Origin of the sequence: Kitasatospora sp. NBC_01300, from assembly GCF_041435235.1 — a bacterium.
Taxonomy (GTDB): Bacteria; Actinomycetota; Actinomycetes; order Streptomycetales; family Streptomycetaceae; genus Kitasatospora.
Genome location: NZ_CP108408.1, coordinates 2,510,001 through 2,567,671, shown reverse-complemented (window position 1 = coordinate 2,567,671; position 57,671 = coordinate 2,510,001). Strand labels below are relative to the sequence as shown.

Below are 57,671 nucleotides of genomic sequence, written 5' to 3'. Positions count from 1 at the left end.
GCCACCCCTCCCGGGGCGGCCTGGTCGTCCTCGCGGCACGCGTGCGGACCCGCCGTCGGGGGCGACCCCTCAGGCGACTCCGCCCATGGCTGCGGCTCGCTGTCCATCTGCGATGACACTACGTCAACAGCCCTTCCGCGCCGAGCGCCTTCAGCGATTCCCCACATCATCTTCACCCCGCCCCGGGCGGCCCTCCGGGAGCCCCGACGACCTGGTCAGACCGGGCCGCGGGCCCGTCCGACCGGCCGGTGACAACCGAACGGCCCGCGAGGACCAGAGGTCCCCACGGGCCGTTCAGCGCTGTCCGGACAACCCTCCGGAGGGGGTTCACGACCTGACGGGCGACACCGCTCAGACGGCGGCGAAAGCGCCCTCCAGGATGTCCAGGCCCTCGGCCAGGAGGTGCTCCTCGATGACCAGCGGCGGCAGGAAGCGCAGCACGTTGCCGTAGGTGCCGGCGGTCAGCACCACCAGGCCCTCGGCGTGGCACGCCTTCGCGATGGCCGCGGTGGCCTCCGCGTTCGGCTCCTTGCCGCCCGGCTTCACCAGCTCGACGGCGATCATCGCGCCGCGGCCGCGGACCTCGCCGATGATGTCGAACTTCTCCTGCATCGCCCGCAGGCGGCCCAGCATGATCTCGCCGATCCGCTGCGCCTTGCCGTTGAGGTCCTGCTCCTTCATCGTCTCGATGGCGCCCAGCGCGGCCGCACAGGCCACCGGGTTGCCGCCGTAGGTGCCGCCCAGGCCGCCCGCGTGCGCGGCGTCCATGATCTCGGCGCGACCGGTCACCGCGGCCAGCGGCAGGCCGCCGGCGATGCCCTTCGCGGTGGTGATCAGGTCCGGGACGATGCCCTCGTCGTCACAGGCGAACCACTGGCCGGTACGGCAGAAACCGGTCTGGATCTCGTCCGCGACGAACACGATGCCGTTCGCCTTCGCGTACTCCACGATCGCCGGCAGGAAGCCCTTGGCCGGCTCGATGAAGCCGCCCTCGCCCTGGATCGGCTCGATGATGATCGCGGCGACGTTCTCGGCGCCGATCTGCTTGTTGATGATCTCGATCGCCTGCGCGGCGGCCTCGGCGGCGCAGTTCTCCGCACCCGTCAGCCAGCGGTACGGGTACGCCACCGGCACCCGGTAGATCTCCGGGGCGAACGGGCCGAAGCCCTGCTTGTACGGCATGTTCTTCGCCGTCAGGCCCATGGTCAGGTTCGTACGGCCGTGGTAGCCGTGGTCGAACACCACGACGGCGGTGCGCTTGGTGTAGGCGCGGGCCACCTTCACCGCGTTCTCGACCGCCTCGGCACCCGAGTTGAACAGCGCGGTGCGCTTGTCGTGGTCACCCGGGGTCAGCTCGTTCAGCTGCTCGGCGACCGCCACGTAACCCTCGTACGGGGTCACCATGAAACAGGTGTGGGTGAAGGCGGCGAGCTGCTCGCTCGCCTTCGCCACCACGGCCTCGGCGCTGTTGCCGACGTTCGTCACGGCGATGCCGGAGCCGAAGTCGATCAGCGAGTTGCCGTCCACGTCCTCCAGCACGCCGCCGCTGGCACGGGACACGTACACCGGCAGGGTGGTGCCGACACCGGCCGCCACCGCACCCAGCTTGCGGGCCTGCAGCTCCTGCGACTTCGGACCGGGGATCGCGGTGACCAGGCGGCGCTCCTGCGGGAGCGGCGTTGCGGCGCTCATGGGGTTCTCCAGACTTCTCGGCTCGGTGCTTCGCAGGCTACGGCCGCCCTCCCCGGCCGGGCATGCGCCACTCGGTAGCACTGAGCCGTCCGACTTGTCCGGCACGGCCAGCGCGGGTGGTGCGACTACCAGCATGCCCCGCTCCACTACATTGAGCGCGGGCGTGTCGCCGGTACGGCGGCATGGGTATGGCGGCACCGACGGCGATCGGGCCGGGCGGGCGAGGGAGCGGGGCCGTACATGGCGCACGACGGGGCACACCACCACACCGATCGGACCACCACCAGACCCCCGGCCCCCATGCCGCACCAACGGCCCGGCACCCGCACCGACGGGGCCCCCGCCTTCGACCTCCCCACCTGGGCCGCGGCCCCGCGCCCGGAAGCCGAACCCGGCGTCTACCGGCTGGGCTACCGCCCGATCGACCCGGAACGGGCGGAGGCGGCCCAGGTCGCGGCCTGGCCGCTGCTCCTGCGGGCGGGACTCAACGCGGTGGTGGGGTGGTTCGCCTATCTCTACGGCACGCAGCTCCTGATGTACGTGCTCGTGTGGTTCGGCGGACAGGCCGGCATCGGCCCGCTCGCGTCGCCGTCCGAGTCCGAGGCCATGTTCACGCTGCTGGTGGCCAATGCGCTCGTGATCGGTGTCGTCGTCAAGCTCTTCGGCCGGATGGGCCGTTGGCCCGAGGTGTGGCGGCGGTACGTGTCGCCGTTGCTGTCGCGGGCGGTGACGCAGGAGCAGCCCGCGCAGGCGGAGGAGGGCGTGGCGGTGGCCCAGGTGGTGGGGCGGCTGGACCCGTGGGCCGGGCTGCGGCAGGGCGGGGCGGCCGAGGCGGCGGGGCGGCTGGAGCGGGAGGCGGTCGGGGACGTCGACTACGTGCGGATCCAGCGGGCGTGGGAGTCGGCGCAGGCGGATCCGGCGTTCGTGCCGGCCTTCGTCGAGCAGGTGGTGGCGCGCGGTGGGGCGGCCTTCGCGCACCCTTCGGAGTCGCGGGAGCTGGCGGACCGGGGTGAGCGGCACGATCTGCTGCTGGGCCAGGTCTGCCTCGGGACCGCCCAGGACGTGCCGAAGAACCCGCTGAGTCATCGGGCGGCCGGGTTCGCGCTGGATCCGGCGCTGCTGGGCACGTCGCTGCTGGCGGTGGGTCCGGCGGGGACGGGGAAGACGGCGCGGCTGGCGCGGCCGGTGGCGGAGGCGCTGTGTCTGCAGGCGCTGGCCGGTACCGCGTGCGTGGTGGTGGTGGGGGCGGCGGACGCGGATCTGGGCCCGGACGCCTGGTACGACGTGGTGATCGCGCCCGGTGATCCGGCGTCGGTGTACGGACTGGACCTCTACGGTGCGGCGCAGGATCCGGACGAGGCGGCGGCCCGGCTGGCCGAGGCGCTGCTGCCGGACGAGTTGACGGCGCGCGCGGAGAACGCCCGGACGGCGCTGCAGCAGGTGGTGGGCCCGTTCCACGCCGCGTACGCGCGCTATCCGGGGGTGCGGGAGCTGCGGGCGCTGCTGGCCGGTGAGCCGGACGTGCTGGCGGCCCTGGTGAAGGCGCTCGGGGTGGCGGGCCGGCTGGCCGTGTTCGAGCGGGACCTGGAGCACCGGGAGCGTCAGCGCGGCCGGGCGGACGATCCCGGGGCGCTGCTGGCGGACCGGCTGGCGCTGCTGGACCGGCCGGCCTTCGAGGGCGCCTTCGCGACGGACGGCACCGGGCGGCCCCCGTTCGCGATGCGGGTGCTGGACCATCCGTTGCGGGTGCGGGTGAAGCTGCCGGAGCGCAGCCATCCGGAGGCCGCGCGGATGCTGTCCCGGTTGGTGGTGGGTCAGTTCGTGCAGGCGGTGGGGGCCCGTACGGACCGTTCGTTGTTCGCGGGCCTGGTGGTGGACGACGCCTCGGCGGCGCTGGACGCGACCGCCGTGCGCGGGGTGCAGCGGATGAGGGGGGCGAACGCGGGCGTGGTGCTGCTGCTGCGCACGCTGGTGGACCTGCCGGAGGCGCTGCGGGCGCCGTTGTTCGGCGCGGTCGGCTGCCGGATGGCGTTCCCGGGGATCGCGCCGTGGGACGGCCGGCTGTTCTCGGAGGCCTGGGGGACGCACCTGGTGCAGGAGACCGCGGTGACCCACACGCCCGACACCTCGGGCGGTGTGGTGCGGCGGGCCGGGCGGTTGGGGCGGCGGGCGCTGTCGGGGACGGCGGCGCAGACGGAGTCGGTGACGACGCGGGACGTGGAGCGCTTGCGCTGGTCGCCGTCGGATCTGGCGCACGCGCTGCCGGCGGGGCACGCGGTGGTGTCGTTGACCGCGGTGTCGGGGGAGCAGGTGCCGCCGTTGCTGGTGGATCTTCGGGGCTGACGGGGCGCGGGGCGGAAGCTCGCCTTCACGGTGGATTCGGCAGTGCCGGTTGTCCGGAGCGTCCATAATGAGGGGGAGAGACCCTCACTTGTCCCATTGCCCTCTCCTCGCCCGGCCGCAACGGCGCGGTCAGGTCGATCCCCCGAAGGTGCCATGCCCCCCACACTCGCCTCCGTTGTCCGCAACAGTTCGCTCCATCTGACGGTCCTCGCCGGCGCGGACCACTTGGAGCGGCCGGTCCGCTGGGTGCACACCAGCGAGCTGGACGACCCGACGCCGTTCCTGGAGGGTGGCGAGCTGCTGCTCACCACCGGGATCAAGCTGGGCCGTACGGCGGCCCAGTTGCAGGCGTACGTGCACCGGCTGGCCGATGCCGGGGTGGTGGGGCTGGGCCTGGGGGTGGGGCTGTCGCACACGGAGGTGCCGCAGCCGCTGGTGGACGCGGCCGCGCAGCGGGGGCTGCCGCTGCTGCGGGTGCCGGAGCCGACGCCGTTCATCGCGATCAGCAAGGTGGTGTCCGCGGCGCTGGCCGCGGAGCAGTACGAGGCGGTGACGACCTCCTTCGAGGCGCAGGAGGAGCTGACCCGGGCCGCGCTGGGCAAGGACGGCACGACGGCTGTGGTGCGCCGGCTGGCGGCCCGGCTGGGCGGCTGGGCGGCGCTGTACGACGGGTCGGGGGCGCTGTCGGTGGTGGCGCCGGACTGGGCGGCGCGCCGGGCGGGGCGGCTGGCGGCGGAGGTGGACCGGCTGCGCCGGCGTCCGGCGCCGTCGAGCGCCGCGTTGCAGGGGCGGGCGCCGGGGATCGACACGGCGGACGAGGACTACGTGGTGGTCCAGTCGCTGGGGGCGGACCGGCGGGCCCGGGGCTTCCTGGCGGTGGGCACCGAGGACCGGATCACCCCGACCGAGCGGTACGTGCTGAACGCGGCGGTGGCGCTGCTGACCCTGACGCTGGAGCGCTCGCGCGAGCTGCGCCAGGCCGAGGAGCGGATGGGCGCGGCGCTGCTGCGGATGGTGCTGGCGGGCGAGGTGGCGACGGCCCGCCAGGTGGCGGTGGGGCTGTTCGGCGGTATGCCGGAGGGGACGATACGGGTTCTGGTGGCCGGGGCCGGGCCGAACGCGGAGGCCGCGGAGGCGCTCGGGGAGCTGGGGGACCGGGCCGAGCAGGCGGGTGCCCGGGTGGGCGAGAAGCTGCTGGTGGCGCGGGAGGACGGCGCGCACGGGGCGCGGCTGATGGTGCTGGCGCTGGACAACGGGGCGGTGCACCGGGCCTGTCTGGGCGCGGTGGAGGAGCACGAGGGCCTGTCGCTGGGCGTGTCGGCGCCGGCCGCGCTGGAGGACGCGGGGACGGCGCACGCGCAGGCCGAGCGGGCGCTGGCGGTGGCGCTGCGCGGTGGCCGGCGGTCGGTGGACCACGAGGAGGTCGGCGCGGGGTCGCTGCTGCCGCTGCTCGGCGAGGACGCGGTGACGGCGTTCGCCGAGGGGCTGCTGCGGCCGCTGCGCGAGCACGACCGGACGGCCCGCGGCGATCTGGTGGCCTCGCTGCGGGCGTGGCTGTCCCGGCACGGGCAGTGGGACGCGGCGGCGGCCGATCTCGGGGTGCACCGGCACACGCTGCGCTACCGGATGCGGCGGGTCGAGGAGCTGCTGGGGCGTTCGCTGGACGACACCGACGTGCGGATGGAGCTGTGGCTGGCGCTGCGCTCCGGCGAGGAGTAGGCCGCACCGAGCCGTACCGGGCCGCCCGGGCTGTGCCCCGGCGCGGCCCGGCCCGGGAGGCTCTGGACGGGATGGAGCAGCGTCGGGGGCGAACGCTCCGAGTCGGCCAATCCGGTCGGTGCGCCGCCCCACCTACCCTCGGATTCGGGTCCCACACCCGTGGGCCCGCTGACGACGAGGAGAGGGCCGGTATCACGGTGACCACCACGTACGATTTCTGGCTGGCCGGCCGACGGGCGAGCGGCGACGCCGACTTCGAGGTGCACAACAGCTGGGACGGCCGTCTGGTCGGCAAGGTGAGCATCCCGACCGAGGCCCAGGTCGAGGAGGCGCTGGACGCCGCCGTCGCCGCGCTGCCGGTGTTCGCCGCCACCCCGGCGCACGTCCGCTCGGCCGCGCTGGACCACGTGGCCAAGCGCCTGACCGAGCGCACCGAGGAGCTCGCCCAGCTCATCACCGCGGAGAACGGCAAGCCGATCAAGTGGGCCCGTGGTGAGGTCGGCCGCGCGGTGTCGGTCTTCCGCTGGGCGGCCGAGGAGGCCCGCCGGACCAACGGCGAGACGATGCGGCTGGACACCGACCCGGGCGGCGTGGGCCGTTTCGCGGTGGTGCGCCGCTTCCCGCGCGGTGTGGTGCTGGGGATCGCCCCGTTCAACTTCCCGCTGAACCTGGTCGCCCACAAGGTCGCCCCGGCGATCGCGGTCGGTGCCCCGATCATCCTGAAGCCGGCCCCGGCGACGCCGCTGTCGGCGATGGTGCTGGGCGAGATCCTGGCCGAGACCGACCTGCCGGCCGGTTCGTGGAGCATCCTGACGGTGCCGAACGACCGGATGCCGGCGCTGGTGCAGGACGAGCGCCTGCCGGTGATCTCGTTCACCGGTTCGGACAAGGTCGGCTACCAGATCATGGACTCGGTGCCGCGCAAGCACTGCACCCTGGAGCTGGGCGGCAACGCCGCGGCCGTGGTGCTCGCCGACTGGTCCTCGGAGGCCGACCTGGACTGGGCGGCCACCCGGATCGCGATGTTCGCCAACTACCAGGGCGGCCAGTCCTGCATCTCGGTGCAGCGGGTGATCGCCGACGCGTCGGTGTACGACGCGCTGGTGGAGAAGGTCGTGGCCAAGGTCAAGGCCCAGGTCACCGGTGACCCGAACGACGACGCGACGGACGTCGGCCCGCTGGTGGACGAGAACGCCGCGAAGCGGGTGGAGTCCTGGGTGGACGACGCGGTCGCCAAGGGCGCCAAGGTGCTCGTCGGCGGGGGCCGCGAGGGTGCGACCTACGCGCCGACCGTGCTGGCCGAGCTGCCCGCGGACGCGATCCTGGCCAAGGCCGAGGTGTTCGGCCCGGTCCTGTCGCTGCACCGGGTGGACGGCGTGGACGAGGCCTTCGCGGCCGTCAACGACTCGGCGTTCGGCCTTCAGGCGGGCGTGTTCACGCACGACCTGCAGACCGCCTTCCGCGCCCACCGGGAGTTGGAGGTCGGCGGTGTGATCATCGGCGACGCGCCGTCCTACCGCGCCGACCAGATGCCGTACGGCGGCGTCAAGGACTCCGGCGTCGGCCGTGAGGGCGTCCGGTACGCGATGGACGACTACACGGTCGAGAAGGTCCTGGTCCTCAGCGGCCTCGACCTCTGAGCGAACCCGTGAGCGAAGGGCCCGGTCCGGTGACCGGGCCCTTCGCCCGTTCCGGGGCCCGGTCGGCTCGGCCGTCGGGTCGGCCCGCGTCGGCCGTCGTGTCCGCCCGCGACGGAGACGGCCTCCTCGGCCGTCGCGTCCGCCCGCGACCTGTCGGGAGGCGTCCTGCGCAGGGCCCCGGGCAGGACACAATGGGCGCATGACTTCGCTCGCCCACCCGCAGCTGCGGTTCACGCCCACCGTGCAGGACCCTTCCGGCCCCCGGGAGCTGGTGATCCTCGGTTCGACCGGGTCGATCGGCACCCAGGCCATCGACGTGGTGCTCCGCAACCCGGACCGGTTCCGGGTGGTCGCCCTGTCGGCGGCCGGCGGCCGGGTGGAGCTGCTCGCCGAGCAGGCGCTGCGGCTGGGCGTGCACACGGTGGCGGTGGCGGACCCGGCGGCCGAGCCGGCGCTGCGCGCGGCGCTGGCGGCGAAGGCGGCGGGCGCGGCGCTGCCGGCGGTGCTGGCGGGGCCGGACGCGGCGACCGAGCTGGCCGCGATGGAGTGCCACTCGGTGCTGAACGGCATCACCGGGTCGATCGGGCTGCGGCCGACGCTGGCCGCGCTGAGGGCGGGCCGGGTGCTGGTGCTGGCCAACAAGGAGTCGCTGATCGTCGGCGGCCCGCTGGTGAAGGCGGTGGCGCGGCCGGGGCAGATCGTGCCGGTGGACTCCGAGCACGCGGCGCTGTTCCAGGCGCTGGCGGGCGGCACCCGGGCCGAGGTCCGCAAGCTGGTGGTGACGGCCAGCGGCGGTCCGTTCCGCAACCGGACGCGTGAGCAGCTGGCCGGGGTGACGCCGCAGGACGCGCTGGCGCACCCGACCTGGGCGATGGGCCCGGTGGTCACGATCAACTCGGCGACCCTGGTGAACAAGGGCCTGGAGGTGATCGAGGCGCACCTGCTGTACGACGTGCCCTTCGGCCGGATCGAGGTCGTGGTCCATCCGCAGTCGGTGGTGCACTCGATGGTGGAGTTCACCGACGGTTCGACGCTGGCGCAGGCCAGCCCGCCGGACATGCGGATGCCGATCGCGCTGGGTCTGGGCTGGCCGGAGCGGGTGCCGGACGCCGCCCCCGGCTGCGACTGGACCAAGGCCGCGACCTGGGAGTTCTTCCCGCTGGACGACGAGGCCTTCCCGGCGGTGGAGCTGGCCCGCGAGGTGGGCACCCTGGGCGGTACCGCGCCGGCGGTCTTCAACGCGGCCAACGAGGAGTGCGTGGAGGCGTTCCTGAAGGGGCGCCTCGCTTTCACGGGAATCGTGGACACTGTTGCCAAGGTCGTCGCCGAGCACGGCACGCCCGTGCCGGGAACTTCCCTGACGGTCGAGGACGTCCTGCACGCGGAGGACTGGGCCCGCGCCCGGGCCCGCGAGCTGGCGGCGGGCTGACGCGGCGGGTTGACGGCGTGGGCCGTTTCCGGCCGGGTGTACCCGTACCGGGTGTCCGGCCGGGCGTGACTGCGGTAAGACAAGACGACGAGCGGAGCGGCATGACGGAGGGCCAGCGGTGGCAATGGTTTTGACGGTGGTCGGCATCCTGGTCTTCGCGGTCGGGTTGCTCGTCTCGATCGCCTGGCACGAGCTCGGCCACCTCTCGACGGCCAAGCTGTTCGGCATCCGGGTGCCGCAGTACATGGTCGGCTTCGGCCCGACCGTCTGGTCGCGGAAGAAGGGCGAGACCGAGTACGGCTTCAAGGCGATCCCGCTGGGCGGCTACATCCGGATGATCGGGATGTTCCCGCCGGGTGCGGACGGCCGGATCACCAAGCGCAGCAGTTCCCCCTGGCGCACCATGATCGAGGACGCCCGGGAGGCCTCCTACGAGGAGCTCCAGGAGGGCGACGAGCACCGGCTGTTCTACACCCGCAAGCCGTGGAAGCGCGTCATCGTCATGTTCGCCGGGCCGTTCATGAACCTGGTCCTGGCCTTCGGGCTGTTCCTGACGGTCATGATGGGCTTCGGCGTCTCGACGGCGGTGCCGACCATCGGCTCGGTCGCCCAGTGCGTGGTCAAGGCCGGTTCGCCGACCGACGTGTGCCCCGCGGACGCGCCCAAGACCCCCGCCAACGAGGTCGGGCTGCGGCAGGGGGACAAGGTCCTCTCCTTCGGCGGGGACCGGATCCGCGACTACGACCAGCTCCAGGCGGACATCCGGAAGTCGGCCGGCCAGCAGGTCGAGATCCTGGTCGACCGGGGCGGGCAGCAGCTCGTCCTCAAGCCCGTCATCGCCGTCAACGACGTGCAGAAGTACGACGGCAACGGCGTGCCGCTCAAGGGCCAGACCGTGCAGGCCGGCTTCCTCGGCTTCACCCCCAAGCAGGGGGTCGTCCAGCAGAGCTTCGGGCAGTCCCTGGACCGGATGGTCGGCATGGCCGAGAACGGGGTGAAGTCGCTGGCCGCGCTGCCCGGCAAGATCCCCGGTCTGTGGAACGCCGTCGTCGGGGACTCCCCGCGTGACCCGGACTCGCCGATCGGCATGGTCGGCGCCGCCCGGGTCAGCGGTGAACTGGTGAGCATGGACCTGCCCGCCAGCCAGCGGGTGGCGATGTTCGTCAACCTGCTGGCCGGGATCAACCTCTCGCTCTTCCTGTTCAACATGCTGCCGCTGCTCCCGCTGGACGGCGGCCACATCGCGGGCGCGGTGTGGGAATCGGTCCGCCGCCGATTCGCTCAGCTGTTCAAGCGGCCCGATCCCGGGCCCTTCGACGTCGCCAAGCTGATGCCGGTGGCGTACGTCGTGGCCAGCGTCTTCATCGGTTTCACCCTGCTGGTGATGGTCGCCGACCTGGTGAACCCGGTGAAGATCAGCTAGAGCGTTCGGGTACGGCGGGTGTGCTGGGGTCCGGCGCCGTGCCGTACCGTTGAGGCCGGGTGCGCGATCGAGGCGCGCCCGGCCTCGGCCGTCCCACTGGCCGGGCGGTCGACCACACCTCAACCCCGGGGAACCCTGCGCACATGACCGCGATCTCGCTCGGTATTCCGTCCCTGCCGCTCAAGCCGCTCGCCAAGCGCCGTGTATCCCGGCAGATCATGGTCGGCAACGTACCGGTCGGCGGTGACGCTCCCGTCTCGGTGCAGTCGATGACCACCACCGTGACCGCGGACATCAACGCCACGCTGCAGCAGATCGCTGAGCTCACCGCGTCCGGGTGCCAGATCGTCCGGGTCGCCGTCCCCACCCAGGACGACGCCGACGCGCTGCCGATCATCGCCAAGAAGTCCCACATCCCGGTGATCGCCGACATCCACTTCCAGCCGAAGTACGTCTTCGCCGCGATCGACGCCGGCTGCGCCGCGGTCCGCGTCAACCCGGGCAACATCAAGGCCTTCGACGACAAGGTCGGCGAGATCGCCAAGGCCGCCCGGGGCGCCGGCGTGCCGATCCGGATCGGCGTCAACGCCGGCTCGCTCGACAAGCGCCTGCTGGAGAAGTACGGCCGTGCCACCCCCGAGGCGCTGGTCGAGTCCGCGCTCTGGGAGTGCTCGCTGTTCGAGGAGCACGACTTCCGCGACATCAAGATCTCGGTCAAGCACAACGACCCGGTCGTGATGATCAACGCCTACCGCCAGCTGGCCGCCGCCTGCGACTACCCGCTGCACCTCGGCGTCACCGAGGCCGGCCCGGCCTTCCAGGGCACCATCAAGTCCGCGGTGGCCTTCGGCGCGCTGCTCGCCGAGGGCATCGGCGACACCATCCGGGTCTCCCTCTCGGCCCCGCCGGCCGAGGAGATCAAGGTCGGCAACCAGATCCTGGAGTCGCTCGGCCTGCGCCAGCGCGGCCTGGAGATCGTCTCCTGCCCGTCCTGCGGCCGCGCCCAGGTCGACGTCTACAAGCTGGCCGAGGAGGTCACCGCCGGCCTGGAGGGCATGGAGGTGCCGCTGCGCGTCGCCGTCATGGGCTGCGTCGTGAACGGCCCGGGCGAGGCCCGCGAGGCCGACCTCGGCGTCGCCTCCGGCAACGGCAAGGGCCAGATCTTCGTCAAGGGCGAGGTCATCAAGACCGTCCCCGAGTCGAAGATCGTCGAGACCCTGATCGAGGAGGCGCTCAAGCTCGCCGAGCAGATGCAGGAGGCGGGCGTCGAGGCCGGTACGCCGACCGTCGTCGCGGCCGACTGACCACGCAGGGTCCGCGCGGTGCGCCGCGCGCAGTCTTCCGGAAGCGGGGCCGTCCGTTCGCGGACGGCCCCGCGGCCGTAGCCGGGTGGGGCCACGGAGTAGGGTGCGGCCAGATTCGTCTCAGTGAGGTGCTGTCTCGATGCTCGATCGAGGTGTGATGCTCCCCGGCTCGTTCCAGGCCGCCCGCGCCCTGGCCACCACCCGCGTGTTGGAGCCCCCCGACCTCGCGGACGCCTTGGAGATCCTCCACCGCGACCCGGTCGCCAACTCCTTCGTCGCCACCCGGGTCGAGGCCGTCGGCCTGGACCCCTGGCGGCTCGGCGGCGAGATGTGGGGCTGGTACGACGGGGACGGCGCCCTCGCCGCGCTCTGCTACGCCGGGGCCAACCTCGTCCTGGTCGACGCCGGGCCGGAGGCCGTCGCCGCCTTCGCCGAGCGGGCCCGCCGGCAGGGCCGCCGCTGCTCCTCGATCGTCGGCCCGGCCGGGGCCACCGCCGCCTTCTGGGCGCTGCTGGAACGCAGTTGGGGCCCGGCCCGCGAAGTCCGCGCCCACCAGCCGCTGTTGGCCACCGCCGTGCCCTCCGCCGAGATCGCGCCGGACCCGCTGGTGCGGCGGGTGCGGCGGGAGGAGATCGACGCGCTGATGCCCGCCTGCGTGGCGATGTTCACCGAGGAGGTCGGGGTCTCCCCGCTGGCCGGCGACGGCGGCCTGCTCTACCAGGCCCGGGTCGCCGAACTCGTCTCCGCAGGGCGGTCGTTCGCGCGTTTCACCGAGGACGGCGAGGTCGTCTTCAAGGCCGAGATCGGCGCCGTCACCGAGGGCGCCTGCCAGGTCCAGGGCGTCTGGGTCGCCCCCGGGTACCGGGGCCGGGGCCTCTCCGAGACCGGGATGGCCGCCGTCCTCGACCTCGCGCTGCGCGAGATCGCCCCGGTGGTCTCGCTCTACGTCAACGACTTCAACCTGCGGGCCCGGGCCGCCTACCGGCGGGTCGGCTTCCGTGAGGTCGGCGCGTTCATGAGCGTGCTGTTCTGAGTCCGCTCCCCGGGAGTTCTGTTCCGATCTTCGCCCGCGCCGGCGGCCCACGGGTAGTAACGTCCGAGGCATGGATCAGCTGACCGGGGTGACGATCGAGGCCATCGACCTTGCGGCCTGGGCGCCGCAGGCGCTGGAGGTCCAGGCGGTGGCGTTCGGCCTGACGGCCGAGGAGGTCGCCGTCCGGCTGCACATCGTCGGCCGGCACGCGCACCAGCCCGGGGTGATCGCGCTCGGCGCGATGAGCGGCGGCCGGCTGGTCGGCTTCGGCTACGGGATGCCCAACCAGCGCGACCACTGGTGGAGCACGGTGATCGAGCCCTACCTGGACGCGCGCGGCCACGACGCCTGGCTGGACGACGTGTTCGCCGTCACCGAGCTGCACGTGCTGCCCGAGTACCAGGGCCAGGGCGTCGGCTCCCGGCTGATCCGCACCCTCTGCGAGCGTTCCGGGCTGGAGCGCAGCATCCTCTCCGCGATCGACGCGGAGACCCCTGCCCGGCGGCTCTACCGGGCGCTCGGCTACCAGGACCTCGCCCGTGCGGTGCGCTTCCCCGCTACGGACCGGCTGTACGCGGTGATGGGGGCCCGGCTTCCGCTGCGCGGGCCGGGCGAGGCGTAGGTCTCGTAGGGCTCGTGGGGCTCGCCCTACAGCGCTCCGGCGAACTCCAGGTAGAGCTCGGCGTCCTCCCGGCGGCCGGCCGCCAGGGCCCGCAGGGCGAGGTCGACGGCCCGGAACAGCGTCCAGCCGCGCAGCCGTTCCCGGTCCACCTCCAGCGCGTCCGCGAGCTGGTGCAGCCGGCGGCGGACGGCCGCGGCCACGCCGGGGGAGCCGACCAGGGTGTCGGCCCGGTCCAGCGCCAGCCGGGCCAGGTCGAAGGCGCGCTCGCCGGCCAGCGGGCGCGGGTCGATCGCCAGCCAGGGCGCCCGGTCGGCGGCGAGCACGTTGCCGTGGTGGAAGTCCCCGTGGAGCAGGAAGGTCTCGGCGGCGGAGCCGGCCAGGCCGTCGGCGGTGTCCAGCGCCTCGGCGATCAGCGGCTCGGCCTCGGCGGCGCCGGGCAGGGCGCGGTGCCCGCGCAGCCGTTCCGCCGTGTCGGCGGTCCGGGCCGCGAGGGTCGGGAACGGGTGGTCCTCGGGCAGGGTGCTCCAGAGCCGGTGCAGCAGGCTGGTCGCCTCCAGCATCGCCTTCGCCTCGGCGAGCGAGCGCAGCGGGATGTCCCCGTGCAGCCGCTCCAGCAGCTGGACGCCCTCGGCGGGGTCGGCGTCCAGCAGCAGGACGGCCCCGCGCCCGGCCCAGTGGGCGAGCGCCGCGTGCTCCAGCGCGGTCTCGGGGGTCCGCAGGCCGGTCTTGAGGACGGCGGGGGAGAGGTCGTCGCGGTGGACGTAGGCGACCAGGCTCAGGCTGCCGCCGGGGTCGAGCACCCGCTCCAGGGTGAGGTCCCAGCGCGCCAGGTGGGCGGCCACCCGCGCGGGCAGCCCGGCCAGCCACTGCCGGCCCGGTTCGCCCTCGCTCGCCGCGACGCCGCGCGCCAGCCAGGCGGGGACGGTGATCTGCGGTGCTGCTCCCGACATGCCGACCTTCCGGTTGACGCTCCCCCGTTGGTGTTACCCGTCCATTGTCGGCCATGAACGGGAAACCGCAGGTCAGCGCCGCGGGCCCTAGGGAGTGGTGGCCGTGGGGGTGGGGAGGGGCTCGGGGATGCCGGGGAAGGCGGGGTCGGCCGCGCCCCAGCGGTGGGCGCGCAGGGCGCTGTCGCGCAGGGCGTCGGCGGCGGTGCCCCGTTGGGGGCCGGGGACGGCGGCGACCAGGTCGGCGTAGACGGCGGTGAGCCGGGTTTCGAGGTGGGCGGCGAGCTTGGTGGCGCCGGCCGTGTCGGTGACGGCGAACGGGAGCTGGTAGCCGGCGGCCGCGGCGGCCGGGGCGGCGCCGAGGGAGCCGATCAGCCGCTGCCAGGCGTCCCGCCGGGCCTCGTGGGCGGCGTAGGCGGTGCGGGCGTCGGTGCGCTGCTGGTCCTCGGGGAGCCGGGCGCCGACCACGCCGTAGCCGTAGACGGCGGCGTGTTCGGCGCCGAGGGCGCCCTGGAGGGCGGTCACCGCTGCTGCGGCGGCGGGGTCGGCCGACGGGGCTGCTGAGGGGGACGCGGTGGGCTGGTCGCTCGGGGGCGCGGTCGGCGCCTCGGTGGGGGTGGCGGCGGCCGGGGGCGGGGCGACCAGCGGGGTGGTGTCGCCGAGGGCGACGGCGTGCAGCACGTCGGAGGCGGCGACCGAGGCGAGCAGCCGGGCCAGCGGCGGCCGGGCCGCGGCCAGGTCGGCGAGGCGGGCCTGGGCGGTCTGCCGTTCGAGTGCGGCGAGCGCGGCGGGGGTGCCGACCGGCGTTCCGCTCGGCGCCCCGGTCGCTGTGCCGCTCGGCGGCGCGCTCGGTGTCCCGCCCGGGCCGGCCGGGGGCGTGGTGGAGGGCGTGGCCGGGGATGCCGGGGGGACGGAGGCGGCCGGCAGCCCGTAGGCGAGGGCGGCGCGGTGCTGGGCCACCTCGGCCCGGAGCGGCTGCAGCACGGCGGCCTGGGCGCCGCCCGGGCCGGCGAGCAGCGCGTCGTAGCCGGCCAGCAGGGTGTCGGTGGCGGCGATCGAGCGCAGGATGACCGGTTCGTCCGGGTTCGGCAGCGGGCCGCGGTTGCCGGGCGCACCGTCGCCGCCGTGGGAGCCGGTGCAGGCGGTGAGTGCGGTGAGGGCGAGCAGCCCGAGAGCCAGGTACGTCCGTCGGCTGGGCGGCTGCATGGGTGTCACTCCGGGGCGTGTGCGGGAGGGCGGCCTCCCCGCCTGCCCTTCGTAGGCGTGAATGATTACAGAATCCCCACGATTCCGGGCGGGGATTCGGATCCAGGGACGCCCCGGGAGCGGGTGTGAGCTTGCTCGCAGTGGGTGGCGTGCGCCCGGTCGGGGGTGGTCCGGAATCGGTGGTTCGCGGCTTCACCGGCTAGGCTTTGGGCCGAGCTGCCGTGACCCGGTGTGCGCCGGACCGGCGCCGGAGGGTGCGGAGCGACCTTCTGACAACAGCAGACGCGGCCGAGGAGTCCACCCGGATGAGCACCACCCACACCGACCGGCTGCGCGCGTTGCTGGAGCCGCTGGCCGTGCAGGCCGGTCTGGACCTGGAGGACGTCAAGGTCACCAAGGCCGGCAGCCGCCGCCAGGTGCAGATCGACGTCGACACCGACGGCGGCGTGGACATGGACGCCATCGCCGAGTTCAGCCGGGTGGTCGGTGAGGCTCTGGACGAGTCGGACCTGATGGGCGACGAGCCCTACCTGCTGGAGGTCGGTTCGCCGGGCGCCGAGCGTTCGCTGGACCTGCCCCGGCACTGGCGTCGCGCGGAGGGCCGACTGGCCAAGATCCACCTGGTCGACGGCGGGGAGATCGTCGCCCGGGTGCTGGAGGCGGACGAGGACGGCGCGCTGGTCGAGGTGCAGCCGGTGAAGGGCCGTGGCCGTCCGAAGGAGCGCCGGCTGGCGTACGCCGAGGTGGATCGGGCGCGCGTGCAGGTCGAGTTCAACCGCAAGGACGACAAGCTCCTCGACGAGGCCGCGGACTACGCGGACGACGACGCCTCCGAGGAGGGGGACGACGGTGCGCTGTGACCTGCGCACCGCCCGGACCATGACGAACGTGACGAAAAAAGACGAGGAGGCGTAGCCGTGGACATCGACATGAGTGCCCTGCGCACGCTGGTCAACGAGAAGAACATCCCCTTCGACCTGCTGGTCGAGTCCATCGAGTCCGCCCTCCTCACCGCGTACCACCGCACCGAGGGCTCGCGCCGCCGCGCCCGGGTGCACCTGGACCGCAAGTCCGGCCACGTCACCGTGTGGGCGACGGAGGACCCGGCCGAGCTGGACGAGGGCGCCGAGCCCAAGGAGTTCGACGACACCCCGAACGGCTTCGGCCGGATCGCGTCCAGCATCGGCATCCAGGTGATGATGCAGCGCCTGCGCGACGCCGCCGACGACCAGACCTTCGGCGAGTACGCGGGCAAGGAGGGCGACATCGTCACCGGTGTCGTCCAGCAGGGCAACGACCCGAAGAACGTGCTGGTCGACATCGGCAAGCTGGAGGCCATCCTGCCGCCGCAGGAGCAGGTCCCGGGCGAGGACTACCGGCACGGCACCCGGCTGAAGTGCTACGTCGTGGCGGTGCGCCGCGGTGTGCGCGGGGCCTCGGTGACGCTGTCGCGGACGCACCCGAGCCTGGTGAAGAAGCTGTTCGCGCTGGAGGTCCCGGAGATCGCGGACGGCAGCGTCGAGATCGCCGCGATCGCCCGTGAGGCCGGCCACCGCACCAAGATCGCGGTCTGGTCGCGCCGGGCCGGGCTGAACGCCAAGGGCGCCTGCATCGGCCCGATGGGCAGCCGGGTGCGCGCGGTGATGGGCGAGCTGCACGGCGAGAAGATCGACATCGTCGACTGGTCGGAGGACCCCCGGGAGATGGTCGCCGCGGCGCTGTCCCCCGCACGGGTGACCAGCGTGGAGATCGTCGACCTGGCCCAGCGCTCCGCCCGGGTGATCGTGCCGGACTACCAGCTGTCGCTGGCGATCGGCAAGGAGGGGCAGAACGCCCGCCTCGCCGCCCGCCTCACCGGCTGGCGGATCGACATCCGGCCGGACACCGAGGGCCAGCCCGAGGACGGCGGTCGGGACACCGACCGCTGAGCGCGGCGCTGACCGGCCGTTCGCCCCGTCAAAGCCCCCCGCCGTTCCGCCCGGGATCGGCGGGGCGGCGCCATGTCCCTTCGGAGGGGTAGACTTGCCTTCGTCTGGCCGGACGCACGTCCGAGCACGCCCGGAACGCACCTGCGTGGGCTGCCGCAAGCGAGCGGCCAAGCACCAGCTGTTGCGTGTCACGGCGGTCGAGGGCGTCTGCGTCCCTGACCCCCGTGGCGCACTGCCGGGCCGGGGCGCTCACCTGCACCCCGATCCGGCCTGCCTCGACCTCGCGGTCCGCCGTCGGGCGTTTCCCCGGGCCTTCCGCCTCCAGGGGACGCTCGACACGGAGCGGCTCCGCGAGTTCATCGGGGAGCGGACCGTCGACACCCCGGCGCCCTGAGTCCCTCAGGCCGCCCGGTGGGGCGACACCCGCTACGGCCGCCGCTCAGTGCGGCGGGAGAACCACCGCAACAAGCACGGTTCGCGGGCAGCCGCGTGCCGTGCCACCAGTCAGGTACCTCGCGATGTGGAAGTAGGTCGAGATTGCGATGAGCTCTCGATGAGTACGCGATGAGTACGCGATGGGTACGCCCATGAAGTAGCGACGGTCCGGCGGACGAGACACCCCGGACTCATAGACAGGAGTGAAGTGGCTAAGGTCCGGGTTTATGAACTCGCCAAGGAACTTGGCTTGGAGAGCAAGGCCGTCATGGCCAAGCTCACCGAGCTCGGTGAGTTCGTCCGTTCGGCGTCCTCGACGATCGAGGCGCCGGTCGTACGTAAGCTGACTGACGCGCTTGGTGTGGCCCCCACCGGTGGTGGTTCCGCTGCCAAGCCGGGCCCGCGCAAGAGCGCGGCGCCCCAGCCCGCGGGTGGCTCCGCCGCCGCGGGTGCACCCAAGCCGGGTGCTCCGACCCCGGGTCCGCGCCCCAGCGCGACCCCTGGTCCCCGTCCCACCCCGGCCGCGGCTCCCGCGGCCCCTGCGGCCCAGGCCGCGCCCGCCGCCCCGGCGGCCCCCGCCGCCGCGAAGCCGGCGGGTGGCCCGACCCCGGGCCCGCGCCCGGCGGCGCGTCCCGCCGCTCCGGCGGCCCCGGCCGCGCCCGCGGCCGAGTTCTCCTCGCCGGCTCCGGCCGGTGACACCCCGCGTCAGGCCCCGTCGGCTCCGCAGGCCCCGCAGGCCTCGCGTCCGGCCGGTCCCGCCGCCGGCGGTGCCCGTCCGGGCCCGCGTCCGGCCGGCCCGCGTCCGGGCAACAACCCGTTCACCTCGGGCAGCGCGACCGGCATGGCCCGCCCCGGCGACCGCCGTCAGGGCGCGCCGGGTGCGCGTCCCGCCGGTCAGGGCGCCCCGGGTGGCGACCGTCCGCGTCCGGGCGGCGACCGTCCGCGTCCCGCCGGTGCTCCCGGTGCTGACCGTGGCGCCCCGCGTCCCGGTGGCGACCGTCCGCGTCCCGCCGGTGCTCCCGGTGCTGACCGTGGCGCCCCGCGTCCGGGCGGCGACCGTCCGCGTCCCGCCGGTGCTCCCGGTGCTGACCGTGGCGCCCCGCGTCCGGGCGGCGACCGTCCGCGTCCCGACGGCATGCCGCGTCCGGCCGGCCCGCGCCCCGGCGCCCCGTCCCCGTCCGGCATGCCGCGCCCGAACCCGGGCATGATGCCGCAGCGTCCGGCTCCGGGCCCGCGTCCGGGCCCCGGCGGCCGTGGCCCCGGTGGCCCCGGTGGCCCCGGTGGCCGTCCGGGTGGTCCGGGTGGTGCCGGTGGCGCCCGTCCGGGCTTCCAGGGTCGTCCGGCCGGTCCGGGCTCGCGTCCGGCCGGTGGCGGCGGCTTCGGCGGTCCGCGTCCCGGTGGCGGTGCCCCCGGTGGCGGCGGCGGCTTCGGCCCGCGTCCCGGTGGTTTCGGTGGTCGTCCCGGCGGCCCGGGTGCCCGTGGTGGCACGCAGGGCGCCTTCGGTCGTGGCCCGGGCGGTCGCCCGGCGCGTGGCCGCAAGTCGAAGCGGGCGAAGCGCCAGGAGTACGAGGCCATGCAGGCCCCGTCCGTCGGCGGTGTGATGCTGCCTCGCGGCAACGGCCAGACCGTTCGCCTGTCGAGCGGCGCCTCGCTGATGGACTTCGCGGAGAAGATCAACGCCAACCCGGCCGCGCTCGTCTCCGTCATGTTCAACCTCGGTGAGATGGTCACCGCGACGCAGTCGGTCTCCGACGCGACCCTCGAGCTGCTGGCCGGCGAGATGGGCTTCATCCTGGAGATCGTCAGCCGCGACGACGAGGACCGCGAGCTGCTGGAGTCGTTCGACATCGACTTCGGTGCGAACGAGGGCGACGAGGACCAGCTGGCCCCGCGCCCGCCGGTCGTCACCGTCATGGGTCACGTCGACCACGGTAAGACCCGCCTGCTGGACGCGATCCGCAAGTCCAACGTGGTGGCGGGCGAGGCCGGTGGCATCACCCAGCACATCGGTGCCTACCAGGTCGTCACCGAGGTGAACGGCGAGCAGCGCCCGATCACCTTCCTCGACACCCCGGGTCACGAGGCGTTCTCCGCCATGCGTGCCCGTGGTGCCAAGTCCACCGACATCGCGATCCTGGTGGTCGCGGCCAACGACGGTGTCATGCCGCAGACGGTCGAGGCGCTCAACCACGCCAAGGCCGCGGGTGTGCCGATCGTGGTCGCCGTCAACAAGATCGACGTCGAGGGCGCCGACCCGACCAAGGTCCGCGGTCAGCTGACCGAGTTCGGTCTGGTGGCCGAGGAGTACGGCGGCGACACCATGTTCGTCGACATCTCCGCGCGCCAGGGCCTCAACATCGAGCAGCTGCTGGAGGCCGTGGTCCTCACCGCGGACGCCTCGCTCGACCTGCGGGCCAACCCCGAGCAGGACGCGCAGGGTATCGCCATCGAGGCCCACCTCGACAAGGGCCGCGGCGCCATGGCGACCGTGCTCGTGCAGCGCGGTACCCTCCGCGTCGGCGACTCGATCGTGGTCGGCGACGCCTACGGCCGCGTCCGCGCGATGCTGGACGAGAACGGCAACAGCCTCGCCGAGGCCGGCCCGTCCCGCCCGGTGCTGCTGCTCGGTCTGACCTCGGTGCCCCGCGCCGGCGACAGCTTCATCGTCGTCGACGAGGACCGCACCGCCCGTCAGATCGCCGAGAAGCGCTCGGCCCGCGACCGCAACGCCGCCTTCGCGCAGCGTCGGGTCCGGGTGTCCCTGGAGGACCTGGACAAGGCCATCGCCGCCGGCGAGATCGAGCAGCTCAACCTCATCATCAAGGGTGACGTCTCCGGTTCGGTCGAGGCCCTCGAGGACGCCCTCGTCAAGCTGGACGTGGGCGAGGAGGTCGAGCTCCGCATCCTGCACCGCGGTGTGGGTGCGATCACCGAGTCCGACGTCAACCTGGCGATGGGTTCGGACGCCATCATCATCGGCTTCAACGTGCGCGCCGAAGGCCGTGCGCGTACCGCGGCCGACAAGGAAGGCGTGGACGTCCGGTACTACTCGGTCATCTACCAGGCGATCGAGGAGATCGAGAACGCCCTCAAGGGCATGCTCAAGCCCGAGTACGAGGAGGTGCGCCTCGGCTCCGCGGAGATCCGCGAGGTGTTCCGCTCCTCCAAGTTCGGCAACATCGCGGGTGTCATCGTCCGCGAGGGCCTGCTGCGCCGCAACGCCAAGGCCCGCCTCATCCGCGACGGCAAGGTCGTGGCGGAGAGCCTCACCATCGAGGGTCTGCGCCGCTTCAAGGACGACGCGACCGAGGTCCGCGAGGGCTTCGAGGCCGGTGTCACCCTGGGGTCGTTCAACGACATCAAGGTCGAGGACATCATCGAGACCTACGAGATGCGCGAGAAGCCGCGTTCGTAGTCGGTGAAAGCCGGGGCCGGTCGACGGGTGGTATTTCCGTCGACCGGCCCCGGTCTCGCTGTGTAGGGTCCGGGGTAGTTCACCCGCAGCCCGGTTCCGGGCTTCCCCCCCGAGGCCTTCCAGGTCGGCGAGACCTGTCATACATGTTCGTGGGAACACTCACCTTCGACCTGCTGCTGGGCGACGTCCACTCGCTCAAGGAGAAGCGTTCGATTGTGCGGCCCATCGTGGCCGAACTGCAGCGCAAGTACAGCGTGTGCGCTGCCGAGACCGGGAACCAGGATCTGCACCGCAGGGCCGAGATCGGCCTCGCGGTGGTGGCCGGCGAAGCCGGGTACGTCACCGAGATCCTGGACAGCTGTGAGCGGTTGGTCGCCGGCCGCCCCGAGGTGCAGCTCCTCTCCGCGAGGAGGAGGTACCACAACGACGACGACGAATGAGAGCCGTGGAGACGGTCGGCGGAAGTCGCCGTTCTCACACGGATCAGGACCCAGAGCGCCCGCAAGGCCGGGCGCGGGCCGGTACTTTGGGGCGTGGGCCCCGAAGGGTGCGTAGCTCACCCGAATGCCGGACCCACTGCACGAGGAGGCAACGTGACCGACACCGCAAGGGCGCGCAAGCTCGCCGACCGCATCCAGGTGGTCGTCGCCCAGACCCTGGAGCGGCGGATCAAGGACCCGCGACTGGGGTTCGTGACCATCACCGACACCCGGGTGACCGGGGACCTGCGCGAGGCCACCGTCTTCTACACCGTCTTCGGCGACGAGACCGAGCGCGAGGCCACGGCCGCCGCGCTGGAGAGCGCCAAGGGCGTGATCCGCTCCGAGGTCGGCAAGATCGGGGTGCGCTTCACCCCGACGCTGACCTTCGTCGCGGACGCGCTGCCGGACAACGCCCGGAACATCGACGACCTGCTCGACCGGGCCAAGGCCATCGACGCGGCGGTGCGCACCACCGCCGCGGGCGCGACCTACGCCGGCGAGGCGGACCCGTACAAGGTTCCGGCGGCCGAGCGTGACGACGAGGACGAGTAGTCATGGCGGGTGAGCCGGCGAAGGCCGCCTCGCGAGCCGGTTCGACCACGGGGGCGTCTTCCACCAGCACGGTGGAGGACGCCCTCGTGGCGCTCCCGGGGCCGCGCACCGAGGAGAGCGGTTTCGAGCTGATCTGGCAGCAGGTGGTGGCGGAGATCGGGCGGGCCCGTTCGATCGACCTGATCTGCCACATCTGCCCGGACGGCGACGCCCTGGGCTCCTCGCTGGCGGCCGCGCTGGCGCTGCGCGGGCTCGGCAAGCGGGTGCGGGTCTCCTTCGGCGACGACCCGCAGATCGTGCCCGAGTCGCTGGCCTTCCTGCCCGGCCAGGAGCTGATCGTGCCGGCCGCCGAGGTGCCGGACGTCCCCGAGCTGGTGCTCTGCTTCGACGTGGCCGCGGAGAGCCGGCTCGGCCTGCTGCACGGCAAGGCCTTCGCCGCGCCGGTGCTGGTGGTGATCGACCACCACGCCTCCAATCCGGGCTTCGGCACCCACCAGCTGATCGACCCGACCGCGCCGGCCACCGCCGTCCTGGTCGACGAACTGCTGCGCCGGCTCGGCGTCGAACTCGACCAGGACCTGGCCACCTGCCTGTACACCGGCGTCGCCACCGACACCGGTTCGTTCAAGTACCGGGCCACCACGCCCGCCACCCACGAGCTCGCCGGGCGGCTGCTGGCCACCGGCATCCGGCACGACCTGATCTCCCGGCAGCTGTGGGACACCTCCTCCTTCGGCTACCTCAAGGTGCTCGCGGGCGCGCTCGACCGGGCCGTCTACGAGCCGGACGCGGCCGGCGGGCTGGGCCTGGTGTGGACCTGGGTGCCGTACCAGGACCTGGTGCTGTTCAGCGTCACGGTCGAGGAGATCGAGGGGCTGATCGACATCCTGCGCCGCCCGGCCGAGGCCGAGGTGGCGCTGGTGCTCAAGCAGGACCCGGACGGCACGCTGCGGGGCTCCTCGCGTTCCAAGGGCGCGGTGGACGTCGCCGCCGCCTGTGGGGAGCTGGGTGGCGGCGGGCACGTCTTCGCGGCCGGGTTCAGCGCCCGGGAGGACGTGGCCGCGGTGGTCGAACGGTTCCGGAGCGCGCTGCGACCGGTACGTTGATCATCTCTTGACCGCTTTTTAGAGAAAGAACTTGATGAAGCGCAAAGGCACCGGCCCGGACGGCCTGGTGATCGTCGACAAGCCCGAGGGCATCACCTCCCACGGGGTCGTCGCCAAGCTGCGATGGTTGGCCGGGACGCGGAAGGTCGGGCACGCCGGCACGCTCGACCCGATGGCCACCGGCGTGCTGGTGATCGGCGTCGAGCGGGCCACCCGGCTGCTCGGCCACCTGATGCTCACCGCCAAGACGTACGAGGCGACCATCCGGCTCGGCCAGACCACCGTCACCGACGACCGGGAGGGCGAGGTCACCGCGTCCGCCCCGGCCGACGGGGTGACCAGGGAGGCGATCGACGCCGGGATCGCCGCGCTCACCGGCGAGATCATGCAGGTGCCCTCCAAGGTCAGCGCGATCAAGATCGACGGCAAGCGGTCGTACGCGCGGGTGCGCGAGGGCGAGGACTTCGAGCTCGCGGCCCGGCCCACCACGATCCACTCCTTCACCGTGCATGGGCAGCGCGCGGCGATCGCCGAGGACGGCACGCCGGTGATCGACCTGGACGTGACCGTCGAGTGCTCCTCCGGCACCTACATCCGGGCGCTGGCCCGCGACCTGGGCGCCGGGCTCGGCGTCGGCGGCCACCTCACCGCGCTGCGGCGCACCAGGGTCGGGCCGTACTCGGTGGAGTCGGCGCACACCCTGGAGGAGTTGGAGGCCGCGGTCACCGGCGAGTCCCCGACGGGGCTGCAGGTGCTGCCGATCGGGGAGGCCGCGGCCGCCGCCTTCCCGCGCTGGGACCTGGACGAGTCGGCGGCGGAGAAGCTGTCGCACGGTGCCCGGCTCAAGGCGCCCGGGCTGGGCGTGGACGGGCCGATCGCGGTGTTCGGGCCGGACGGGCGCTTCCTCGCGCTGGTCGAGGAGACGGGCGGGCAGGCGAAGCCGGTCGCGGTCTTCGTCGGCTGACGCCCCGCAGCGCACGCGTCACCCCCGTCGGGAGTCTTCCGGCGGGGGTTTCGCTCGTTCGGGGGGCGTACCGGGAGGGGTTTCGCTCGTTCGGGAGTCGTCCCGGGAGGGGCTTCGCTCGTTCGGGGGGTGTTCCGGCGAGGTCCGGGGGCTCGTTCCGGCGAGGGAGGGGTCACCCGCCCGGGGGAGCGCGCGAGGTGAACGCCCGTGGTGAGCGGCGCAGGCGCGGTGGGGCCGCCTCCCTGGCGGGCAGGCTCCCCGGCGGCGAGCAGGTCGCCGAGACAAGCCCGCCCCCGGGCCGTCCGGCCTGCGGGGAGGGCAGTGCGAATGCCGGGATTCCTGGACGGCGACGGCGTGGCGGGAGATCCGGGGCGGTACCTGCTGCGGGTCCGCGACCTCAACGGGCGACTGCACGGCTTAGGGTTCGTCGCCGACCCGCAGGGCACCGTCCTGACCGCCCACGAGAGCGTCACCGGCCTGGACCGGATCGTCCTGCACACCCCCGGCGGGCAGACCAGGGTGCTGGGCCCGGACGCCGTACTGCCGCTGCCCGAGCACGGGCTCGCCCTGCTGCGCACCGACGCGGTCGGCGGGCTGCCCGTGCCGCCGCTGCCCGTCGCGGCCCTCGGGGCCGGGCGCGAGGTGCTGCTGCCCGCGCTGGCCGGCGAGGACGGGCGGGTGGTGGTGCTGCGCTGCGGTCTGCTCGGTGCCGCCGGGGCCGGGGCCGGTGGGGCCGGCGGGGTGCTGCTGCTCGACCCGCCGGTGGTCGCCGGCGTCGCGGTGCCGGCCGGTTCGCCGGTGCTGGACGCCCGCAGCGGCGCCGTGGTGGCCCTGGCCGTGCCCGCGCTGCGCGGGCCGCAGCACGGCGGCGCGCTCCCGGCGGTGCCGGCCGGCGGCGGCGCGGTCGCGGTCGCCCCGGCGCTGGCCGAACTGCTGGCGCGCAACGGCGCGGCCGTGCCCGGCTACGGGCCCGCGCTCAACCTGGCCGGCGTGCTGAGGCTGACCGCCGCCCAGCTGGCCGCCGCCGGGGCCGGCCCGGACCGCGTCGCCGGGCTCGCCGCCGACCGGGTCGACCGGCCCGACGGACTGGCCGGGGACGAACCGCGGGCCACCGTCACCGCCCTGGTCGGCGCCCCCGGCAGCGGGCGCTCCACCGAGCTCGCCGCCCTCGCCGCCCGCCGCGCCGGTGGCGCCCGGCCGCTGCCCACCCTCTGGCTGCGCGGCGCCGACCTGCGCGCCGAGGACCGCTCGCTCGCCGCCCCGGTGGAACGGGCCCTGGCCGCCGTCGCGGCCGAGCTGGGCATCCCGGCGCCCGCGCCGGAACCGGTGGCGGCGCTGTGCGCGGCGGCCGGGCGGCCGCTGCTGGTGGTCCTGGACGGCCCCGAGGAGGCCCCGGCGCCGCTGGACCCGCGCTGGCTGCGCGGCGCCGGGGACTGGCTGACCGGCTGCGGGGCGCGGTTGCTGACCGCCTGCGGCGAGGAGGCCTGGGTGCGGCTGGCGGCCGAGAAGTGGGGCACCGGCACCGGCCACGCCCGCTACCCGGACCAGCCGGAGCCGGGCGGCGACCTCGCCAGCGCCCCCACCGTCCGGATGGACGGCGGCGGCCCCGGCGCCCCCAGCCTCGCCGGGCACCGGCTCGGCCCGCTCCCCGCCGAGGCGGCCGAGCGGGTGCGCCGCCGCTACGGGCTGCCGCCGGGCTGGCCGGCCGACGCCGACGCGCGGCACCCGCTGGCCGTCCGGCTGGCCGGCGAGCTGTGGGCGGAGGGCCTGCGCGGGGAGCCGGCCCGCCGGGGCGAACTGTTCGCCGCCTACCTGGACCTGCGCTGCCTGCGGGTGGCCGGGCGGCTGGTCGAGGACGGCCGGCAGCGCCGCCCGGGCGCCCACCGCCGCAGCTCCGCCCGCCCGGCCGGGCCCTCCCACGGGCGGGTGCGGCGGCTGGCGGCCGCGGTGGCCGGGCGGGTGCACGAGGCGGCCCGGCGGATGCTCGGTGCCGGGCCGGGCGGCCTGGGCCGGGCCGCCTTCGAGGAGCTGTTCCCGGCGGCCGGCGGCTGGGCCACGGCCGTCCTCGCCGAGGGCCTGTTCGTCCCGGCCGGGCCCGGATTCCGGTTCGCGCACGGGGAGTTCGCGGACTGGCTGCAGGGCCTGCACCTGGACCTGGACGCCGCGCTGCGGCTGCTGCTCGGCGAGGCCGTGGACACGCCCTCCGCACCCGCGAACGGGCCGGAGGGCGCGCCTGCGCAGGGCCCCCCGCGCGGCGTCCCCCGGCACCGGATCGGCCCGGTCGCCGCCGCGCTGCGCCGACTGGCCGAGACCTGGGGCGCACCCGCCCTGGACCCGTGGCTGCACCGGCTCTGGCGCGCCCTGGACCTGCGCCCGCCCGGCAGCGAACCGGCCTGGTGGGCGGGCCGGCTGCTCACCGCCGGGCTGGCCGCCAGCCCGGATCCGGCCGAACACCGGTCTCTGCTCGACCAGTTGGCCGGCCGGATCGCCGAACGGGCGGCCGCCGAAGGCGGGTTGGACGCGCTCCCGGCGGACGGGCTCGGCGCGTTCGGCCCGGCGTTCTGGACCGGCCTCGGCCTGCCCGCCGAGGCCGAACTCGCGCTGCTGCGACGCCTGGTGACCGCCGACGGGCCCGGGCAGCCGTTCCTCGGCGCGGTGGCCGAACGGCTGCGCGCCGACCCTGTCGCGGTGTTCCCGCTGCTCTGCGCCTGGTTCGACGATCCGCGCGGCCTGCCCGGCCGCCCCGGGCACACCGTCGCCGACCTCGCCCACGACCTGCTGCACGCCCACCGCCGGCTCGCCCTGGACGAGTTGGCCGACGCCCTGGCCGACGCCGCGCACCCGAGGGCGGACGCGCTGCTCACCGTGCTCGCCACCGAGGAGCCCTCCGCGCTCTGCCGGGCGGTGGACCGCTGGAGCCACGACGGGCGGCCCGAGCGGCACGTCGCCGCCGCCGTGCACGCCCTGCACGCCGCCCCGCACGCCGTCGGCGCCGCCGCCGGACTGCTGCGGTTCACCGCGCTGACCCTGCTCGCCCGCGAGGACGAACCGGGCCTGCACGGCGCCGCCCTCGCCCTGCTGGTCGGCGACCCGGCGACCAGGGCCGAGCACCTCCCCGCCGCGCTGGCCCTGCACCGGGCCGGCGGCGACGCCTTCCTCACCCCCAGGGCGCTGGCCCCCGCCCTGGAGAGCGACCCGGAACCCGTCCTGGCCGCGCTCGCCGACCGGCTGGCGGCCCCCGGCGCGGCCGCCGCCGAGACCCTGCGGATGCTCGCCGACGCCCGCACCCCGGTGGCCACCCGGCGGGGCGCCGAACTGGCCGCCCGGCTGCTGCGCGAGCACCCGGCCCTGGCCGGCCCGGTCGCCGTCGACTACCTGGGCCGCCGCCTGGAGCGCGCTGCGACCGGCGGCCCGGCCGCCCGGCTGGAGCTGCGGGTGCTGCTCGGCGGCGCGCTGGCCGCCCGGACGGCCGGGGTGCGGCGGCCGTTCGCCCAGGTGCTGTCCGTCCCGGTGGCCGACCCGGCGGCGGACGCGCTGCGCTGCGAACTGCTGGACACCCTGCTCGCCATCGAGACCGACCCGGGGGTGCTGACCGCGGCCGTGGAGCGGCTGGCCGAGCACTGCGCGGCCGAGAATCCGGCCCGGGCCCGCGCGGTGCTGGCCCGGGCGACGCCCGGCCTGCCGGACGCGGACGAACTGCTGGTGCGCTGGGCCGGCCGCTCGGCGGCGTTCGCGCAGCTGCTCGCCCAGTGGCCGCGGGACGCCGCCCCGACCGCGCCGGACGGGCCCCGGCTGGCCCGGATGCGGGCCCTGGCGGCGGCCGGCCGCGACCCGCAGTACGCGGCCGCCGAGGCGGAGCGGGCCGTGCCCGGGCGCGTCGCGCACCCGCCGGTGCGCCCAACCCGTATTCCGGTGCCGGAGCAGGAGCAGGCGCATGGCACGCTATAGGGGTTCGGGTTTGAGCGTTTGAGCGTACAGAGGGTACGCGCCGTACGGAACAAGGAGCGGTCAGGGTGCAGCGCTGGCGTGGCCTGGAGGAGATCCCCGCTGACTGGGGACGCAGCGTCGTCACCATCGGCTCGTTCGACGGGGTGCACCGCGGGCATCAGCTGATCATCGGTCGGGCGGTCGAGCGGGCCCGCGAACTCGGCCTCCCTGCGGTGGTGGTGACCTTCGACCCGCACCCGCGCGAGGTCATCCGCCCGGGCAGCCACCCGCCGCTGCTCGCCCCGCAGGCGCGCCGCGCCGAGCTGATCGCGGGCCTCGGCGTGGACGCGGTGCTGGTGCTGCCGTTCACCCCGGAGCTGTCCCAGGAGTCGCCGGAGACCTTCGTCCAGCAGGTCCTGGTCGACGCCCTGCACGCCCGGGCCGTCATCGAGGGCCCCAACTTCCGCTTCGGGCACCGGGCCGCCGGGGACGTCGCGCTGCTCACCGAGCTGGGCCGCTCGGTCGGCTTCGACGTCGAGGTGGTCGACCTCCAGGTGAGCGGCGCCGCCGGGGCCGGCGAGCCGTTCTCCTCCACCCTGACCCGGCGGCTGGTCGAGACCGGCGACATGGCCGGCGCCGGCGAGGTGCTGGGCCGCCCGCACCGGGTCGAGGGCGTGGTGGTGCGCGGCGCGCAGCGCGGCCGCGAGCTCGGCTACCCCACCGCCAACGTCGAGACCGTGCCGCACAGCGCGATCCCGGCCGACGGCGTGTACGCGGGCTGGCTGACCGCCGACGGCGAGCGCATGCCCGCCGCCATCTCGGTCGGCACCAACCCGACCTTCGACGGCACCGCCCGCACCGTCGAGGCGTACGCCATCGACCGGGTCGGCCTGGACCTGTACGGGCTGCACGTGGCCGTGGACTTCCTGGCCTACCTGCGCGGGATGGAGAAGTTCGACTCCATCGACGCGCTGCTCGACCGGATGGCCGACGACGTCAAGCAGGCCCGCGAGCTGACCGACGGCGTCTGAGCACCGCCGCAGCACGGGGAAGGGCCCGCCGACCTGGTCGGCGGGCCCTTCGGCGTCACTGCGGGGGCTGCTGCGGGTGGCCGTAGCCGGGCGGCGGCCGGTAGCCGTCCGGCGGGGACGGCGGGGCGGGCTGCGGCGGCTGGCCCTGGACGGGCGGGTAGCCGTAGCCCGGGCCCGGCTGCGGGGCCGGCTGCTGCTGGGCGCCCGGCTGCGGCCAGGCCGTGGGGGCGGCCGGCTGCTGCGGGTAGCCGTAGCCGGGGGGCGGCGGCGGGGCCTGGCCGGGCTGCGGCGCCCACGGCGCCCCGGGGGCGGGCTGAGCGGCCTGGCCCGCCTGACCCGTCTGGCCCGCCTGACCCGGATACGGCTGTGGCTGCGGCGGGTACGGCGTGGCCTGCACCTGCTGCTGCCACCCGGACTGCTGGGCGGCGGCCTGCTGGGCCCGGACGATGTCCTCGCCGACCAGGGTGGCCAGCTCGAAGTAGGCCTCACGGACCTTGGGCCGCATCATGTCGAGGTTGACCTCGGCGCCGGCCGCCAGGCTCTCGTCGAACGGCACCACGATCACCCCGCGGCAGCGGGTCTGGAAGTGCGCGACGATGTCCTCGACCTTGATCAGCTTGCTGGTCTCGCGCACCCCGGAGACCACCGTGATGCTGCGCTGCACCAGGTCCGCGTAGCCGTGAGCGGAGAGCCAGTCCAGGGTGGTCGAGGCACTGGAGGCGCCGTCCACGCTGGGGGTGGAGACGATGATCAGCTGGTCGGCGAGGTCCAGCACCCCGCGCATCGCGCTGTACAGCAGGCCGGTGCCGGAGTCGGTCAGGATGATCGGGTACTGGCGGCCCAGCACGTCGATGACCTGGCGGTAGTCCGAGTCGTTGAACGTCGTCGAGACCGCCGGGTCGACGTCGTTCGCCAGGATCTCCAGGCCCGAGTTGAGGTCCTGCGAGGTGAACTGACGGATGTCCATGTAGCTGCGCAGGTGCGGGATGGCCGTCACCAGGTCGCGGATGGTCGCGCCGGTCTGGCGCTTGACCCGGCGGCCCAGGGTGCCGGCGTCCGGGTTGGCGTCGATCGCGATCACCTTGTCCTGGCGCTCGCTGGCCAGGGTCGCGCCGAGCGCGGTGGTGGTCGTGGTCTTGCCGACCCCGCCCTTGAGGCTGATCACGGCGATCCGGTAGCAGCTCAGCACCGGGGTGCGGATGATCTCCAGCTTGCGCGCCTTCTCGGCGGCCGCCGCCTTGCCGCCGAACTGGAACCGCGGCTGCTGGCGCTGCTGCTTGGGCTGGCTGCGCAGCAGCCGGTCCGAGGACAGCTCGACCGCGGCGGTGTAGCCGAGCGGCGCACCGTGCGCCACGGGCGGCTGCGGGGCGGCGGCGTGCGGGAACGCGACCGGCGGCGGCGCGACGGCGCCCTGCGGCGGCCACGGCTGCACCCCGCCGGACTGCTCGTGCGTCGAGCCCGGCCGCAACTGCTGGTACTCGTGCGGCTGGGGCTGGGGCTGGGCCGACTGCGGGTAGGCGGGGGCCTGCGGCCAGCCGCCCTGGCGCGGATCCACCGGCGCGGGCTGCGGGGCCGGCTGCTGCGGCTGTGCGGGCTGCGGCTGGGCGGCGGCCTGCTGGGCGGCCCACGCGGCGGCGGACTGCGGGTCGTGCGGCGGCAGCGGCTGCTGCGGGGGCACGTGCTGCGCGGGCGGCTGCGGGTACGGGTGCGACTGCGGGTACGGCTGCGGCGGGACCGGCTGGGCGGGCTGCGCCGGCGGCGCGGCCGGGGCCGGGACCGGGTACGGCGGCTGTGCGGCCGGGGCGGGCTGCGGCTGCGCCGGGGCCTCCGCCGGCCAGCCCGGGGCGACGGCCGGTGGCTGCTCGAACGCCGGGGCAGGGACGGCGGCCTGGGCAGGGGCGGGGGCCTGGGCAGGAGCGGACGCCGGGAACGGGACGTGCTGCGCCTCGGCCTGGACGGGCTGTGCGGGCGGCACGGGCTGCGCGGACACGGGCTGTGCGGGCACGGGCTCCTGAGTCGGCGTCGGGGCCGGAGCCTGGGCGGGCACCGGCGCCGGAGCGGCGGCCTGCGGAGCCTGCACCGCCGGCGGATCCTGAACTGCCGGGGCCGGGGCGGCCGGTGCCTGCACCGCCGGGGTCGGGGTCGGGGCCGCCGAGGCGTCCGTCTGCACGTACCAGGACGGGGGAGTGTAGTCGGGCGCGTCGGACCAGTCGTCGTCGTCCTCTGCCGCGTTGTCGCCGACGTAGACGCCGTCCCGATCGCTGCTCACTAGGGCTCCCTCGTGTTCGCCGCCGCTTGTTCAGCGGTGCCGTTGCCGCATCAAAGACTAGGCCGTGCGGCAACCCCCGTTGAAGGCGGCGTCGGATCCGGAGCGGCCCTCCGGGCCCGGCGCCGCCGCTCAGTCCATCCGGCGCGGACCGCCGAGAACCTGCTGCTCGGCCTGCCCGGCCACGGCCCGCACGTACTGGCGCCGCATCCGGGTGGCCCACAGCGTGAGGTCGTCGCCGAGGGTGGGCAGCGCGGCGACGTCCTCCGGCGGGAGCGACAGCACCCGGCCGGTCAGCTCCGCCTCCTGCGGGGAGATCCGCTGCACGCCCACCAGGTCGGCCGAGTTGAGCACCCGGGCCGCGTTCGGGCCCAGGTACGGCAGCAGGGTCAGGGTGGTCTGCCAGGGCGCGGCGGAGAGCCGGCTGCGCGGCGGGCGGGCGCCGAGGTCGCGCACCACCAGGACCGGCGAGGCCACCGAGGCGCCCTGCGGGCCGAGTCGGCCGACCTGGTGGACCGTCACGCACGGCTGCCCGCCGCCCGCGGCCTGCGCCAGCGGGCCCCACAGCTGCCCGCGCGCGGTCTCCACCGCGACCCGGGCGCCGATCGCGGCCGCCCGCAGCGCGATGACCTGAGCCGTCCACACGCCACCGACCAGCACCAGGTCGTACGCGCTGGGCCGGAACAGGCCGAGCACCGCGGGCAGCCCCTGCGGGTCGACGCCGATCACCACGCCGTCGTCGCCGACCGGGAAGGCCAGCGCCCCGAGGTCCGCGGCGTCCAGCACGTGCTTCTCCCGGCGCGGGCCGCGCAGCCCGAAGCCGGGCAGGATCCGGGACCGTGCCCGGGGCCGTTCGGCGCCGTGCTGCGGGCCGGGGGCCGGATAGGTCTGGTACGCCATCAGGACGCTCCTCCCAGCGGCAGGGTGGCGAGCACCCCGGGGGCCTGCTCCAGGTCGAGCCGGACCAGGCCGAGTCCGGCGCCCTGCGCCCGCGCCTCCACCTGGCGGCCGACCTGCGTCACCTCGCTCTCGCTGCGCCCGGTCACCCGCAGGTGCCCGCTGACGGTCACCGAGCCGCCGGTGCCGCGCCCGGCGGTCAGGCTGAAGGTGCTGGCCAGCGCGGGGGAGCCGGTGACCAGGTTGACCAGGTCGGGTGCGGCGATCCGGCCGGGCGAGCCGCCGGGGCGGCTGAGCTGCGGCCAGCGGGAGATCCAGTAGGTGCTGTGCCAGCGGTCGTCGATCCGCCAGGACCGGCTGCCCTCCTGGGTGCGGCGGGTGGTGCCGGCGCCGCTGCCGGTGCCCTGGCGCCCGGCCACCGCGAGCGGGTTGGCGCAGGTGGAGATGGCCAGTGCGGCGATCAGCTCGCGCTCGTCCAGCACGGTCGCGTTGAACCCGGCGCTGTTGAGCCGCCCGGCCAACTGGTCGGTCACCCGTTGCAGCGCCTTGCGGGCGCCCTCCTCGCCGCCGCCGCGGGCCCGGACGGCGGCCGCGGCGCGCTCCGGGTCGAGCTTGAGCGCCACCCAGGTCAGCCGCAGCCCGGGGGTGGCGGTGCCGTCCGGCAGCTCCCGGTAGGCGCGGGCGGCCAGCGACTGCTCGGGCAGGTGCGGGGCCGGGGCCGGCTGGGTGTGCTGGACGAGCTGCACCGACTCCAGGGTGATGTCGTCGACCTGGAGCGCCGAGCAGATCACGTCCAGGGGCAGCGGCAGCGCGGTGCGCACCGGGCGCAGCGGCTGGTCCTTGGCCTGGACGAGCAGCACCGAGCTGAGGAAGGTGCCGTCGCCGACCATGCCGGTCTCCCGGCGGACCGGGCGGCCGCCGAGGTCGGCCTCGGTGGCGTGGGTGCAGGTGCGCAGCGCCGGTTCGAGTTCCAGGGCGGGGGCCAGCGCCGGGTCGGTGCCGGCCGGCGGCAGCGTGTTGCGGGCCTGCCGGCGGCGGGACTTGAGGGCGGCGCGCACCCGCAGCAGTTCGGGGATGGTCCGGCCGCGCAGCGGGACCACGGCGAGCACCACCAGGACCAGCGCGACCGCGCCGAAGCCGGCGGCGACCGGCCGGCTGATCGTCCAGCCCACCGCGACCAGCGCGGCCGCGACCTCGACCAGGACGAGCTGTTGGAGCCTCAGCCGGCCGCCGAGCAGCCCGGGCCGGGGGTTGATCCGGAGCAGGACGGGCCCGCGACCGCCTTCGTCACGGCCGCCGCTCCCGCCGGCGGGCGGCAGTGGCTGCCCGGGCGTGCTCCCGGACGCGGGGCCGCCGCGCTGCGCCCGGCCGGAGCGGCGCGACCTCCCGCCCGTGGCCGGTCCGCGGCGTCCTGGAGCGGTCTGACTTGGCATCCCCCGGGTGACCCTCTCTGATCAGTTGCCGCGGCCCGGCTGGCCGGTGCGCGGACCGTACCCGTACCGTACTCACCGTCTGTTGCCGCATCGTAGAGGGTTCGTACGGGTTCCCGCCCGGCGGGTGCGGGGGGTGGTGCAGGCCGGTCCGACAAGGTCTGACGAGGGGGACGACGAGGATGGCATCGCGCCGGGACGAGCTGAACGCGTACACCTTCGCCCGCAAGCGCACGGTGGGGGCGTTCCTGCTGCCCGGGGGCGGCGGCAGCGACGAGGACGCGCCGCGCCCGGTGAAGGCGGTGCTGCCGAGCGTGCTGGCGGGGGCGGTGATCGTCGCCGGGTTCGGGCTGTGGGGGGTGTTCAAGCCGAGCGCGCCGCTGCACTGGGACGACGGAAAGAACGTCGTCCAGGGCAAGAAGTCGACCACCCGGTATGTGGTGCTGACCGACCCGGACGGCCGTACCAAGCGGCTGCACCAGGTGCTCAACATGTCCTCGGCGCGGCTGGTGCTGCCGGCCGACGCCAAGGTGGTGGTGGTCGACGACGGGGTGCTCGACAGTTACCCCAACCACGGTCCGACGATCGGCATCCCGTACGCGCCGGACAAGCTGCCGGCGAGGGACAACGCGGACAAGCCGATGAAGTGGTCGGTCTGCGACCGTCCGGGCTCGGACGACAAGCAGGAGACCGTCAACCAGGCGGTGTTCGTGGCGGCCGGCCCGGACGCGGCGGCGCTGGCGGCCAAGGACCGGATGCTCGGCCAGGACCAACTGCTGCTGGTGCAGCAGGCGGACGAGCAGCAGGTCTCCGCGCAGCCGGCGCCGGGCCAGCCCGCGGCGAGGCCGGGTGACGCGAAGGTGTTCCTGGTCGACGCGCAGGGCCGCAAGCACGGCATCGGCTCGCCGCAGGCGGACGACAAGGAGCGCAAGTCGCTGATCACCGCGGTCTTCGGGCCCAACGCGGTGCCGCAGCGCGTCAAGCGCGAGTGGCTGGACACTCTGGTGACGGGCAGCCCGATCACCTTCCCGAAGGTCGACGGGGTGGCGGACAGCCCGAGCCCCAACTCCTCGGTGGAGCTGGGCAACCAGGCCGACCGCCGGATCGGGCGGCTGGTGCACTACCAGGACCGCCACTACGTGGTCGGCAAGGACCGGCTCTACCTGGTGACGCCGTTCCAGGCGGAGCTGATCCGGCAGAACCCGGACTACCAGGACCTCTACAAGTACGACGGCGACAAGCGGCCGCGCAGCGACGAGATGACCCCGGCCGACCACGCCGGGCTCGGCAACGACGTCCGGCTGCCGGGCAGCGGGGACGACTGGCCGCTGAAGTCCGGTGCGCCGGCCAACAACTGGCAGGAGCGGCAGGACGCGCGCCTGGTCGTGTGCAGCACCTTCGACGGCGTCGCCGAGGACGGTCGCACGCCCCGGCGCAGCGTCTGGGCCGGGACGTCCTACCCGGCGCCGTACAACAACGGCGCGGGCGCCGCGTACGTGACGCCCGGGCACGGCCTCTTCTACCGCGCGCTGGACAACGCGGCGGGCGGCTCCGGCACCGACTTCCTGATCACCGAGACCGGTCTGCGCTACTCGGTGCCGGCCAACGGCGACGGTGGCCGCGGCGCCACCACCCCGCCCGGCGCCACCACCCCGCCCGGCGCCACCACCCCGCCCGGCGCGCAGCCGGGTCAGAGCGCGCAGCCGGGCCAGGGCGGCGCCCCGAAGACGCCCACCCCGCAGCCGGGCGCCACCACGCCCGACCAGCAGCCGCCGCAGGACGAATCGGGCGCCAACCAGGCCCGGTTGGGCTACAAGGAGCTCCAGCCGCTCCCGGTGCCGCACGAGTGGTCGGACCTCGTCCCGGCTGGCCCGCCGCTGACGGCGAAGAGCGCCGCGCAGCCGCAGAACGCCTGATCGGCCAAGCCCGGCAACGGAATTGGCCCCGGTGTCATGGTCTGGTAACTGCGCCGAGTTCGGTGTTGGGTGAGCTGCGTGTGCCGACTACAGTGCTCCTGGACATCACTCGGGTGATGGGACGGTCGGGCCGCGCTGCCCTCCGTACACGCAATGTCTGTCTCATGGGGGATGGTGGAGCATGGCTCAGGGTCAGTTCACGATGACCGCTCAGGAGATGCTGGCTTTCGCCAAGCGGATCGAGGACGCGATCGGGAAGATCGAGGCTGAGCGGCAGAAGCTCATCAGCACGGTCGATGGCATCACCGGCGGCTGGCAGGGCCAGGCGGCGAACGCCTACAAGGCCTTGCAGGACCAGGTCAACACCGACATCGCGAAGCTGAAGGAGTCGCTGACCGCGATCCAGCACGCGATCGAGCTGACCACCAAGCACTACGCGAGCACCGAGGAAGAGCAGAAGGCGCTGTTCTCCAACGCCCAGGGCTGATCAGCCGCACCGCGCTGATCACCGTTCTGTTCCGACCTTCCGCTCGGTGGGGCGCCCGCGGCTGAGCGCGGGGTGCTCCGCATCCTCGTCAAGGGAGACATCGTGTCCGACCACATCCTCGTCAACTTCGAGACCGTCCACCACGCGGCCGAGGAAGTGCGCGCCTCGGCCGGTCGCATCGACCACCTGCTGAACGACCTCAAGGGCGACGTCAACCGCATCGCGTCCAGCTGGCAGGGCGCGGCCCAGCAGGGCTACCAGGCCCACCAGACCCAGTGGGACGCGCGCGCCGCCGACCTGCAGAAGGTCTGCACGCAGATCGCCTCCTCGCTGGACGGCGCCGCGCAGAGCTACCGGACGACCGAGAACAACAACGCCAAGCTGTGGGGCAACAACTGACCACGCGTTCCCCAGCGGGAACGTGAGGGGGCGGGTGCTCGGACTCCGGGCACCCGCCCTTCGGCGCGCGGCACGGGTGGACGACATGAGGGGTGGCAGGGTGTCCGGACGCGGGTACCGGAAGGCGGCCGCGGCACTGGCCGCGCTCGCCGTGCTGGGCGGCCCGCTCGCCGCCCCGGCGCACGCGGACAGCGGACCGGGGCTGGCCGCCGCGGGCGACTGCCCGAAGAACGCGCCCGACGTGCCGACCGTGCCGTGGTCGCTGCAGCGCCTGCTGCTGGACGAGCTGTGGCAGGGCGGTCGGACCACCGGCGCGGGGGTGACCGTCGCGGTCATCGACACCGGCGTGGACGACCAGAACCCGCAGCTGGCCGGCAAGGTCCTGGAGGGCGGCAACCTGCTGGTCAACCGGGAGACCAAGGAGAAGGTCCCGGGCAGCTCCAAGGAGGACCCGGTCGGCCACGGCACCAAGGTGGCCGGCATCATCGCCGCCCGCCGGTACGACCGGACGGGCTTCGTCGGGCTCGCCCCCGACGCCACCATCCTGTCGATCCGCCAGAACGACAGCGACGGCAACGGCGACGTCTCCACCCTGGTCCAGGCCGTCAACGAGGCGGTCAGGGCCAAGGCCAGGGTCATCAACATCTCCCAGGACGTCCGCGGCGCCGGCGCCGCCGGCTTCGGCGGGTACCAGGAGCTGAAGGCCGCCGTCCAGGCCGCCGAGGACAGCGGCGCCGTGGTGGTCGCCTCCACCGGCAACGACGGCAAGGAGGGCGACACCTACCCCGGCGCGTTCCCGACCGTGCTCGCCGTCGGCGCCTCCGACCGCAACAACGAGCGCGCCCCGTTCTCCCAGTACGGCTCCTTCGTGAAGGTCGCCGCACCCGGCGTCGACATGCTCTCCACCGTCCCCAGGGGCGGCCAGTGCGTCGACAACGGCACCAGCTTCTCCGCCCCGTACGTGTCCGGGCTCGTCGCGCTGCTGGTCGGCGCCCACCCGACCTGGAAGCCGGCCCAGGTGCGGGCCTGGATCGAGCAGACCGCCCAGCGCACCCAGCGCGATCCGGACCGGTTCATCGGCTGGGGCGTGGTCGACCCGGTCAGGGCCGTCACCAAGGCCCCCGAGAGCGCGCCGTTCACCGCCACCCCGGACGCCCCCGTCCAACTGGCCGCCGCCCCGATCGTGCCCCGGCCGGTCGGCCTCGGCGAGACCCAGGCCGACCGCGACGGCCGCACCGCGACGTACGTCCTCGGCATCGGGGCGCTGCTGGTCGCGCTGCTCATCGGCGGCGGCGTCGTCCTGCGCGACCTGCGCCGCAGGTCCGCCGACTGATCCGGGTACGCAGCACCCGCCCGGTGCCCGGGGGTGTGCGGAAGAATCCTCCGCAACGCCTGTAACGTCGTGGGCTGCTCACCGCATCCAGGAAGTGTCAGGGAGCACGGACACGGGGGAGCGTTGGGCATGGGGTGGATCGGGGCGGGCCGGGAGGCCGAGGACGCCGAGTTCCTGGAGTTGGTGTCCGGCCGTACCGGCCACCTGTACCGCTCGGCCTGCCTGCTGACCAGCGGCGACACCCACTACGCCGAGGACCTCGTCCAGGAGGCCCTCAGCCGGATGTACGTGCTCTGGCGGCGCAGCGCCTGGACCGGCGGCCGGAACCGGATCGACAACCCGGCCGCCTACACCCACACGGTGATGGTGCGCACCTTCCTCGCCCAGCAGCGCCGCCGCTCCAGCACCGAGCGCCCCGTCGGGGCCGTGCCCGAGTCGGAGGCGCGGGAGGCGGACGGCGCGCTGCGGATGACCCTGCTCGACGCCCTCGGCCGGATGCCGCCCAAGGACCGCGCCGTCCTGGTGCTGCGCTACTGGGAGGACCGCAGCGTCGCGGAGACCGCCGAGGTGCTGCGCTCCTCCCCGGGGGCGGTCCGCACCCGCACCACCCGGGCGCTGGCCCGGCTGCGCGACCTGCTCGGCGACTCGCTGGCCGAGCTCGCCGCCCGCTGACCACTTCTCGTAACCCGTGACGCAAGGAGACGGTGACCACCCATGTCCGAACCGGACAAGTTCGAGGACGATCTTCTCTACGCCCTCACCCGTACGGGCGAGGGCTTCCGCACCGAGCCGTCCGACCTGCTCGCGGGCGGGTACCGGCGCGGCCGCCGCCGCTGGCGCCGCCGCTCGACCGCCGCGGTGGTGGGCGGCGCGGCCGCGCTGGCCCTGGTGGGGACCGGCGCGGTGTACCTCACCGGCTCCTCGCCGCGCCCGAGCACGGTGCCCGCGGCCGCCCCGAGCACCGCCGGGGGCAGCGGGAGCGGCTCGGCGGCCCCGGCCTCCTCCGCGGAGCCGGGTGAGGTCACCGGCGAGGAGGTGCTGGCCACCCTGCGGGGCCTGCTGCCGGGCGGCCGGACCAGCGACGAGAACGCCGGCCAGCGCCCGGGCGGCACGCTGGTCTACGACGACGGCGGGGGCAGGGCCGCGATGGCGGTCTCGGTCAACCGGGTCGGGGCCGGCAGCCCGGTCCTGACGGAGAACGGCTGCCCGGACCGGAAGCTCGTCCCGTACGACGCCTGCACCAGCGCGGGCCTGCCGGGCGGCGGCAAGCTGACCCTGTTCCAGGGCTACGAGTACCCGGACAAGCAGGCCGGCACCAAGAGGTGGTCCGCCTGGCTGGGCGGTGCCGACGGCCGCGTGATCGAGCTGACGGAGTGGAACGCCGCGGCGGAGAAGGGCGCACCGGACAGCCGCCGGACGCCGCCGCTGTCGCCGGAGCAGCTGAGGGCGGTCGTCACCGACAAGGCCTGGGACGGGATCATCGCCAGGTTCCCCGAGCCGCGGCCGGAGCCGGTGCCGGACAACGGCAAGGAGTACGGCAAGGACGAGATCCTGGCGATCGTCGCCAAGCTGCTGCCGTCCGGGCTGACCGAGACGGAGACCGGGGGCCAGCCGGGCTACGCGAACTTCGTGGTCAACGACGGCAAGGGCAAGTCCATGGTGCAGATCAACGTGCAGGACTGGTCCCGCGACGACAAGACCAAGGAGGAGCTGTTCGGCAGTGCCCAGGCGCAGCCGGACGGCACCAGGGTGGTGGTCAGCAAGCGGGGCTCCAACCCGGGCATGTGGACCGTCGACACCCTGCACGCGGACGGCCTGCGGGTGGTGATCAGCGCGTTCAACAGCGGCACCCAGCAGACCCCGGCGACCCGCAGCACCCCGGCGCTGAGCAACGACCAGCTGAAGGCGATCGCCACCGCGCCGGTGTGGAAGCTGAAGAAGTAGCGGTGCGGACGCGGCAGTGCCCCGGGCGGGTGGAGCCCGGGGCACTGCCGTGTGGGGGAGGGGTGGGGGTCAGGGCTGCTGGTCCTCGGGGAGGCTGATCACCCAGCGGGTGTCCTGGCGGGGGCGCAGGTAGAACAGCCAGTAGAGGGTGGCGGCGGCGGTGATGCCGCCGGTCCACAGCAGGGGCTCGGTGTCCAGCTGGGTCATCACGTAGACGAGGACGGCGATCAGCACCACCGGGACGGCCGGCCACAGCGGCATCCGCCAGGCGGCGGCGTGCTTGTGGTGGGCGCGGCGGGAGAGCAGCGCGGCGATCGCGACCAGCAGGTACATCCCGGTGACGGCGACGCCGGTGATGTTGCTGAGCAGCGCGCCCTTGACGAAGCAGAGCGCGGCGCCGGGCAGGCCGACGGCCAGGGTGGCGACCCACGGGGAGCCGAACCGGCCGAGGGTGCCGAAGGCCTTGTTGACCGGCTCGGGCCAGGCCTTGTCGCGGGCGGAGGCGAACAGGACCCGGGAGTTCTGGATGACCATGACGATGCCGGCGTTGATGATGGCCAGCGCGACGCAGAGGCTGATGAAGGTGCCGACCGCGGAGTTGCTCCAGGCGGTGACCATGCCGGAGATGTCGCCGGAGCTCAGGGTCTGCAGGTCGGGGGCGCCCATGGTGATGGCGACGACCGGGACCAGGATGACGGCGGAGGAGATGCCGAGCGTCCACAGCACGGTGCGCGAGACGTTGCGGCGGGGGTTCTCCAGCTCCTCGGAGAGGTAGACGGCGGTGGAGAAGCCCTGGGTGATGAACAGGGCGATGCCGAGCGCGCCGACGATGGCGCCGATGCTCACCGTGGTGGTGGCGCCGCCGTCCCCGGTGACCACGCCGTGCAGCAGGCTGGGGGCGTCGCCGTTGGCGTGGGAGAACCCGAGCACCGAGACGACGCCGGCCGCGATGACCTCCAGGACCAGGAAGACACCGGTGATCCAGGCGTTGGCGCGCAGGTCGAGCAGGCCGGCCAGGGTGGCGGCGAGCATCACGGCGGCGCCGGTCATGGCCTTGTCGAGGTGCAGCACGGGGGCGAGGTAGTCGGCGGTGCCGAGGGCGATGACCGAGGGGACGATCATCACCACGATCAGCGAGAGCACGAAGACCAGCCAGCCGGCCAGCCGCCCGGCGAGGGTGCCGACCATCGCGTACTCGCCGCCGGCGCTGGGGATCAGGGTGCCGAGCTCGGAGTAGCAGAACGCGACGGCGACGCACAGCACGGTGCCGATGGCGATGGCCAGGGCGGTGGCGCTGCCGATGCTGGAGAACAGCTCCGGGACGATCACGAAGAGCGTGGAGGCCGGGGTGACGCAGGACAGTGTGAGCAGGGTGCCGCCCACCACGCCGATCGAGCGCTTGAGTTGCTGGGGCGCGGCGGCGTCGGCGGTGTCGGCCGTCGCGGGGGTCGCGGCGCGTGGCGGGCGAAGCGTGTCGGTCATGTGGCTTCCGATCGGCTCTGTGCGGTCCTGTGGGTGGGAGCGGTATCGCCTCCGCTGGCTGTCTGCTCGGGGTTCTGGTGGGGTCGCTCCTGGGTGGCAATGGAACCTGGGCGTATTGATTGCGTCAATGGCCGAAATGCTTCGGAATCCGTTGCGCGGAAGGGCATAGACATGCGATCCGATGATCACGTACGGTCATTGCGAGCTTTGCCCGACTTGTTACCTCTGCCACATTGCAACTGAATCCAAGGTAAACAGAGTGTTGCAAGCCACCTTTCAAAGGTGTCCGTGGAGTCGGACGGCGATACGCCCAGGCGCCCCCCTGTGCGGCCGCAACCCCCGGGCGGGGTGCGGGAACCGCAGCCCCGACCCGGAAAGATCTAGGTAACGTTTCGACACCTGGGACGCGAAAGGGGCCGGGCTCCCGTGAGCCCGACCCCTCGATCACTGTCCGTAGCCGCCGGCGCGGTGCGCCGGCGCCCTCACACCAGCGGCAGCCAGCCCGTCTGGACCATCTGCCCGCCGGTCGCCCGGCGCGACACGTACACCCCGCGCCCCGGCGGCAGCGGCATCGGCTTGACCGTCCCCAGCAGCGCGCCCTCGTCCCGGTTGCCGGAGAGGATCACGCCCTGCCCGCCCAGCTCGCGCATCCGCTGCAGCACCGGCTCGTACAGCGAGCGGCCGGCGCCGCCCGCGCTGCGGGCCACGATCACCCGCAGGCCGATGTCCCGGGCGAACGGCAGGAACTCCGCCAGCGGCGCCAGCGGGTTGCCCGAGCCCGTCGCGACCAGCTCGTAGTCGTCCACGATCACGAACATGTCCTTGCCGCTGTACCAGCTGCGGTTGCGCAGCTGCTCGGCGGTGACGTCCGGGCCGGGCAGGCGGCGCGCGCAGGCCCCGCGCAGCATGTCCACGATGGCCGCCATGGCCGGCTGCGCGGCCGCGTACTCCACCAGGTACTCCGTCGGCACGGCCCCCAGCAGCGCGCGCCGGTAGTCGCCGACCACGATGCCCGCCTGGTCCGGGGTGTACCGCTCGGTGATCTGCTTGATCAGCATCCGCAGCAGCGCCGACTTCCCCGACTCGGTGTCGCCGAAGACGATGAACAGCGGGTCGGTCTCGAAGTTCACGAAGGCCGGCGCCAGCTCGGCCTCGTCCACGCCGAAGGCGATCCCGCGCTCCGGGCGCTCGGAGCCCTTCGGCAGCGAGTTCCCGTCCAGGACGGCCGGCAGCATCCGCACCTGCGGCGCGCGCGGCCCGGTCCAGGCCCCGTCGACGGCGGCGACCAGGCCGGCCACCCCGTGCTGGAGGTCGTCCACCGTGCGGGAGCCGTCCAGCCGCGGCAGGCCGGACAGGAAGTGCAGCCGCTCCGGGGTGATGCCGCGCCCGGCCAGCGACGGGACGTTCTGCGCCACCCGGCGGTCCACCTCGGACTCCATCGGGTCGCCGAGCTTCAGCTCGGTCCGGTTCTGCAGCAGGTCCTTCAGCGCCGGGCGCACCTCCGCGTACCGGGCCGCGGTGATGACCAGGTGGACGCCGTAGCCGAGGCCGCGCTGGGCGATGTCGCCGATCACCGGCTCCAGCACCTCGAACTCCTGCTTGAAGGTGTTCCAGCCGTCGATCACCAGGAACACGTCGCCGAACGCCTCGTCCGGCAGCTGCCCGGCCGCCCGGCGGGCCCGGTAGGTGCCGATGGTGTCGATCCCGGCGGCCCGGAACAGCTCCTCGCGCCGGTTCAGCACCCCGTGCACCTCGGAGACCATCCGGCGCACCTTGTCGACGTCCAGGCGCCCGGCCACCCCGCCGACGTGCGGCAGCCCGGCCAGCGACTGGAAGCTGCCCGCGCCGAAGTCCAGCAGGTAGAACTGCACCTCCCGCGGGGTGTGGGTGAGCGCGAACGAGGCCACCGTGGTGCGCACCACCGTCGACTTGCCCGAGCGCGGGCCGCCCACGACCAGGCCGTGGCCGGCCGCCCCCGCGTAGTCGACCTCCAGGACGTCGGTCTTCTGCTCGCGCGGCTTGTCCACGATGCCGATCGGCACCCGCAGCCGGCCCGCCGGGAAACCGGGCGCGGTCAGCCCGCGCTCCGGCACCACCTGGAGCGGCGGCAGCAGGTGGTCCATGCTCGGCGCCTCCTCCAGCGGCGGCAGCCACACCTGGTGCGCGGCCGGGCCCTGGCCCGTCATCCGCTGCACGAACACGTCCAGCACGGTGTCGACCAGCGCGTCGTCCCGCTCCGGGGCGAGCGGCGCCTCCTCCTCCACCGCCGGCTCCGGCGGCTCCACCCGGGCCGCGGTGAACAGCACCGGGCGGGCGTTCCCCCGCCGCCCGCCGGTCGACCGCTGCTGCCCCGGCGCCCGGTAGGGCCCCGAGACGTACGCGGCCTTGAACCGGTCCATCACGTCCTCGCCGAACTTGAGGTACCCGACGCCCGGCACCGGCGGCAGGTGGTAGGCGTCCGGCACCCCGATCGCCGCCCGCGACTCGGCCGCCGAGAAGGTGCGCAGACCGATCCGGTAGGAGAGGTAGGTGTCCAGGCCGCGCAGCTTGCCCTCCTCCAGGCGCTGCGAGGCCAGCAGCAGGTGCACCCCCAGCGACCGGCCGATCCGGCCGATCTGGATGAACATCTCGATGAAGTCCGGCTTGGCGGTGAGGAGTTCGGAGAACTCGTCGATGATCAGCACCAGCGAGGGCAGCGGGTCCAGCGCCGCGCCGGCCGCCCGGGCCCGCTCGTACTCGTGGATGTTGGCGTAGTTGCCCGCCGAGCGCAGCAGCTCCTGGCGGCGGTGCAGTTCACCCTCGATCGCGTCGCGCATGCGGTCGACCAGGGTGAGTTCGCCCTCCAGGTTGGTGATCACCGCGGAGGTGTGCGGCATGTCCGCCATGCCGGAGAAGGTCGCGCCGCCCTTGAAGTCGGCGAGGACGAAGTTCAGGATCTCCGAGGAGTGCGTCATCGCCAGCGCCAGCACCAGGGTGCGCAGCAGCTCCGACTTGCCGGAGCCGGTCGCGCCCACGCACAGGCCGTGCGGGCCCATGCCCTCCAGCGCGGCCTCCTTGATGTCCAGGTAGACGTGCTCGCCGTTCGCGCCGACCCCGATCGGCACCCGCATCCGCTCGTGCTGGGCGCGCGGGCGCCAGCTGCGCGTCACGTCGAAGGAGCCCGGGTCGCCCGAGTTCATCAGGTCGGTGAAGTCCAGGTTCGACAGCAGCGGCTCGTCGTCCCCGCCGGCCGAGAGCCGGTACGGCGCCAACTGCCGTGCCAGCGCCTCGGACTGCCAGACCGAGAGCAGGTCCGGCGTGCCGGTGTACGTCGCCCCGGAGGCCGAGCGCAGCACCAGCTCCTGCGGGCTCACCGTCACCATCAGGTGCCCGCTCGGCTCGTCCAGGTCGCCCGGCACCACCTCGATGACGGTCACCCCCTGCACGCCCTCGGGGCTCGCCAGCAGCGAGTTCGGCGGCACCCCGGCACCGTCCATCACCACCACCAGGTGCGGCTGGTCCGGCGCGGGCGCCGCGTCCCGCACGAACCGCTGTCGGCCGGCCAGCTCGTCCTGCAACAGGAACTCCAGCTCGCCCAGGTCGGTGGCGATCAGCCGGCGCGAGCCCGCGCCGTCGGCCTCCTTGCGGTGCTGGTTGTGCGGGAGCCACTTGGTCCACTCCCACTCCTCCGCCGCGCCCGGCGCCGCGGCCACCGCGACCAGCAGGTCGTCCGGCGAGTGCAGGGTGGTCAGCTGGGCGATCATCGCGCGCACGTTGCCGTACACCGAGTCCGCGTCCCCGCACACCGTGACGTGGTAGAAGGCGCGCAGCGACACCGCCAGCGGCAGGTCCTGCAAGGTGCCGTGGGCCTTCAGGAAGGAGTGCATCGCGGCCGCCGACAGCGGCTCCAGCTCGTCCATCGGCGCGGTCTGCGGCGCCACCAGCGGCGTCGACAGCTGCACCGGGCCCAGGCCCACCCGGATCTGCGCGAAGTCGCCGTCCCCGGTGCGGCGCTCCCACAGCCGCCGGCCGTCCGCCACGATCGACCACAGCTGGTCCGGCGCCGGGTTCAGGAACAGCAGCGCGCCGCGCTGGCGCTCCGCCGTGCGGCGCACCTGGCGGCGCATCTGCTGCAGGTACTTGAGGTAGTCGCGCCGCTCGTCCGCCATCGCGGTCGAACCGCCCCTGCGGGCCCGCATGATCTGCGCCAGCACCATGCCGACCGTCGAGGCGACCATCAGACCGCCCATGATCTTCATCGGGGCCGCCGCGCCCGGCGCGAAGAAGAACACCGCCGAGCCGCCCATGCCGAGCATCGGGAGGATGCTCATCAGCCAGTCCTCGCCGCCCTGCCGGGGCAGTTCGGGCGGGGCCACCAGTTCCACCGGCTCGTCCGGCACCGCCGGCGGATAGGCCCGGCCCGGGCGCTTGACCGTGATCACACCCATGTGTCATCCACCCCGCGGCGTCGATCGATCACTTCGGCATCAGCCCTCACGCAACTGGACTCGTACGACTCGTACGGCTCGTACGGGATCCACCAGGGCGAGGACGCACCACCCGGCGCCGCCCCCCGTACCGCGCGCAGGGGCCGATCCTAACGGTCGCCCCCGCACCGCCCGCCAGGCCCGCGTCCGCACCCCCGCCGGGGGCCCGGTCCGCCCCGGGGCCGGGCACGAACCGAGCGGGTAGGGTAACGCCGCGCCAACTCGCGGCCCGGTCGGGCCGGTTCCACTGCCACACCGAGCGCCGCCGTGCCGCGGCACCGTCAACAAGGGGGAGCGCCCAGTGCGTCGAAGGACCGAGGTGCGGCGATGAGCAACGCCGCCGCGACCGGCTACTGCCGGGTCACCGTCGTCGCCCCGGACCGCCGGATCGACGTCGCCCTGCCCGAGGACGTCCCGCTCGCGGACGTCTACCCCGAGGTGCTGCGCCTGGCCAACCAGAGCCAGCCCGACGGTGCGCCCACCGGCTTCCACCTGGTGCGCCGCGACGGCACCGTCCTCGACAGCGGCCTGCCGCTCGCCGCCCAGCAGGTCCGCGACGGCGACCTGCTCGCGCTGCGCCCCTTCGCCGAGTCCCTCCCGCCGGCCGTCTACGACGACGTCGCCGACGCGATCGCCAGCGCCGTCGAGACCGACCGCCGGCTCTGGAGCGCCGAACTCATGCGGGCCTTCGGCCTGATCGGCGCCGCGCTGCTGCTCGTCCTGCTCGGCTTCGCGCTCTGGTTCGCCGACCTGCGCCACGACATGCACGGCCTGCCCGGCGTCCTGGCCGGCGTCACCGCCGTCGTCCTCACCGCGCTGGCCGGCGTCCGCGCCCGGGTCTACCAGGACGCCCCCGCCGCCCTCGCACTCGGCCTCGGCGCCCTGCCGCACGCCATGATCGGCGGCAGCGGCGTCCTCGCCGTCGCCCACCCGTGGGACGGCCCCGGCCGGCTCCAGTTCCTGGCCGGCTGCGTCGCCGTCCTGGTGGTCGCCGTGCTGCTGGTCGGACTGCTCCCCGAGAAGGACGCGGTGTTCGTCGCCGCCGCCCTGGTCGCCGCCGCCGGCGCGCTCGCCACCTTCGCCGCCGTCCTGCTGCCCGACACCCCCGCCGGGCACATCGCCGCCGTCACCGGCATCACCGCCGTCGCGGCCGTCGGCTTCCTGCCCGGCCTCTCCGCCCGCTTCGCCCGGCTGCCCGTCGGCTTCAGCGCCCCGGGCCAGACCCGCACCCGCAGCCGCGACTACGACGAGGAGGCCGAGCGCGCCGAGGCCGTCCAGTACGAGCGGATCGCCCACCAGGCCCGCCGCGGCCACGAGGTCCTGGTCGGCCTGGTCGGCGGCTGCGCCGCGGTCGTGGTCGGCTCCTGCGCCGTCCTCGGCTTCACCGACCGGACGTTCCCCGAGCTGCTCGCGCTCGCCCTGGGCCTGGCCACGATGCTGCGCGCCCGGCTGTTCCGCTACACCGCGCAGGTCTTCAGCCTCACCATCGCCGGGCTGCTCGGCCTGGCGCTGCTGATCATCGGCCTGTCCCTGCACACCCCGCAGTTCATCCTGCGCGCCGCCGGCTCCACCGAGGTCGACCTGCGCACCGTCTGGCTGGCCGCCTCCATCGCGTCCGGCGCGGCGCTGCTCGCCGCGATCGCACTGGTGGTGCCCCGGCTCGGCGTCTCCCCGTTCTGGGGGCGCATCCTGGACCTGGTCGACAGCCTGACCCTGATCTCGCTCGTCCCGCTGGCGCTCGCCGTCCTGGACGTCTACCGGCTGGTCCGCGGCGCCACCGGCTGACCGGCCGGCCCGTGCCGCCCGCCCCGTCGGGCCCGTCCGGCCCGCCGACCGGCCGGGTGGGCGGCACTGGTACCCTTGGCCTTCGAGCGCAGCCGTGTGTCCGCCTCCGGTGGGTCGCAGACCGCCGGCCGCGCTCCGTCACGACACCGAGTCCTCATGAGTCCTGTGTTGTCGACCAGGACCGCTCGGTACACCCTGAAGGAGTTGCAGTGGCTCTCGCCTCTGACGTCAAGAAGCAGATCTTCGCCGAGTTCGGCCAGAAGGAGGGCGACACCGGTTCCCCCGAGGTCCAGGTGGCCATGCTCTCCCGCCGCATCGCGGACCTGACCGAGCACCTCAAGACCCACAAGCACGACCACCACTCGCGTCGTGGCCTGCTGATCCTGGTCGGCCAGCGCCGCCGCCTGCTGCAGTACCTGGCCAAGAAGGACATCGAGCGCTTCCGTACGCTCGTCGACCGCCTGGGCATCCGCCGCGGTGCCGCCGGTGGCGCCCGCTAAGACCGCCGCTCGGGGCGGCTCCCCACACCGGGGAGCCGCCCCTCGCGCGTATGCCGCGGACACCCCGGGCCGCGGCGCCCGGACATAACAACTCGCGCGTACCTCCCCAGGTGGCCGAGGATTGCACCGTAGGGTTGTGGGCATGCCCGGTGATGGCGCACCAGCGCGCCACCCGGGCAGACGAACCCGAACCCCCCGCGGGCCGAAGGCTTCAAACGGAAGCCGCCCGCATCCGAGAGAGCGTCCAGACGCGGACCGCCCGTCCCGGCCCGGCAGCCGTGAGGCGCCGGTCCTCGGTAGTGGCCCCCGGAAGCCCCGCAGACCGAGCGGAGCACCCCGGAGGCTTCGATCGAAGACCGGCCCGACTGCCGTCCTCCTTGTCAGGAGGGCCAGGGCCAGCCGGCAGGCAGCGCGGGGACGCTCTCCCGGAGACGTACGAAAGAGGAGATCTTCCAGGTGGAAGAGAACGTGTTCTACGCCGAGGCCGTGATCGACAACGGTTCCTTCGGTACCCGTACCATCCGCTTCGAGACCGGCCGTCTGGCCCGTCAGGCCGCCGGCTCCGCCGTGGCCTACCTGGACGACGACACCATGGTGCTGTCGGCCACCAGCGCGTCCAAGCAGCCGAAGGAGCACTTCGACTTCTTCCCGCTGACCGTGGACGTCGAGGAGCGCATGTACGCCGCGGGCCGCATCCCCGGCTCGTTCTTCCGTCGTGAGGGCCGGCCCTCCGAGGACGCGATCCTCACCTGCCGCCTGATCGACCGCCCGCTGCGCCCGTCCTTCGTCAAGGGCCTGCGCAACGAGGTCCAGGTCGTCTGCACCGTCATGGCGCTCAACCCCGACCACCTGTACGACGTGGTGGCCATCAACGCCGCCTCCGCCTCCACCCAGCTGGCGGGCCTGCCGTTCTCCGGCCCGATCGGTGGCGTCCGCGTCGCGCTGATCAACGGCCAGTGGGTGGCCTTCCCGACCCACAGCGAGCTGGAGTCGGCCGTCTTCGACATGGTCGTCGCCGGTCGCGTCCTGCCGGACGGCGACGTCGCGATCATGATGGTCGAGGCCGAGGCCACCGACAAGACCATCAAGCTGGTCGAGGGCGGCGCCGAGGCGCCGACCGAGGACGTCGTCGCCGCCGGTCTGGACGCCGCCAAGCCGTTCATCAAGGTGCTGTGCGCCGCCCAGTCGCAGCTCGCCGCCCAGGCCGCCAAGCCGACCGGCGTGTTCCCGGTCTTCCTGGACTACCAGGACGACGTCCTCGCCGCGCTGACCGCCGCCGTCAAGGACGAGCTCGCCCAGGCCCTCACCATCCCGGGCAAGCAGGAGCGCAACAACGAGCTGGACCGCGTCAAGGCGCTGGCCGCCGAGAAGCTGCTCCCCGAGTTCGAGGGCCGCGAGAAGGAGATCAGCGCCGCCTACAACGCGCTGACCAAGAAGGTCGTCCGCGAGCGCGTCATCAAGGACAAGGTCCGCATCGACGGCCGCGGTGTCACCGACATCCGCACCCTGGCCGCCGAGGTCGAGGCCATCCCGCGCGTGCACGGCTCGGCCCTGTTCGAGCGTGGCGAGACCCAGATCCTGGGCGTCACCACCCTCAACATGCTGCGCATGGAGCAGCAGCTGGACACGCTCTCCCCGGAGACGCGTCGCCGCTACATGCACAACTACAACTTCCCGCCGTACTCGGTCGGCGAGACCGGCCGCGTGGGTGCGCCCAAGCGCCGCGAGATCGGCCACGGCGCGCTGGCGGAGCGGGCGATCATCCCCGTGCTGCCCTCGCGCGAGGAGTTCCCGTACGCCATCCGCCAGGTCTCCGAGGCGCTGAGCTCCAACGGCTCCACCTCGATGGGCTCGGTCTGCGCCTCCACCATGTCGCTGCTGAACGCCGGTGTGCCGCTGAAGGCCGCCGTCGCCGGTATCGCCATGGGCCTGATCTCCCAGGAGATCGACGGCGAGACCCACTACGTCGCGCTGACCGACATCCTCGGTGCCGAGGACGCGTACGGCGACATGGACTTCAAGGTCGCCGGTACCCGCAACTTCATCACCGCCCTGCAGCTGGACACCAAGCTCAACGGCATCCCGGCGTCGGTGCTGGCCGCCGCGCTGAAGCAGGCCAAGGACGCGCGTCTGCACATCCTCGACGTGATGAACGAGGCCATCGACACGCCGGACGAGATGTCCCCGAACGCCCCGCGGATCATCACCATCAAGATCCCGGTGGACAAGATCGGTGAGGTCATCGGCCCCAAGGGCAAGATGATCAACCAGATCCAGGAGGACACCGGCGCCGAGATCACGATCGAGGACGACGGCACCATCTACATCGGTGCCGCCGACGGACCGGCCGCCGAGGCCGCCCGCACCACGATCAACCAGATCGCCAACCCGACCATGCCGGAGGTCGGCGAGCGCTACCTGGGCACCGTGGTGAAGACCACGACGTTCGGCGCGTTCGTGTCGCTCATGCCGGGCAAGGACGGCCTGCTGCACATCTCGCAGATCCGCAAGCTGGCCGGCGGCAAGCGCGTCGAGAACGTCGAGGACGTCCTCGGTGTCGGCGCCAAGGTGCAGGTCGAGATCGCCGAGATCGACCCGCGCGGCAAGCTCTCCCTCATCCCCGTCGTCGAGGGCGAGGAAGCCGGCGAGACCGCTTCCGAGTGAAGCGCCGCTAGCTGACCCTTGCGGCCCGTACGCCTCCCGGCGTGCGGGCCGCACCCTGTTGCCCCCGCGTTCGTCCATGCGTTCCCACGCGTGTTTCCTCTGGAGGTACCCCCCGTGGCTCAGGCCCCGGCGGCGAAGCAGCGCCCCGGCTCCACCCGGACCCTGCTCAAGGGCGCCGACGGCGCCGGCACGGTGCGCCGCACCGTCCTCCCCGGCGGCCTTCGGGTCGTCACCGAGACCCTGCCGACGGTGCGCTCCGCCACCTTCGGCATCTGGGTCGGCGTCGGCTCGCGGGACGAGACCCCGCAGCTCAACGGCGCCACCCACTACCTGGAGCACCTGCTCTTCAAGGGCACCGCGCGGCGCAGCGCGCTGGACATCTCGGCTGCCCTGGACGCGGTCGGCGGTGAGATGAACGCCTTCACCGCGAAGGAGAACACCTGCTACTACGCCCGGGTCCTGGACACCGACCTGCCGCTGGCCATCGACGTGGTCTGCGACATGGTCACCGGCTCGCTGATCCGCTCCGAGGACGTCGACGCCGAACGCGGCGTCATCCTCGAGGAGATGGCGATGGCCGAGGACGACCCGGGCGACGTGGTGCACGACCTGTTCGCCAAGGTGATCTTCGGCAGCGGCCCGCTCGGCCGCCCCATCCTGGGCACCCAGGAGACCATCAAGGTGCTCACCCGGGAGCAGATCGCCGGCTTCTACCGCCGCCGCTACCGGCCCGAGAACCTGGTCGTCTCGGCCGCCGGCAACCTCGACCACCACACCGTGGTCAAGCAGGTCGAGCAGGCCTTCGCGGCGGTGCTGGCCCGCTCCGACGCGGCCCCCGCCGAGGCCCGCCGCGGCGTCAAGGCGCTGCGCACGGCCGGCCGGGTCGAGGTGCTCAACCGCTCCACCGAGCAGGCCCACCTGGTGCTGGGCGTGCCCGGGGTGCCGCGGCACGACGAGCGCCGCTGGGCGATGGGCGTGCTCAACGCGGCCCTCGGCGGCGGGATGAGCTCCCGGCTGTTCCAGGAGGTGCGGGAGAAGCGCGGCCTGGCGTACTCGGTGTACTCGTACTCCTCGTCCTACGCGGACAGCGGCCTGTTCGGCATCTACGCCGGCTGCCAGCCCAAGCGGGTCGAGGAGGTGCTGCGGATCTGCCGCGCGGAGCTGGCCAAGGTGGTCGCCGAGGGCATCACCGAGGAGGAGCTGCGGCGCGCGATCGGCCAGATCTCCGGCTCCACCGTGCTGGGCATGGAGGACACCGGCTCGCTGATGAACCGGATCGGCAAGGCCGAGCTCAGCTACGGACACCACCTGTCGGTGGACGAGATGCTGGCGCGGATCGCGGCCGTGACCCTGGACGACGTCCACGCGGTGGCCCGTGATGTGCTGGGCGCGTACCGGCCGTCGCTGGCGCTGATCGGACCGGTCAACGACAAGCGGGCCGCCAAGCTCGCCGATCTGCTGGTGTGAGAGGACATTTCGCTATGACGCTGCGTGTCGCCGTGATCGGTGCCAACGGTCGGATCGGCTCCGAGGCGGTCAAGGCCGTCGAGGCCGCGCCGGACCTCGAACTGGTGGCCACCCTGGGCCGCGGGTCCGAGCCGGCGGAGCTGACCGAGGCCGGCGTCCAGGTCGCCGTCGAACTCACCCACCCGGACTCGGTGATGGGCAACCTCGACTACTGCCTGCACCACGGCATCCACGTGGTCACCGGGACCACCGGCTGGACGGACGAGCGGCTGGCCACCGTCCGCGGCTGGCTCGACCAGGCCCCCGAGCTGGGCCTGCTGATCGCGCCGAACTTCTCCATCGGCGCGGTGCTCGGCATGAAGTTCGCCCAGACCGCGGCGAAGTACTTCGAGTCGGTCGAGGTGGTCGAGCTGCACCACGACCGCAAGGCCGACGCCCCCAGCGGCACCGCCACCCGGACCGCGCAGCTGATCGCGGCCGCCCGCGCCGAGGCCGGCCGCCCGCAGCAGCAGGACCCGACCACCCACAGCCTGCCCGGCGCGCGCGGCGCCGACGTGGACGGGGTGCCGGTGCACGCCGTCCGGCTGCGCGGGCTGCTCGCCCACCAGCAGGTGATGTTCGGCGACACCGGTGAGACGCTCACCATCCGGCACGACTCGCTGCACCACAGCAGCTTCATGCCGGGCATCCTGCTCGGTGTGCGCAAGGTCGTGGAGACGCCCGGGCTCACCCTGGGCCTCGAACACTTCCTGGACCTGTGAGCCCGGCATGACGTCCCGTACCGGATTCTTCGTCCTGTCCGGCGTGCTGCTGCTGGTCGCCCTCCTCTGCGTCGGGGAGGGCGTCCAGCTGGTCGCCACCGGCAAGCCGCTCGGCATCGGCATCGGCCTGTGCGCCTTCGTCATCCCGGTGATCGGCGTCTGGTTCCTGCGCCAGACCGTCCGGTTCGGCCGGGCCAGCGAGCAGCTCGCCCGGGAGCTGGAGGCCGAGGGCGGCCTGCCGGTGGACGAGCTCCAGCGCACCACCGGCGGGCGGATCGACCGGGCCTCGGCCGACGCGGTGTTCGCCCGCCGACAGACCGAGGCGGAGGCCGCGCCGGCCGACTGGCGGGTCTGGTTCCGCCTCGCGGTGGCGTACGCCGACGCCGGCGACACCCCGCGCGCCCGCAAGACCATGCAGCACGCCATCAAGCTGCACAGCACCGAACCCGCAAGGAGCAACGCGTGAGCGACCAACCGACGGCCCCCAGCTTCCGCAGCGACGTCACGGTCGAGCTGGTCCGCAGCGCGGCCGCCGACTCGGACGTCATCTGGGCGGCCCGCGTCTCGACCGCGGGGGAGCAGTCCCTGGAGGCGGTCCAGCAGGACCCGGAGAAGTCCAAGGGCCTGATCAACTTCCTGATGCGGGACCGGCACGGCACCCCCTTCGAGCACAACTCGATGACCTTCTTCATCAGCGCGCCGATCTTCGTGTTCCGGGAGTTCCACCGGCACCGCAGCGGCTGGTCCTACAACGAGGAGTCCGGCCGCTACCGCGAGCTGCAGCCGGTCTTCTACGTCCCGGCGGAGGAGCGCAAGCTCGTCCAGCAGGGCCGCCCTGGCCGCTACGAGTTCGTCGACGGCACCCCCGAGCAGCACCGGACCACCACCGAGGCGATGGAGGCCGCGTACCGCGAGTCCTACGCGCGCTACCAGGAGATGCTGGCGGCCGGCGTGGCCCGCGAGGTGGCCCGGGCGGTGCTGCCGGTCGGCCTGTTCTCCTCGATGTACGCGACCTGCAACTCCCGTTCGCTGATGCACTTCCTGTCGCTGCGGACCAAGCGGGAGCACTCGGCGGTGCCGTCGTTCCCGCAGCGCGAGATCGAGATGGTCGCCGAGCAGATGGAGCAGGAGTGGGCGCGGCTCATGCCGCTCACCCATGCGGCCTTCGAGAAGCACGGCCGGGTCGCTCCCTGACCTGGGACGATAGGCATATGGGCGGAGTGTCACGCATGTCTGGATTGCGGCTTTTCTAGCCGCTCCCTACATTCATGAACACGGATTCCGGTGCTGCCCGAACCCCCGAGCGGGCAGCACCGGAATCCCATGTCACCGCCTGTTTCCGCCGCTTCGCGTGGTATGCCCCTGTCCGAACACTGGACCGGTGTGGTTACCGCCCCACCGCCTACGAGTAGCTTTGGACGCATGGCTCCGACCTCCACCCCCCAGACGCCGTTCGGCCGGGTCCTGACCGCGATGGTCACCCCGTTCACCGCCGACGGCGGACTCGACCTCGACGGCGCCCAGCGCCTCGCCACACACCTCGTGGACTCCGGCAACGACGGCCTCGTCGTCAACGGCACCACCGGTGAGTCCCCGACCACCAGCGACGCCGAGAAGGCCCAGCTCGTCCGCGCCGTGGTGGAGGCGGTCGGGGATCGCGCCCACGTGGTGGCCGGCGTCGGCACCAACGACACCCACCACAGTGCCGAGCTGGCGCGACAGGCGGAGGCCGCCGGAGCCCACGGCCTGCTGGTCGTCACGCCGTACTACAGCAAGCCCCCGCAGGAGGGCCTGTACCAGCACACCGTGCACATCGCGGACACCACCGGGCTGCCGGTCATGCTCTACGACATCCCGGGCCGCAGCGGCGTCGCGCTGAGCCACGAGACGCTGGTCCGCCTCGGCGAGCACCCGCGGATCGTCGCCAACAAGGACGCCAAGGGCGACCTCGGCGCGGCCGCCTGGGCCATCGCCCGCTCCGACCTCGCCTGGTACTCCGGCGACGACATCCTCAACCTGCCGCTGCTGTCGGTCGGAGCCGCCGGAGTGGTCAGCGTCGTCGGACACGTCGTGGCCGGCGAACTGCGTGCGATGATCGAGGCGTACCTGGCCGGCGATGTGGCCAAGGCCACGGCGATCCACCAGGGCCTGCTCCCGGTGTTCAGCGGTATGTTCCGCACGCAGGGCGTCATCCTCGCCAAGGCCGCGCTGGAGCTCCAGGGACTGCCGGCCGGCCCGCTGCGGCTGCCGCTGGTCGGCGCGACTCCCGAGGAGATCGCACGATTGACGAAGGATCTCGCCGCCGGCGGGGTACACCTGTAACAGACGAAGACGTGCGCGCCCCGGCTCGCCGGACCCTCACGGGCCCGCCGCTGGACCGGACCGACGGCGCGAGAGCACCGACCCAGTAGGAAAAACGACACTGAGTACGCACGCCATATGTCTTCAGGGGGAGGACCCCGGGCATATGGCGTGCGTCGTGAGGAGAGTCTTTTGAGTCACCCGCACCCCGAACTCGGCGCACCCCCGGCCCTGAAGGAGGGCGCCCTCCGCATCACCCCGCTCGGCGGTCTCGGCGAGATCGGCCGCAACATGACGGTCTTCGAATACGGGGGCCGCATCCTGATCGTCGACTGCGGCGTCCTCTTCCCCGAGGACGAGCAGCCCGGCGTGGACCTGATCCTCCCGGACTTCACCTACATCCGGGACCGCCTCGACAAGATCGACGGCATCGTCCTCACCCACGGGCACGAGGACCACATCGGCGCCGTCCCGTTCCTCCTGCGGGAGAACCCGGACATCCCGCTGATCGGCTCCAAGCTGACCCTCGCCCTGATCGAGGCCAAGCTCGCCGAGCACCGCATCCGGCCGTACGTGCTGGAGGTCAAGGAGGGCGAGCGCGAGCGCATCGGCCCCTTCGACTGCGAGTTCATCGCGGTCAACCACTCCATCCCGGACGCCCTGGCGGTCGCCGTCCGCACCCCCGCGGGCATGGTCGTGGCCACCGGCGACTTCAAGATGGACCAGCTGCCGCTCGACGGCCGCCTGACCGACCTGCCGACCTTCGCCAAGCTGGCCGAAGAGGGCATGGACCTGCTGCTGGTGGACTCCACCAACGCCGAGGTCCCCGGCTTCATCCCGCACGAGCGGGACATCTCGGCCGCGCTGCGGAACGTCTTCGCGAACGCCGACAAGCGCATCATCGTCGCCTCCTTCGCCAGCCACGTGCACCGCATCCAGCAGGTGCTGGACGCCGCGCACGAGTACAAGCGCAAGGTCGCCTTCGTCGGCCGCTCGATGGTCCGCAACATGGGCATCGCCCGCGACCTCGGCTACCTGAAGGTCCCCGGCAACATGGTCGTCGACGTCAAGCAGCTCGACGACCTGCCGGACAAGGAGGTCGTGCTGATCTGCACCGGCTCCCAGGGCGAGCCGATGGCGGCGCTGTCCCGGATGGCCAACCGCGACCACCAGATCCGCATCGTCGAGGGCGACACCGTCGTCCTGGCCTCGTCGCTCATCCCGGGCAACGAGAACGCGGTCTACCGGGTGATCAACGGCCTGACCCGCTGGGGCGCCAAGGTCGTGCACAAGGGCAACGCCAAGGTGCACGTCTCCGGCCACGCCTCGGCCGGTGAGCTGCTGTACTTCTTCAACATCTGCAAGCCGCGCAACCTGATGCCGGTCCACGGCGAGTGGCGCCACCTGCGGGCCGCCGCCGACCTGGGCATCGCCACCGGCATTCCGCGCAACCGCGTGGTCATCGCCGAGGACGGCGTCTGCGTCGACCTGGAGAAGGGCGTCGCCCGGATCGTCGGCAAGGTGCAGGCCGGGTACGTCTACGTGGACGGCGCCTCGGTCGGCGACATCACCGAGGCCTCGCTCAAGGACCGCAGGATCCTCGGCGAGGAGGGCTTCATCTCGGTCTTCGTCGCGGTCGACTCGGCCAACGGCAAGATCGTGGGCGGCCCGACCTTCCAGGCCCGCGGCTCCGGCATCGACGACAACGCGTTCGTGCCGGTCGCCGCCAAGCTCCAGGAGGCCCTGGACCGCTCGGCGAGCGACGGCGTGCTGGAGCCCCGCCAGGTCCAGCAGCTGGTCCGCCGGACCGTCGGCAAGTGGGTGGCGGACAACTACCGCCGCCGGCCGATGATCCTGCCGGTCGTCGTCGAGGTCTGAGCCTCCGACGGCTGGTTTGACGTGGGGCAGCCCGGTGCGTAATGTTCTCCGGGTTGCCCCACGGGACGGCCCCGCAGGAAGTCTCTCGAATGCGAATTCGAGAATGACCGCGGAAAACGGCCCGAGAAACTCTGCTAGAGTTCGGGAGCGCCGAAAGGCGAAAGCCGCTCAGGTAAATGAAACTCCGGAAAACGGGGCGGAAAACATCTGATAAGCTGAGAACACGAAAGAACGAAGCGCCCGGAGGGCCCGCTGGAAGGCGGTCCGAAGGAAGTGTCCGTTCCTTGAGAACTCAACAGCGTGCCAAAAGTCAACGCCAGATATGTTGACATCCCCGGCCTCAGAATCTTCTGGGGTTGGAGATTCCTTTTGAAGTAAAACACTAGCGAGGACGCAGTGCGCGGGGCCGCCCTATTCCGGTGGTTGCCGTGCCGCTCAACGCGAGTGCCGCCCAGTGCTTTTAATGAGGCACTGCGGGTAGACATTCACGGAGAGTT

Annotated in this window: 41 protein-coding genes and 1 rRNA gene (1 of these 42 only partly in view); 34 read left to right on the top strand and 8 right to left on the bottom strand. The window is 73.6% G+C overall.

What is annotated here, in order from left to right:
* Nucleotides 1-351: 351 nt before the first annotated feature.
* Nucleotides 352-1,692 carry a 4-aminobutyrate--2-oxoglutarate transaminase gene (gene gabT, locus OG556_RS11390; protein ID WP_371516985.1) on the bottom strand — a complete coding sequence of 447 codons (1,341 nt, stop codon included), beginning with the start codon at nt 1,690-1,692 and terminating at the stop codon, nt 352-354.
* A 240-nt stretch (nt 1,693-1,932) separates the two neighbouring features.
* Here gabT and OG556_RS11385 point away from each other — a divergent pair, with 240 nt between their 5' ends.
* The 8 genes from OG556_RS11385 to OG556_RS11350 all read left to right on the top strand — a co-directional run bounded on the left by OG556_RS11385 (nt 1,933) and on the right by OG556_RS11350 (nt 13,205).
* On the top strand, nt 1,933-4,035 hold the full coding sequence (locus OG556_RS11385; RefSeq protein WP_371516984.1) for an ATP-binding protein: 2,103 nt from the start codon (nt 1,933-1,935) through the stop codon (nt 4,033-4,035).
* A gap of 153 nt (nt 4,036-4,188) precedes the next feature.
* The gene (locus OG556_RS11380) at nt 4,189-5,754 is read left to right on the top strand and encodes a PucR family transcriptional regulator (RefSeq protein ID WP_363586511.1); all 1,566 of its coding nucleotides are present in this window, start codon (nt 4,189-4,191) and stop codon (nt 5,752-5,754) included.
* Between the two features lie 197 nt (nt 5,755-5,951).
* Nucleotides 5,952-7,394, top strand: coding sequence for an aldehyde dehydrogenase family protein (locus OG556_RS11375; protein WP_371516983.1), 1,443 nt, complete (start codon nt 5,952-5,954; stop codon nt 7,392-7,394).
* Between the two features lie 199 nt (nt 7,395-7,593).
* Nucleotides 7,594-8,823, top strand: coding sequence for a 1-deoxy-D-xylulose-5-phosphate reductoisomerase (gene dxr / locus OG556_RS11370; protein WP_371516982.1), 1,230 nt, complete (start codon nt 7,594-7,596; stop codon nt 8,821-8,823).
* 118 nt (nt 8,824-8,941) lie between these two features.
* Nucleotides 8,942-10,246: an RIP metalloprotease gene (locus OG556_RS11365; RefSeq protein ID WP_107452864.1), complete on the top strand. Its 1,305-nt coding sequence runs from the start codon at nt 8,942-8,944 to the stop codon at nt 10,244-10,246.
* A gap of 143 nt (nt 10,247-10,389) precedes the next feature.
* Entirely contained in the window at nt 10,390-11,550 is a 1,161-nt protein-coding gene (gene ispG / locus OG556_RS11360; protein ID WP_063347631.1) for a flavodoxin-dependent (E)-4-hydroxy-3-methylbut-2-enyl-diphosphate synthase, read from the top strand.
* Nucleotides 11,551-11,707: 157 nt separating this feature from the next.
* On the top strand, nt 11,708-12,583 hold the full coding sequence (locus tag OG556_RS11355) for a GNAT family N-acetyltransferase (protein WP_350885688.1): 876 nt from the start codon (nt 11,708-11,710) through the stop codon (nt 12,581-12,583).
* A gap of 70 nt (nt 12,584-12,653) precedes the next feature.
* A complete protein-coding gene (locus OG556_RS11350; protein ID WP_063347629.1) occupies nt 12,654-13,205 on the top strand; it encodes a GNAT family N-acetyltransferase in 552 nt (183 codons plus the stop codon).
* A gap of 26 nt (nt 13,206-13,231) precedes the next feature.
* Here OG556_RS11350 and OG556_RS11345 read toward each other — a convergent pair whose 3' ends face one another.
* Entirely contained in the window at nt 13,232-14,155 is a 924-nt protein-coding gene (locus OG556_RS11345; RefSeq protein ID WP_363624957.1) for an aminoglycoside phosphotransferase family protein, read from the bottom strand.
* 87 nt (nt 14,156-14,242) lie between these two features.
* Complete coding sequence (locus OG556_RS11340) at nt 14,243-15,358, bottom strand: DUF4439 domain-containing protein (protein WP_371516981.1); 1,116 nt, start codon at nt 15,356-15,358, stop codon at nt 14,243-14,245.
* Between the two features lie 305 nt (nt 15,359-15,663).
* Here OG556_RS11340 and rimP point away from each other — a divergent pair, with 305 nt between their 5' ends.
* The 10 genes from rimP (at nt 15,664) to OG556_RS11290 (ending at nt 29,198) form a co-directional block, all read left to right on the top strand.
* On the top strand, nt 15,664-16,218 hold the full coding sequence (gene rimP / locus OG556_RS11335; protein ID WP_350885651.1) for a ribosome maturation factor RimP: 555 nt from the start codon (nt 15,664-15,666) through the stop codon (nt 16,216-16,218).
* A gap of 57 nt (nt 16,219-16,275) precedes the next feature.
* A complete protein-coding gene (nusA, locus tag OG556_RS11330; RefSeq protein WP_371516980.1) occupies nt 16,276-17,286 on the top strand; it encodes a transcription termination factor NusA in 1,011 nt (336 codons plus the stop codon).
* A 94-nt stretch (nt 17,287-17,380) separates the two neighbouring features.
* Nucleotides 17,381-17,680, top strand: coding sequence for a YlxR family protein (locus OG556_RS11325; protein ID WP_079135592.1), 300 nt, complete (start codon nt 17,381-17,383; stop codon nt 17,678-17,680).
* Between the two features lie 249 nt (nt 17,681-17,929).
* Nucleotides 17,930-21,136: a translation initiation factor IF-2 gene (gene infB / locus OG556_RS11320; protein WP_371516979.1), complete on the top strand. Its 3,207-nt coding sequence runs from the start codon at nt 17,930-17,932 to the stop codon at nt 21,134-21,136.
* 143 nt (nt 21,137-21,279) lie between these two features.
* The gene (locus tag OG556_RS11315; RefSeq protein WP_030062503.1) at nt 21,280-21,576 is read left to right on the top strand and encodes a DUF503 domain-containing protein; all 297 of its coding nucleotides are present in this window, start codon (nt 21,280-21,282) and stop codon (nt 21,574-21,576) included.
* A gap of 153 nt (nt 21,577-21,729) precedes the next feature.
* Nucleotides 21,730-22,170 carry a 30S ribosome-binding factor RbfA gene (rbfA, locus tag OG556_RS11310; RefSeq protein WP_350885658.1) on the top strand — a complete coding sequence of 147 codons (441 nt, stop codon included), beginning with the start codon at nt 21,730-21,732 and terminating at the stop codon, nt 22,168-22,170.
* 2 nt (nt 22,171-22,172) lie between these two features.
* A complete protein-coding gene (locus OG556_RS11305; protein WP_371516978.1) occupies nt 22,173-23,276 on the top strand; it encodes a bifunctional oligoribonuclease/PAP phosphatase NrnA in 1,104 nt (367 codons plus the stop codon).
* A 34-nt stretch (nt 23,277-23,310) separates the two neighbouring features.
* A complete protein-coding gene (gene truB, locus OG556_RS11300; RefSeq protein WP_371516977.1) occupies nt 23,311-24,240 on the top strand; it encodes a tRNA pseudouridine(55) synthase TruB in 930 nt (309 codons plus the stop codon).
* A 327-nt stretch (nt 24,241-24,567) separates the two neighbouring features.
* The gene (locus OG556_RS11295) at nt 24,568-28,188 is read left to right on the top strand and encodes a serine protease (RefSeq protein ID WP_371516976.1); all 3,621 of its coding nucleotides are present in this window, start codon (nt 24,568-24,570) and stop codon (nt 28,186-28,188) included.
* 65 nt (nt 28,189-28,253) lie between these two features.
* Entirely contained in the window at nt 28,254-29,198 is a 945-nt protein-coding gene (locus OG556_RS11290; RefSeq protein WP_371516975.1) for a bifunctional riboflavin kinase/FAD synthetase, read from the top strand.
* A gap of 55 nt (nt 29,199-29,253) precedes the next feature.
* On the opposite strand, the gene OG556_RS11285 is transcribed toward OG556_RS11290, so the two are convergent.
* The 3 genes from OG556_RS11285 to eccE all read right to left on the bottom strand — a co-directional run bounded on the left by OG556_RS11285 (nt 29,254) and on the right by eccE (nt 33,794).
* Nucleotides 29,254-31,467 carry a MinD/ParA family protein gene (locus tag OG556_RS11285; RefSeq protein ID WP_371516974.1) on the bottom strand — a complete coding sequence of 738 codons (2,214 nt, stop codon included), beginning with the start codon at nt 31,465-31,467 and terminating at the stop codon, nt 29,254-29,256.
* A 129-nt stretch (nt 31,468-31,596) separates the two neighbouring features.
* Entirely contained in the window at nt 31,597-32,364 is a 768-nt protein-coding gene (locus OG556_RS11280; protein ID WP_371516973.1) for a hypothetical protein, read from the bottom strand.
* Nucleotides 32,364-33,794 carry a type VII secretion protein EccE gene (gene eccE / locus OG556_RS11275; protein WP_371516972.1) on the bottom strand — a complete coding sequence of 477 codons (1,431 nt, stop codon included), beginning with the start codon at nt 33,792-33,794 and terminating at the stop codon, nt 32,364-32,366. The genes OG556_RS11280 and eccE overlap by 1 nt, the downstream gene beginning before the upstream one ends.
* A 179-nt stretch (nt 33,795-33,973) precedes the next feature.
* Between eccE and OG556_RS11270 the strand changes: the two genes are divergently transcribed.
* From OG556_RS11270 to OG556_RS11245, 6 genes are all read left to right on the top strand, one after another.
* Nucleotides 33,974-35,707 (top strand): type VII secretion protein EccB, encoded by a 1,734-nt coding sequence (locus OG556_RS11270; RefSeq protein WP_371516971.1) that lies wholly within the window; start codon nt 33,974-33,976, stop codon nt 35,705-35,707.
* A gap of 181 nt (nt 35,708-35,888) precedes the next feature.
* The gene (locus tag OG556_RS11265; RefSeq protein WP_350885676.1) at nt 35,889-36,194 is read left to right on the top strand and encodes a WXG100 family type VII secretion target; all 306 of its coding nucleotides are present in this window, start codon (nt 35,889-35,891) and stop codon (nt 36,192-36,194) included.
* Nucleotides 36,195-36,296: 102 nt separating this feature from the next.
* The gene (locus tag OG556_RS11260) at nt 36,297-36,593 is read left to right on the top strand and encodes a WXG100 family type VII secretion target (protein ID WP_371516970.1); all 297 of its coding nucleotides are present in this window, start codon (nt 36,297-36,299) and stop codon (nt 36,591-36,593) included.
* A gap of 100 nt (nt 36,594-36,693) precedes the next feature.
* Nucleotides 36,694-37,926 carry a type VII secretion-associated serine protease mycosin gene (mycP, locus tag OG556_RS11255; protein ID WP_371516969.1) on the top strand — a complete coding sequence of 411 codons (1,233 nt, stop codon included), beginning with the start codon at nt 36,694-36,696 and terminating at the stop codon, nt 37,924-37,926.
* 129 nt (nt 37,927-38,055) lie between these two features.
* Complete coding sequence (locus OG556_RS11250) at nt 38,056-38,598, top strand: SigE family RNA polymerase sigma factor (RefSeq protein ID WP_371516968.1); 543 nt, start codon at nt 38,056-38,058, stop codon at nt 38,596-38,598.
* 42 nt (nt 38,599-38,640) lie between these two features.
* Nucleotides 38,641-39,870: a hypothetical protein gene (locus tag OG556_RS11245; protein WP_371516967.1), complete on the top strand. Its 1,230-nt coding sequence runs from the start codon at nt 38,641-38,643 to the stop codon at nt 39,868-39,870.
* Between the two features lie 69 nt (nt 39,871-39,939).
* Here OG556_RS11245 and OG556_RS11240 read toward each other — a convergent pair whose 3' ends face one another.
* On the bottom strand, nt 39,940-41,352 hold the full coding sequence (locus OG556_RS11240) for an APC family permease (RefSeq protein WP_371516966.1): 1,413 nt from the start codon (nt 41,350-41,352) through the stop codon (nt 39,940-39,942).
* Nucleotides 41,353-41,834: 482 nt separating this feature from the next.
* Nucleotides 41,835-45,779 carry a type VII secretion protein EccCa gene (eccCa, locus tag OG556_RS11235; RefSeq protein ID WP_371516965.1) on the bottom strand — a complete coding sequence of 1,315 codons (3,945 nt, stop codon included), beginning with the start codon at nt 45,777-45,779 and terminating at the stop codon, nt 41,835-41,837.
* Between the two features lie 366 nt (nt 45,780-46,145).
* On the opposite strand from eccCa, the gene eccD reads away from it, so the two are divergent.
* The 10 genes from eccD to OG556_RS11185 all read left to right on the top strand — a co-directional run.
* Nucleotides 46,146-47,603, top strand: a complete 1,458-nt coding sequence (eccD, locus tag OG556_RS11230) for a type VII secretion integral membrane protein EccD (RefSeq protein WP_371516964.1) — start codon at nt 46,146-46,148, stop codon at nt 47,601-47,603.
* Between the two features lie 209 nt (nt 47,604-47,812).
* Nucleotides 47,813-48,103 carry a 30S ribosomal protein S15 gene (gene rpsO / locus OG556_RS11225; protein WP_063347607.1) on the top strand — a complete coding sequence of 97 codons (291 nt, stop codon included), beginning with the start codon at nt 47,813-47,815 and terminating at the stop codon, nt 48,101-48,103.
* A gap of 456 nt (nt 48,104-48,559) precedes the next feature.
* A complete protein-coding gene (locus tag OG556_RS11220; protein ID WP_363586535.1) occupies nt 48,560-50,767 on the top strand; it encodes a polyribonucleotide nucleotidyltransferase in 2,208 nt (735 codons plus the stop codon).
* A gap of 114 nt (nt 50,768-50,881) precedes the next feature.
* Complete coding sequence (locus tag OG556_RS11215; protein ID WP_350887436.1) at nt 50,882-52,234, top strand: pitrilysin family protein; 1,353 nt, start codon at nt 50,882-50,884, stop codon at nt 52,232-52,234.
* Between the two features lie 14 nt (nt 52,235-52,248).
* Nucleotides 52,249-52,995, top strand: a complete 747-nt coding sequence (gene dapB / locus OG556_RS11210; protein ID WP_063347605.1) for a 4-hydroxy-tetrahydrodipicolinate reductase — start codon at nt 52,249-52,251, stop codon at nt 52,993-52,995.
* Between the two features lie 7 nt (nt 52,996-53,002).
* On the top strand, nt 53,003-53,461 hold the full coding sequence (locus OG556_RS11205; protein WP_363586536.1) for a tetratricopeptide repeat protein: 459 nt from the start codon (nt 53,003-53,005) through the stop codon (nt 53,459-53,461).
* Nucleotides 53,458-54,189: an FAD-dependent thymidylate synthase gene (gene thyX / locus OG556_RS11200; protein ID WP_363586537.1), complete on the top strand. Its 732-nt coding sequence runs from the start codon at nt 53,458-53,460 to the stop codon at nt 54,187-54,189. The genes OG556_RS11205 and thyX overlap by 4 nt, the downstream gene beginning before the upstream one ends.
* A gap of 228 nt (nt 54,190-54,417) precedes the next feature.
* The gene (dapA, locus tag OG556_RS11195; protein WP_350887426.1) at nt 54,418-55,317 is read left to right on the top strand and encodes a 4-hydroxy-tetrahydrodipicolinate synthase; all 900 of its coding nucleotides are present in this window, start codon (nt 54,418-54,420) and stop codon (nt 55,315-55,317) included.
* A 171-nt stretch (nt 55,318-55,488) separates the two neighbouring features.
* On the top strand, nt 55,489-57,174 hold the full coding sequence (locus tag OG556_RS11190; RefSeq protein ID WP_371516963.1) for a ribonuclease J: 1,686 nt from the start codon (nt 55,489-55,491) through the stop codon (nt 57,172-57,174).
* A gap of 484 nt (nt 57,175-57,658) precedes the next feature.
* Nucleotides 57,659-57,671, top strand: a 16S ribosomal RNA gene (locus OG556_RS11185) (it continues 1,510 nt past the right edge of the window).

Coding starts and splice junctions, on each gene's coding strand:
- OG556_RS11385 (WP_371516984.1), top strand. CDS start 1,933: ATGGCGCACGACGGGGCACACCACCACACCGATCGGACCACCACCAGA.
- OG556_RS11240 (WP_371516966.1), bottom strand. CDS start 41,352: ATGACCGACACGCTTCGCCCGCCACGCGCCGCGACCCCCGCGACGGCC.
- OG556_RS11245 (WP_371516967.1), top strand. CDS start 38,641: ATGTCCGAACCGGACAAGTTCGAGGACGATCTTCTCTACGCCCTCACC.
- OG556_RS11340 (WP_371516981.1), bottom strand. CDS start 15,358: ATGCAGCCGCCCAGCCGACGGACGTACCTGGCTCTCGGGCTGCTCGCC.
- eccD (WP_371516964.1), top strand. CDS start 46,146: ATGAGCAACGCCGCCGCGACCGGCTACTGCCGGGTCACCGTCGTCGCC.
- dapA (WP_350887426.1), top strand. CDS start 54,418: ATGGCTCCGACCTCCACCCCCCAGACGCCGTTCGGCCGGGTCCTGACC.
- OG556_RS11350 (WP_063347629.1), top strand. CDS start 12,654: ATGGATCAGCTGACCGGGGTGACGATCGAGGCCATCGACCTTGCGGCC.
- OG556_RS11205 (WP_363586536.1), top strand. CDS start 53,003: ATGACGTCCCGTACCGGATTCTTCGTCCTGTCCGGCGTGCTGCTGCTG.
- truB (WP_371516977.1), top strand. CDS start 23,311: ATGAAGCGCAAAGGCACCGGCCCGGACGGCCTGGTGATCGTCGACAAG.
- dapB (WP_063347605.1), top strand. CDS start 52,249: ATGACGCTGCGTGTCGCCGTGATCGGTGCCAACGGTCGGATCGGCTCC.
- ispG (WP_063347631.1), top strand. CDS start 10,390: ATGACCGCGATCTCGCTCGGTATTCCGTCCCTGCCGCTCAAGCCGCTC.
- OG556_RS11315 (WP_030062503.1), top strand. CDS start 21,280: ATGTTCGTGGGAACACTCACCTTCGACCTGCTGCTGGGCGACGTCCAC.
- rimP (WP_350885651.1), top strand. CDS start 15,664: ATGAGCACCACCCACACCGACCGGCTGCGCGCGTTGCTGGAGCCGCTG.
- OG556_RS11270 (WP_371516971.1), top strand. CDS start 33,974: ATGGCATCGCGCCGGGACGAGCTGAACGCGTACACCTTCGCCCGCAAG.
- OG556_RS11250 (WP_371516968.1), top strand. CDS start 38,056: ATGGGGTGGATCGGGGCGGGCCGGGAGGCCGAGGACGCCGAGTTCCTG.
- OG556_RS11265 (WP_350885676.1), top strand. CDS start 35,889: ATGGCTCAGGGTCAGTTCACGATGACCGCTCAGGAGATGCTGGCTTTC.
- eccE (WP_371516972.1), bottom strand. CDS start 33,794: ATGCCAAGTCAGACCGCTCCAGGACGCCGCGGACCGGCCACGGGCGGG.
- gabT (WP_371516985.1), bottom strand. CDS start 1,692: ATGAGCGCCGCAACGCCGCTCCCGCAGGAGCGCCGCCTGGTCACCGCG.
- eccCa (WP_371516965.1), bottom strand. CDS start 45,779: ATGGGTGTGATCACGGTCAAGCGCCCGGGCCGGGCCTATCCGCCGGCG.
- OG556_RS11305 (WP_371516978.1), top strand. CDS start 22,173: ATGGCGGGTGAGCCGGCGAAGGCCGCCTCGCGAGCCGGTTCGACCACG.
- dxr (WP_371516982.1), top strand. CDS start 7,594: ATGACTTCGCTCGCCCACCCGCAGCTGCGGTTCACGCCCACCGTGCAG.
- OG556_RS11280 (WP_371516973.1), bottom strand. CDS start 32,364: ATGGCGTACCAGACCTATCCGGCCCCCGGCCCGCAGCACGGCGCCGAA.
- OG556_RS11355 (WP_350885688.1), top strand. CDS start 11,708: ATGCTCCCCGGCTCGTTCCAGGCCGCCCGCGCCCTGGCCACCACCCGC.
- OG556_RS11380 (WP_363586511.1), top strand. CDS start 4,189: ATGCCCCCCACACTCGCCTCCGTTGTCCGCAACAGTTCGCTCCATCTG.
- OG556_RS11345 (WP_363624957.1), bottom strand. CDS start 14,155: ATGTCGGGAGCAGCACCGCAGATCACCGTCCCCGCCTGGCTGGCGCGC.
- OG556_RS11295 (WP_371516976.1), top strand. CDS start 24,568: ATGCCGGGATTCCTGGACGGCGACGGCGTGGCGGGAGATCCGGGGCGG.